The 56,687-nt window shown below is 69.5% G+C and carries 50 protein-coding genes, 1 tRNA gene and 1 other annotated feature (2 of these 52 running past the window's edge); of the genes, 33 read left to right on the plus strand and 18 right to left on the minus strand.

Annotated elements, in window-relative coordinates; all coding sequences use genetic code 11:
* From MKL01_RS16795 to MKL01_RS16805, 3 genes are all read left to right on the plus strand, one after another.
* On the plus strand, window positions 1–290 hold the 3' portion of the coding sequence (locus tag MKL01_RS16795; RefSeq protein ID WP_243906574.1) for a c-type cytochrome. Its footprint begins 25 nt before the window's first position; the window shows 290 of its 315 coding nt (coding positions 26–315); the start codon falls outside the window, past its left edge; the stop codon is at window positions 288–290.
* Between the two features lie 264 nt (window positions 291–554).
* Window positions 555–1,118, plus strand: coding sequence for a hypothetical protein (locus MKL01_RS16800; protein ID WP_243906342.1), 564 nt, complete (start codon window positions 555–557; stop codon window positions 1,116–1,118).
* Entirely contained in the window at window positions 1,115–1,897 is a 783-nt protein-coding gene (locus MKL01_RS16805; protein ID WP_243906343.1) for a hypothetical protein, read from the plus strand. The genes MKL01_RS16800 and MKL01_RS16805 overlap by 4 nt, the downstream gene beginning before the upstream one ends.
* Before the next feature lie 53 nt (window positions 1,898–1,950).
* On the opposite strand, the gene lepA is transcribed toward MKL01_RS16805, so the two are convergent.
* The 3 genes from lepA to MKL01_RS16815 all read right to left on the minus strand — a co-directional run bounded on the left by lepA (window position 1,951) and on the right by MKL01_RS16815 (window position 5,024).
* Complete coding sequence (gene lepA, locus MKL01_RS16810) at window positions 1,951–3,753, minus strand: translation elongation factor 4 (protein ID WP_243906344.1); 1,803 nt, start codon at window positions 3,751–3,753, stop codon at window positions 1,951–1,953.
* 223 nt (window positions 3,754–3,976) lie between these two features.
* Window positions 3,977–4,108, minus strand: a complete 132-nt coding sequence (locus MKL01_RS35755; protein WP_279604666.1) for a hypothetical protein — start codon at window positions 4,106–4,108, stop codon at window positions 3,977–3,979.
* Window positions 4,109–4,238: 130 nt separating this feature from the next.
* Window positions 4,239–5,024: a HugZ family protein gene (locus tag MKL01_RS16815; protein ID WP_243906345.1), complete on the minus strand. Its 786-nt coding sequence runs from the start codon at window positions 5,022–5,024 to the stop codon at window positions 4,239–4,241.
* Window positions 5,025–5,316: 292 nt separating this feature from the next.
* Here MKL01_RS16815 and MKL01_RS16820 point away from each other — a divergent pair, with 292 nt between their 5' ends.
* The 4 genes from MKL01_RS16820 to MKL01_RS16835 all read left to right on the plus strand — a co-directional run bounded on the left by MKL01_RS16820 (window position 5,317) and on the right by MKL01_RS16835 (window position 8,865).
* The gene (locus MKL01_RS16820) at window positions 5,317–6,027 is read left to right on the plus strand and encodes a response regulator transcription factor (protein ID WP_243906346.1); all 711 of its coding nucleotides are present in this window, start codon (window positions 5,317–5,319) and stop codon (window positions 6,025–6,027) included.
* A 16-nt stretch (window positions 6,028–6,043) separates the two neighbouring features.
* Window positions 6,044–7,849 carry a sensor histidine kinase gene (locus tag MKL01_RS16825; protein WP_243906347.1) on the plus strand — a complete coding sequence of 602 codons (1,806 nt, stop codon included), beginning with the start codon at window positions 6,044–6,046 and terminating at the stop codon, window positions 7,847–7,849.
* Window positions 7,849–8,289 (plus strand): HPr kinase/phosphorylase, encoded by a 441-nt coding sequence (locus MKL01_RS16830; protein WP_243906348.1) that lies wholly within the window; start codon window positions 7,849–7,851, stop codon window positions 8,287–8,289. Before MKL01_RS16825 ends, MKL01_RS16830 begins: the two co-directional genes overlap by 1 nt.
* Window positions 8,290–8,463: 174 nt before the next feature.
* Complete coding sequence (locus tag MKL01_RS16835; RefSeq protein WP_043351658.1) at window positions 8,464–8,865, plus strand: PTS sugar transporter subunit IIA; 402 nt, start codon at window positions 8,464–8,466, stop codon at window positions 8,863–8,865.
* Between the two features lie 6 nt (window positions 8,866–8,871).
* Here MKL01_RS16835 and MKL01_RS16840 read toward each other — a convergent pair whose 3' ends face one another.
* The 7 genes from MKL01_RS16840 to MKL01_RS16870 all read right to left on the minus strand — a co-directional run bounded on the left by MKL01_RS16840 (window position 8,872) and on the right by MKL01_RS16870 (window position 18,576).
* Window positions 8,872–9,759 (minus strand): EamA family transporter, encoded by an 888-nt coding sequence (locus MKL01_RS16840; protein WP_243906349.1) that lies wholly within the window; start codon window positions 9,757–9,759, stop codon window positions 8,872–8,874.
* Between the two features lie 263 nt (window positions 9,760–10,022).
* On the minus strand, window positions 10,023–11,336 hold the full coding sequence (gene hslU / locus MKL01_RS16845; protein WP_243906350.1) for an ATP-dependent protease ATPase subunit HslU: 1,314 nt from the start codon (window positions 11,334–11,336) through the stop codon (window positions 10,023–10,025).
* 100 nt (window positions 11,337–11,436) lie between these two features.
* A complete protein-coding gene (locus tag MKL01_RS16850; protein ID WP_243906351.1) occupies window positions 11,437–12,930 on the minus strand; it encodes a SulP family inorganic anion transporter in 1,494 nt (497 codons plus the stop codon).
* A 60-nt stretch (window positions 12,931–12,990) separates the two neighbouring features.
* Window positions 12,991–13,046 (minus strand) — a sequence feature (sul1 is cis-regulatory element that is thought to sense ions involved in sulfur or methionine metabolism; They are found in Alphaproteobacteria).
* A 157-nt stretch (window positions 13,047–13,203) separates the two neighbouring features.
* The gene (locus MKL01_RS16855) at window positions 13,204–14,874 is read right to left on the minus strand and encodes a methyl-accepting chemotaxis protein (RefSeq protein WP_243906352.1); all 1,671 of its coding nucleotides are present in this window, start codon (window positions 14,872–14,874) and stop codon (window positions 13,204–13,206) included.
* A gap of 162 nt (window positions 14,875–15,036) precedes the next feature.
* Complete coding sequence (locus MKL01_RS16860) at window positions 15,037–16,725, minus strand: CHASE3 domain-containing protein (protein ID WP_243906353.1); 1,689 nt, start codon at window positions 16,723–16,725, stop codon at window positions 15,037–15,039.
* A 417-nt stretch (window positions 16,726–17,142) separates the two neighbouring features.
* Window positions 17,143–17,673 (minus strand): ATP-dependent protease subunit HslV, encoded by a 531-nt coding sequence (gene hslV / locus MKL01_RS16865; RefSeq protein WP_243906575.1) that lies wholly within the window; start codon window positions 17,671–17,673, stop codon window positions 17,143–17,145.
* A 132-nt stretch (window positions 17,674–17,805) separates the two neighbouring features.
* Entirely contained in the window at window positions 17,806–18,576 is a 771-nt protein-coding gene (locus tag MKL01_RS16870; RefSeq protein ID WP_243906576.1) for an SGNH/GDSL hydrolase family protein, read from the minus strand.
* Between the two features lie 421 nt (window positions 18,577–18,997).
* On the opposite strand from MKL01_RS16870, the gene MKL01_RS16875 reads away from it, so the two are divergent.
* Both MKL01_RS16875 and MKL01_RS16880 read left to right on the plus strand, forming a co-directional pair.
* Window positions 18,998–20,212, plus strand: coding sequence for an MSMEG_0565 family glycosyltransferase (locus MKL01_RS16875; protein WP_243906354.1), 1,215 nt, complete (start codon window positions 18,998–19,000; stop codon window positions 20,210–20,212).
* Window positions 20,205–20,483 (plus strand): MSMEG_0570 family nitrogen starvation response protein, encoded by a 279-nt coding sequence (locus MKL01_RS16880; RefSeq protein ID WP_243906355.1) that lies wholly within the window; start codon window positions 20,205–20,207, stop codon window positions 20,481–20,483. Before MKL01_RS16875 ends, MKL01_RS16880 begins: the two co-directional genes overlap by 8 nt.
* 100 nt (window positions 20,484–20,583) lie before the next feature.
* Here the strand turns inward: MKL01_RS16880 and selB are convergent, their stop codons facing one another.
* Window positions 20,584–22,566 carry a selenocysteine-specific translation elongation factor gene (selB, locus tag MKL01_RS16885; RefSeq protein WP_243906356.1) on the minus strand — a complete coding sequence of 661 codons (1,983 nt, stop codon included), beginning with the start codon at window positions 22,564–22,566 and terminating at the stop codon, window positions 20,584–20,586.
* 362 nt (window positions 22,567–22,928) lie between these two features.
* On the opposite strand from selB, the gene MKL01_RS16890 reads away from it, so the two are divergent.
* From MKL01_RS16890 to MKL01_RS16960, 15 genes are all read left to right on the plus strand, one after another.
* Complete coding sequence (locus tag MKL01_RS16890; RefSeq protein ID WP_243906357.1) at window positions 22,929–24,446, plus strand: CYTH and CHAD domain-containing protein; 1,518 nt, start codon at window positions 22,929–22,931, stop codon at window positions 24,444–24,446.
* Between the two features lie 90 nt (window positions 24,447–24,536).
* Window positions 24,537–25,703 (plus strand): carboxylate-amine ligase, encoded by a 1,167-nt coding sequence (locus MKL01_RS16895; RefSeq protein WP_243906358.1) that lies wholly within the window; start codon window positions 24,537–24,539, stop codon window positions 25,701–25,703.
* Between the two features lie 253 nt (window positions 25,704–25,956).
* On the plus strand, window positions 25,957–26,418 hold the full coding sequence (locus tag MKL01_RS16900) for a tellurite resistance TerB family protein (RefSeq protein ID WP_243906359.1): 462 nt from the start codon (window positions 25,957–25,959) through the stop codon (window positions 26,416–26,418).
* Between the two features lie 106 nt (window positions 26,419–26,524).
* On the plus strand, window positions 26,525–27,814 hold the full coding sequence (locus MKL01_RS16905; protein ID WP_243906360.1) for a Zn-dependent hydrolase: 1,290 nt from the start codon (window positions 26,525–26,527) through the stop codon (window positions 27,812–27,814).
* Between the two features lie 86 nt (window positions 27,815–27,900).
* Window positions 27,901–29,184 (plus strand): beta-ketoacyl-ACP synthase, encoded by a 1,284-nt coding sequence (locus MKL01_RS16910; RefSeq protein ID WP_243906361.1) that lies wholly within the window; start codon window positions 27,901–27,903, stop codon window positions 29,182–29,184.
* The gene (locus MKL01_RS16915) at window positions 29,181–29,948 is read left to right on the plus strand and encodes an SDR family NAD(P)-dependent oxidoreductase (RefSeq protein WP_243906362.1); all 768 of its coding nucleotides are present in this window, start codon (window positions 29,181–29,183) and stop codon (window positions 29,946–29,948) included. The genes MKL01_RS16910 and MKL01_RS16915 overlap by 4 nt, the downstream gene beginning before the upstream one ends.
* A gap of 33 nt (window positions 29,949–29,981) precedes the next feature.
* The gene (locus tag MKL01_RS16920; RefSeq protein ID WP_243906363.1) at window positions 29,982–30,266 is read left to right on the plus strand and encodes an SH3 domain-containing protein; all 285 of its coding nucleotides are present in this window, start codon (window positions 29,982–29,984) and stop codon (window positions 30,264–30,266) included.
* Window positions 30,267–30,276: 10 nt separating this feature from the next.
* Window positions 30,277–31,299: a zinc-binding dehydrogenase gene (locus tag MKL01_RS16925; RefSeq protein ID WP_243906364.1), complete on the plus strand. Its 1,023-nt coding sequence runs from the start codon at window positions 30,277–30,279 to the stop codon at window positions 31,297–31,299.
* Between the two features lie 122 nt (window positions 31,300–31,421).
* Window positions 31,422–32,438 carry a lipid A biosynthesis lauroyl acyltransferase gene (locus MKL01_RS16930; protein WP_243906365.1) on the plus strand — a complete coding sequence of 339 codons (1,017 nt, stop codon included), beginning with the start codon at window positions 31,422–31,424 and terminating at the stop codon, window positions 32,436–32,438.
* A 7-nt stretch (window positions 32,439–32,445) separates the two neighbouring features.
* On the plus strand, window positions 32,446–33,213 hold the full coding sequence (locus tag MKL01_RS16935) for a DUF1223 domain-containing protein (RefSeq protein WP_243906366.1): 768 nt from the start codon (window positions 32,446–32,448) through the stop codon (window positions 33,211–33,213).
* 167 nt (window positions 33,214–33,380) lie between these two features.
* Window positions 33,381–34,097: a DUF1194 domain-containing protein gene (locus MKL01_RS16940; RefSeq protein ID WP_243906367.1), complete on the plus strand. Its 717-nt coding sequence runs from the start codon at window positions 33,381–33,383 to the stop codon at window positions 34,095–34,097.
* 34 nt (window positions 34,098–34,131) lie between these two features.
* Entirely contained in the window at window positions 34,132–35,646 is a 1,515-nt protein-coding gene (locus MKL01_RS16945) for a M81 family metallopeptidase (protein WP_243906368.1), read from the plus strand.
* A gap of 123 nt (window positions 35,647–35,769) precedes the next feature.
* Window positions 35,770–36,840 carry a malate/lactate/ureidoglycolate dehydrogenase gene (locus MKL01_RS16950; RefSeq protein WP_243906369.1) on the plus strand — a complete coding sequence of 357 codons (1,071 nt, stop codon included), beginning with the start codon at window positions 35,770–35,772 and terminating at the stop codon, window positions 36,838–36,840.
* A gap of 148 nt (window positions 36,841–36,988) precedes the next feature.
* Window positions 36,989–37,210: a hypothetical protein gene (locus MKL01_RS16955; RefSeq protein WP_243906370.1), complete on the plus strand. Its 222-nt coding sequence runs from the start codon at window positions 36,989–36,991 to the stop codon at window positions 37,208–37,210.
* Window positions 37,211–37,324: 114 nt separating this feature from the next.
* A complete protein-coding gene (locus MKL01_RS16960; protein ID WP_243906371.1) occupies window positions 37,325–37,498 on the plus strand; it encodes a hypothetical protein in 174 nt (57 codons plus the stop codon).
* A 193-nt stretch (window positions 37,499–37,691) separates the two neighbouring features.
* On the opposite strand, the gene MKL01_RS16965 is transcribed toward MKL01_RS16960, so the two are convergent.
* Together MKL01_RS16965 and MKL01_RS16970 are read right to left on the minus strand one after the other, a co-directional pair.
* Window positions 37,692–38,903, minus strand: a complete 1,212-nt coding sequence (locus MKL01_RS16965) for a class I SAM-dependent methyltransferase (RefSeq protein WP_243906372.1) — start codon at window positions 38,901–38,903, stop codon at window positions 37,692–37,694.
* Window positions 38,904–38,912: 9 nt separating this feature from the next.
* Complete coding sequence (locus MKL01_RS16970) at window positions 38,913–39,770, minus strand: NAD-dependent epimerase/dehydratase family protein (protein WP_243906373.1); 858 nt, start codon at window positions 39,768–39,770, stop codon at window positions 38,913–38,915.
* A gap of 642 nt (window positions 39,771–40,412) precedes the next feature.
* On the opposite strand from MKL01_RS16970, the gene MKL01_RS16975 reads away from it, so the two are divergent.
* Window positions 40,413–41,936, plus strand: a complete 1,524-nt coding sequence (locus MKL01_RS16975; RefSeq protein WP_243906374.1) for a UxaA family hydrolase — start codon at window positions 40,413–40,415, stop codon at window positions 41,934–41,936.
* A gap of 25 nt (window positions 41,937–41,961) precedes the next feature.
* Here the strand turns inward: MKL01_RS16975 and MKL01_RS16980 are convergent, their stop codons facing one another.
* Window positions 41,962–43,008, minus strand: coding sequence for a saccharopine dehydrogenase family protein (locus MKL01_RS16980; RefSeq protein WP_243906375.1), 1,047 nt, complete (start codon window positions 43,006–43,008; stop codon window positions 41,962–41,964).
* 303 nt (window positions 43,009–43,311) lie between these two features.
* On the opposite strand from MKL01_RS16980, the gene putA reads away from it, so the two are divergent.
* Window positions 43,312–46,998, plus strand: coding sequence for a trifunctional transcriptional regulator/proline dehydrogenase/L-glutamate gamma-semialdehyde dehydrogenase (gene putA / locus MKL01_RS16985; RefSeq protein WP_243906376.1), 3,687 nt, complete (start codon window positions 43,312–43,314; stop codon window positions 46,996–46,998).
* A gap of 14 nt (window positions 46,999–47,012) precedes the next feature.
* Here putA and MKL01_RS16990 read toward each other — a convergent pair whose 3' ends face one another.
* From MKL01_RS16990 to MKL01_RS17000, 3 genes are all read right to left on the minus strand, one after another.
* Complete coding sequence (locus MKL01_RS16990) at window positions 47,013–48,605, minus strand: ABC transporter substrate-binding protein (RefSeq protein ID WP_243906377.1); 1,593 nt, start codon at window positions 48,603–48,605, stop codon at window positions 47,013–47,015.
* Window positions 48,606–48,736: 131 nt separating this feature from the next.
* Window positions 48,737–49,030, minus strand: a complete 294-nt coding sequence (locus MKL01_RS16995) for a DUF2218 domain-containing protein (protein WP_243906378.1) — start codon at window positions 49,028–49,030, stop codon at window positions 48,737–48,739.
* Between the two features lie 256 nt (window positions 49,031–49,286).
* Window positions 49,287–50,738, minus strand: a complete 1,452-nt coding sequence (locus tag MKL01_RS17000; protein ID WP_243906379.1) for an FAD-binding oxidoreductase — start codon at window positions 50,736–50,738, stop codon at window positions 49,287–49,289.
* 137 nt (window positions 50,739–50,875) lie between these two features.
* On the opposite strand from MKL01_RS17000, the gene MKL01_RS17005 reads away from it, so the two are divergent.
* From MKL01_RS17005 to MKL01_RS17015, 3 genes are all read left to right on the plus strand, one after another.
* A complete protein-coding gene (locus MKL01_RS17005) occupies window positions 50,876–51,571 on the plus strand; it encodes a fumarylacetoacetate hydrolase family protein (RefSeq protein WP_243906380.1) in 696 nt (231 codons plus the stop codon).
* Window positions 51,572–51,589: 18 nt separating this feature from the next.
* A complete protein-coding gene (locus MKL01_RS17010; RefSeq protein ID WP_243906381.1) occupies window positions 51,590–52,051 on the plus strand; it encodes an NUDIX domain-containing protein in 462 nt (153 codons plus the stop codon).
* Between the two features lie 108 nt (window positions 52,052–52,159).
* Window positions 52,160–52,234: transfer RNA gene (locus MKL01_RS17015), tRNA-Gly, on the plus strand.
* Window positions 52,235–52,397: 163 nt separating this feature from the next.
* On the opposite strand, the gene MKL01_RS17020 is transcribed toward MKL01_RS17015, so the two are convergent.
* Window positions 52,398–53,009, minus strand: coding sequence for an XRE family transcriptional regulator (locus tag MKL01_RS17020; protein WP_243906577.1), 612 nt, complete (start codon window positions 53,007–53,009; stop codon window positions 52,398–52,400).
* A 151-nt stretch (window positions 53,010–53,160) separates the two neighbouring features.
* Between MKL01_RS17020 and MKL01_RS17025 the strand changes: the two genes are divergently transcribed.
* The 4 genes from MKL01_RS17025 to MKL01_RS17040 form a co-directional block, all read left to right on the plus strand.
* Window positions 53,161–53,934: an ABC transporter substrate-binding protein gene (locus MKL01_RS17025; RefSeq protein WP_243906382.1), complete on the plus strand. Its 774-nt coding sequence runs from the start codon at window positions 53,161–53,163 to the stop codon at window positions 53,932–53,934.
* A 5-nt stretch (window positions 53,935–53,939) separates the two neighbouring features.
* The gene (locus MKL01_RS17030) at window positions 53,940–54,593 is read left to right on the plus strand and encodes an amino acid ABC transporter permease (RefSeq protein WP_243906383.1); all 654 of its coding nucleotides are present in this window, start codon (window positions 53,940–53,942) and stop codon (window positions 54,591–54,593) included.
* Complete coding sequence (locus MKL01_RS17035) at window positions 54,590–55,321, plus strand: amino acid ABC transporter ATP-binding protein (RefSeq protein ID WP_243906384.1); 732 nt, start codon at window positions 54,590–54,592, stop codon at window positions 55,319–55,321. The genes MKL01_RS17030 and MKL01_RS17035 overlap by 4 nt, the downstream gene beginning before the upstream one ends.
* A gap of 110 nt (window positions 55,322–55,431) precedes the next feature.
* On the plus strand, window positions 55,432–56,687 hold the 5' portion of the coding sequence (locus MKL01_RS17040) for an NAD(P)/FAD-dependent oxidoreductase (RefSeq protein ID WP_243906385.1). It continues 34 nt past the right edge of the window; 1,256 of the gene's 1,290 nt are visible here — the first part of the coding sequence; the start codon lies at window positions 55,432–55,434; its stop codon lies beyond the right edge, outside the window.

Genomic DNA, 56,687 nt, shown 5'->3' on the forward strand with positions numbered 1-56,687 from the left:
CCGCCAGTCTCGTCCCGCTCTCGGCCCAGGCCGGCGATGCGGCGCTTGGCAAGAAGCGCGCGACGGCCTGCCAGACCTGCCACGGCATGGACGGCCTCTCGAAGCTGCCGGAGGCGCCGAACCTCGCCGGGCAGGTCGAGCCCTATCTGGTGAAGCAGCTCACCGACTACCGCGACGGCAAGCGGCAGAACGAGATCATGAACGTGGTCGCGAAGGAGCTGTCGGATTCCGATATTGCGAACCTGGCGGCTTTTTATAGTAGAATTCAGATCGAAATCTTGCCTCCATAGGTGTTAATTGCCATTAAATGTTCCAGACGCGCGCAAATAATCATGGAATATTTAAAATTACTTAAATTGCTGAAAAAGTAATTCATAGACCTAATTGACGTAACTTATCCACATAAAAATCCCATTAAGATGGCTGAGTGCTCAGCGCCAAGCTAGTTACATAAAGAGCATTGTGCGAATATTTGTTTTGCGGGCCTAACGCTCTTGGCCCCGTGTGTATATGCCAAATAAATTCCGCCTTGCAATCTTGTTTATGGTCCCAAAATGGCTGATGAAATTGATGTCACAGAAGTCACGAAGCAGCTTTATGGCATACTTAAGCCTCTTGTGGCCGGGGACAGAAAGAGAGTTATCAATGCGGTATTGACACTGCTGGGCGAGGATATTGAGCCTTCCGTTTCTAAACCGTCCAGTCAGAATGCCGAAGGCCAGGTCGATGAGATTTCTGGATTGTCGAGCAAAGCTAAATTATGGATGCGACAGAATGGAATTACACAAGACTCGATTGGCGGTATTTTCCATTCGAACGGGGATTCGTTTGATTTGATTATCGGCGCGTCGCCAGGCAAAAATTTAAAAGAAAAGACATTAAATGCTTATGTTTTAAAAGGGCTTACGCAATATCTGCAGACTGGAGAGGCGAAATTCGACGACGAGTCCGCTCGTGATGTTTGCAAATCGCTAGGCTGCTTGAATGAAGGAAATCACGCAAAATATCTCAAAGAGAAGGGTAATCTTTATACAGGCTCGAAATCATCCGGCTGGACCCTAACAGGCCCCGGCCTTAAAGCTGGTGCCGAAATTGTAAAAGGAATTGTAAACAAGTGAGATTGGATACAGATAAGATATTAAAATCAATTCCTGACGGATTGCGAGTGCCGCTATTCGATACATATCGAGAAATTGCGTCTAATTACGCAGAGCATCGATGGGAACCTTCGGAACTAAACGGAGGAAAATTTTGTGAAGTTGTTTACACTATTTTGGACGGAGCTATATCGGGTACGTTTGCAACTGAGCCATCAAAGCCGCCGAACATGAAGGCTTCGTGTTTGAGTCTTGAAGCTCGGCCCGCGACGGGCCGTCCAGGGGACCGCAGTCTACGTATACTCCTGCCGCGAAGCATTCTACCACTTTACGAAATTCGGAATAATCGCGGTGTCGGCCATGTCGGCGGTGACGTGGACCCCAACTTTATGGACGCAACTGCGGTCTATGCCACAGCCAGCTGGATCATCAGTGAACTGATTCGAGTGTTCCACGAGGTTAGCACTTCCGAAGCGCAAGAGGCTGTCGATGCCTTATCAGAACGTAAGCTTCCATTGATCTGGAGCCCCGGCAGTGGCTTGAGGAGAGTTTTGGATACAGACCTAAGCATTTCCGATCAAGCACTCATTCTGCTTCATCAAAGTGTTGCTTGGGTGAGTGATGACGAGCTTTGTTCGTCGGTGGAATACAGCAATCCGAGTGCGTTTCGCAATAAAATACTAGGAAAACTTCACGTAGATCGAATGATTGAATACGACAAGCCCCACCGCCGAGCACGCATTTCCCCTCGAGGAAGCAGGCATGTCGAACAGGTGATTATAGCACCCCGTGTCAATTAGATTGACAGCAGCTGCGCGCGAATTTGACCTGTAATAAGGATATATACCACTCATCAATCGTCCATCTTCAGCGCGGCGATGAACGCCTCCTGCGGGATCTCCACGCGCCCGAACTGGCGCATCTTCTTCTTGCCTTCCTTCTGCTTGTCCAGCAGCTTGCGCTTGCGCGAGATGTCGCCGCCGTAGCACTTGGCGGTGACGTCCTTGGACAGGGCCTTGATCGTCTCGCGGGCAATAATCTTGCCGCCGATCGCCGCCTGGACCGGGATCTGGAACAGGTGACGGGGGATCAGGTCCTTCAGCTTCTCGCACATGGCCCGGCCGCGCGACTCGGCGCGGGTGCGGTGGACCAGCATCGACAGGGCGTCCACCGGCTCGGCGTTGACCAGGAGCGACATCTTCACGAGGTCGCCCTCGCGGTAGTCGGAGACGTGGTAGTCGAACGAGGCGTAGCCCTTCGAGATCGATTTAAGCCGGTCGTAGAAATCGAACACGACCTCGTTCAGCGGCAGATCGTAGACCACCATGGCGCGCTTGCCGACGTAGTTGAGGTCGATCTGCACGCCCCGACGGTTCTGGCAAAGCTTGAGCACGCCGCCGAGATACTCGTCCGGGGTCAGGATCGTGGCGCGGATCCAGGGCTCCTCGATCGTCTCGATCTTCATCACGTCCGGCATGTCGGCCGGGTTGTGCAGCTCCTTGACGCTGCCGTCGCGCATCTGCAGCCGGTAGACCACCGAGGGCGCGGTCGAGATCAGGTCTAGATTGAACTCGCGCTCCAGCCGTTCCTGGATGATCTCCAGGTGGAGCAGCCCGAGGAAGCCGCAGCGGAAGCCGAAGCCCAGGGCCGCCGAGCTCTCCATCTCGTAGGAGAACGAGGCGTCGTTGAGCCGGAGCCGGCCCATGGCCGAGCGCAGGTTCTCGAACTCGGCGGCGTCCACCGGGAACAGGCCGCAGAACACCACCGCCTGGACCTCCTTGAAGCCCGGCAGCATCGTGGTGGTCTGGCGCTTGTCCTCGGTGATCGTGTCGCCGACCCGCGTGTCGGCGACCTCCTTGATCGAGCCGGTGAAGAAGCCGACCTCGCCGGGGCCGAGGGCGTCGATCTCGGCCATCTTCGGGCGGAACACGCCGATCCGGTCGACGCCGTGGACCGCGTCGGCCCCCATCATGCGGATGGTCATGCCCTTCTTGAGCACGCCATCGACGACCCGCACCAGCACGACGACGCCGAGATAGGCGTCGTACCAGCTGTCCACGAGGAGCGCCTTGAGCGGCGCGTCGCGCTCGCCCTTCGGCGCCGGCAGGCGGGTGACGATCGCCTCCAGCACCGCCTCGATGTTGAGGCCGGTCTTGGCCGAGATCGGCACCGCGTTCGACGCATCGAGGCCGATCACCTCCTCGATCTGCTCCTTGACCCGCTCGGGCTCGGCGGCGGGCAGATCGACCTTGTTGAGGACCGGGACGATCTCGTGGTTGGCGTCGAGCGCCTGATAGACGTTGGCCAGGGTCTGCGCCTCGACGCCCTGGGAGGCGTCGACCACCAGCAGCGAGCCCTCGCAGGCCGCGAGCGAGCGGGAGACCTCGTAGGCGAAGTCCACGTGGCCGGGCGTGTCCATCAGGTTGAGGATGTAGTCCTTGCCATCCTCGGCCCGGTATTCGAGGCGCACGGTCTGCGCCTTGATGGTGATGCCGCGCTCCTTCTCGATGTCCATGGAGTCGAGCATCTGCTCGCTCATGTCCCGGAGCGCGACGGTGCCGGTGGCCTGGATCAGCCGGTCCGCCAGAGTCGATTTGCCGTGGTCGATATGCGCGACGATCGAGAAGTTGCGGATGGATTCGATCGGGGCTGTCATCGGCATTCCGTTCGGGCGCGCGCCGGCGCGCCCCGTCTGACGTCTGGACGTGTTCGGTTGGATCGGCTCCCGCGCGAGATAGCAGCGCGGCGGGGAGGCGCCAAGCGCGGTCGCGGCCCGCGCGCCATCCTGTCGCCGGGTGCCGGAGCCAGACGACGGGGGCCGGAGCGATCCGGCCCCCGTGTGGGGATGCGGAGCGGGTGCCGGAGACCGGCCGGTGGGCTCAGCGGCCGCGGTCGCGGATCAGGCGCTCGATCTCGGCCTCGCCGTGCGTGCGCGCCTTGGCCTCGGTGGGGTGCTTCCGGTCGGAACGCTGGTGCAGCTTTCCGTGCTTGCGGATGCTCCACTGGAACATTGAGCCGCTCTCGCCGACCGGCTCCACATCGAGACTGAAGGGGTATGTGTCTGTCTGGGTTTCGCTCATAGCGCGGATATGGGGCATCCGGCGCCTTTTCGCCATGCCCTCGCGCGAAGTCCTTGCGGCGTCAAGCCTCCGTGCCAGTCGCGCGCGCCCGCGCCGCCATGGCAACGAGGCTTTTGCGCAGCGCTCCCATGTCGGTCACGCGGTCGGGATAGCTGACCCGGGCCGTGCGCTCGCCCGCCATCAGGTCCATGCCCTCGGGGTCGAGGCCGGTGAGCCGCCAGGACAGACCGGCCTCCGCGCCGGAGCCGGCGGCGTAGAGCGCCAGGGCGTCGGCGTGGTCGGCGTTCATGTGCTCGACCGCGCCCCGCTCGCCGGCCACGATGGCGTCGGCGCCGGCGAGGTCGATGAGCAGTTGCTCGCGGGTCAGGGTCGCGGCCTTGGCGAAGCCGCCGTTGAGGTGGCCCTCCCGCGGATCGAGGGCGAAGAAGCCGAAATCCGGGAAATCGGCGTACAGCTTGGCCTTGGGATGCCGGGCGAGGAACCGCTCCCGCGCCCGCGGCTCGGCGGTCTGGACCGCGCGGCCGACCACCGTGAGCCTTGGATGGGCGAGGGGATCGCCCTTGCCGCCCTGCGAGAACAGCAGCGAGCAGCGCGGGTCGGCCAGCAGGTTCCGGGTGTGGGCCGAGAGCCGCGACAGCAGCATCAGCGGCGTGCCGTCCACGTCGGTGGCGATCGTCACGAGCGACGCGAAGGGGGTGCCGTCCGAATCGAGCGTGGCGAGCGCCCCGGAGCGGATGCTGCGCAGGAGGGTTCGTGCCAAACCGATGGCATCGAACGGCGCCGCCTCCGCGGGCAGCGGCCGGGCCGGGCCGCGCGGTCCGGGATCGGTCTCGCTCGTCTCGCCCATGCCCGTCCGCCCCCGTCCCGAATGGCCGCCGCAAACCCGCGCAACGTTAGCGCTGCTGCGGGCCGTGCGCGAGGCGTCCGGCCCGCGTCAGATCGGCCGTTACGGCCAAGCTATGACCGCCGCTCGCTTTTTCCGATCGGCCGTACTAAAGCACCTGTCCCTTTGCACGCGCCGGGCTGCGCCGAAACCGCCCGGCTCGCGCTCTTGTCTGCCCCTCGGGGGCCGGGGGACGTGGCGTGGCCTGCGCGTAGAGCCGGGACCGCGCCAGAACCCGTTCAGTCAGGGACCGCGCATGCCGACCATCGCCCTCGTCGACGACGACCGGAACATCCTCACCTCTGTGTCGATCGCGCTTGAGACCGAAGGCTACCGCATCCAGACTTACACGGACGGCGCCTCCGCTCTCGACGGTCTGCGGCATTCGCCGCCCGACCTCGCGATCTTCGACATCAAGATGCCGCGCATGGACGGGATGGAGCTTCTCCGACGCCTGCGGCAGAAATCCGACCTTCCTGTGATCTTCCTCACCTCGAAGGACGAGGAGATCGACGAACTGTTCGGCCTCAAGATGGGGGCGGACGATTTCATCCATAAGCCGTTCTCGCAGCGCCTGCTGGTGGAACGGGTGAAGGCGGTGCTCCGCCGCTTCGCCAAGGAGGCGCCCGGGGCGACCCCGCGCGGGGCCGAGGAGGTCGCGGCGCGCTCGCTGGAGCGCGGCGCGCTGATGATGGATCCCGAGCGCCACACCTGCACGTGGAAGGGCGAGGCGGTGACCCTGACGGTCACGGAATTCCTGATCCTCCAGGCGCTCGCCCACCGCCCCGGCGTGGTGAAGAGCCGGAACGCGCTGATGGACGCGGCCTACGACGATCAGGTCTACGTCGACGACCGGACCATCGACAGCCACATCAAGCGCCTGCGCAAGAAGTTCAAGGTGACCGACCAGAGCTTCGACATGATCGAGACGCTCTACGGGGTCGGATACCGGTTCAAGGAGGCGTGATCCCGAGTTCCGCCGCGTGACCGTCCGAACACCCGCCGAGGCCGACGATGCGCCGCCCCGCTCCTCCCTGGCCCAGGCGCTCGCCCGGCCGCTCGCCTGGCCCCGCGCCCTCTGGGACGCGGTCGGCCAGCGCGCGTCCTCGAGCCTGACGCGCCGCATCGTCGTCCTCAACCTCGTCGGGCTGATCGCGCTCCTCGTCGGGTTCCTGTACCTCAACCAGTTCCGGCAGGGCCTGATCCAGGCCCGGATCCAGAGCCTCGCCATCCAGGGCGAGATCATCGCGGGCGCCATCGCGGCCTCCGCGTCGGTGGACACCGATACGATCCGGATCGACCCCGACAAGCTGCTCCAGCAGCAGGCCGGCGAGGCCGCCGAAGAGGAATCGCAGCCGCTCGCCTTCTCGCTGAATCCCGAGAAGGTGGCGCCGCTCCTCTCGCGCCTCGTCACGCCCACCGGCAACCGCGCCCGGGTCTACGATCAGGAAGGCGGCCTCCTGTTCGACACGCGCACCCTGTTCAAGCGCGGCGACGCGGGCCGGCCCGACCCGCTCGCGCCCCGGCTGCACAAGCCCGGGATGCTCGAATCCGCCTTCGAGACGGTCCAGACGAAGCTCGGCGGACTGTTCCGCACCCGGACCGAGCAGGCGGAGGAGACCGGACCGGTGAACGGCCACTCCCTGCGCGAAGTCCAGGCGGCACTGGGCGGCAACCGGGGCAGCCTCGTACGGCGGAACAAGCTCGGCGAGACCACGGTGTCGGTGGCGGTGCCGATCCACCGCGCCGGCTCCGTCCGCGGCGCCCTGCTGATCTCGACCCAGGGCGACGCCATCGACCGGGTGATCGCCTCGGAGCGATTCGGCCTGCTCCAAGTGTTCCTGGTGGCGTCGGCCGTGATGGTGGTGCTGTCGTTCCTGCTGGCCGGGGCGATCGCCGGCCCGGTGCGCCGCCTCGCGGAGGCCGCCGAGAAGGTCCGTATGGGCATCAAGACCCGCGAGGAAATCCCGGACTTCACCGAGCGCACCGACGAGATCGGCCACCTGTCGGGGGCGCTGCGCGACATGACGCAGGCGCTCTACCGGCGCATCGACGCGATCGAGAGCTTCGCGGCCGATGTCAGCCACGAGTTGAAGAACCCGCTCACCTCCCTGCGCAGCGCCGTAGAGACGCTGCCCCTGGCCAGGAGCGACGATTCGCGCGGCCGGCTGATGGCGATCATCCAGCACGACGTGAAACGCCTCGACCGGCTGATCAGCGACATCGCCGACGCCTCGCGCCTCGATGCCGAGCTGGCGCGCGCCGAGGCGCGGCGGGTCGATCTGCGCCGTCTGCTCTCCACGGTGGTGTCGGTGGCCAACGAGCGGCGCCGTCCGAAGGACTGCCTGATCCACCTCGATATCGAGTCCCTGGCGCCGGAGTCCGACGCGCCGTTCACGATCATCGGCCACGACAGCCGCCTCGGTCAGGTGGTCAACAATCTCCTCGACAACGCACGCTCGTTCTCGCCCTCCGACGCGAAGGTCCGGGTGGTGCTGCGCCGGGTCCGCGGCGAGGTCGAGCTCGTCTGCGAGGACGAGGGGCCGGGCATCCCCGAGCACGCCCTGGAGCGGATCTTCGAGCGTTTCTACACGGACCGGCCCGAACAGGGCTTCGGCCAGAATTCGGGCCTCGGCCTGTCGATCTCCCGCCAGATTGTCCAGGCCCACCGCGGGACGATCCGCGCCGAGAATCGCCCCGGCGCCCCGGACGAGGATGGCGAACCCACCGTGCGCGGTGCGCGCTTCATCGTGCGGTTGCCGGCCGCCCCGCGCCAGCTCCACGCCTGATGATCACCGTCCACGCCTCCTGCTGTGCGCTCGCCGGCGCCGGGGTGCTGATTCGCGGGCCGTCCGGGTCGGGGAAGTCCAGCCTGGCGCTGCTGCTCGCGGCTTCGGAGGATGGTGCCTTTGTGGCCGACGACCGCGTCGTCTGCACGGAAGACGCCGGCCGTCTGCTGGCACGGCCGCACGCGGCGCTCGCGGGCCGCGTCGAGGTCCGGGGACAGGGCATCCTGACGGTCGCGGACCTCGGCCTCGCCGCGCTCGCGGACGTGGCTCTGCGCCTCGCGGTCGATCTCGTGGACGCCGTGCCGCGCCTGCCGGAGCCGGCGGGCGAGACCGAATTGCTCGGGCTCGCTCTGCCGCGCGTGGTGCTGGATGCGGGCGTGCGCGCGTCGGGGCTGGCGCCCCTGGTGATCCGTGCGGCGTTGCGGAAGCATTCGACGTGACTTCGCAGCCGCACACGTCGCCGGAGTCGCGCAGCGGTGGTAACCCCCATGGCGCGCAGGAGGCAGCCGTGGCATGATCAGAGCAATGTCCGGGCTAAAAAGTCGCGTTCGCCTTGTGGGGGTCTGTGCGATGCACAACATGGCGGCATACACAGGACGTTGGAACACGTGTCGATGATTGGCATGGTGCTCGTCACCCACGGGCTACTGGCGACCGAGTTCAAGGCCGCTCTGGAGCACGTGGTCGGCCCGCAGGATCAGATCGAGACGATCACGATCGGGCCGGAGGACGATATGGAGCTGCGACGCCGCGACATCATGTCGGCGGTCTGTCGCGTGAACACCGGAGAAGGCGTGGTGGTGCTGACCGACATGTTCGGCGGCACGCCCTCCAACCTCGCGCTGTCCTGCATGAATGGCGGGTCGGTGGAGGTCGTGGCGGGCATCAACCTGCCGATGCTGATCAAGCTGGCAAGCGTCCGCGACGAGGAGAAGCTGGGCGACGCCGTGCTGCACGCTCAGGAAGCGGGGCGCAAATACATCAACGTCGCCTCGCGGGTCCTCGCCGGCAAGTAGTGCACGTCACGCCTCCAGGACCGCGACCGCCGGCACCGCCCGCCGCGAGCCGACGGTGATTCCCACGGAGGCCGCGATCACCAGGGCGATCGCGAGCCACTGCACGAGGCTGATTCGCTCCCCCAACAGCACGAGCCCCGCGCAGGCCGCCACCGCCGGCTCCAGGCTCATCAGGACGCCGAAACGCTTCTGGTCCAGGCGCCGGAGGGCGACCATCTCCAGCGAATAGGGCAGGGCGCTCGTCATCAGCGCCACGGCGAGCCCGGCGATCAGGAGTCCCGGGGCGAGCAGGCCCGATCCCGCCTCCGCCACGCCGAAGGGCGCCACGATGAGCGCGGCAGCGAGCATCCCGAGCGACACCGCTTGGCCCCCGTCCAGCCGGCCCGCGCGCTGCCCGAACAGGATGTAGAGCGCCCAGGCCGTGGCCGCGCCGAGATCGAGCAGGATCCCGACCGGGTCCAGCCCGTCCGCGGTGGTGAGCGGCAGGAGCAGCGTCAGACCCGCCACCGCCACACCGATCCACAGGAAATCCGACCGGCGGCGCGACGCCATCAGCGCCACCGCGAGGGGCCCGACGAACTCGATCGCCACTGCGGGTCCCAGGGGCAGCCGCGCCAGCGCCAGGTAGAACAGGAGGTTCATCACGCCGAGGGACGCGCCGTAGAGCGCGATCCAGCCGGCCTGCCGCGCCGGGAGGCTGCGCCGCCAGGGCCGCCAGACGACGACGAGGATCAGCGCCGAGAAACCAACCCGCAGGGCGGACGTCCCGGCCGCACCCACCACCGGGAACAGGCTCTTGGCGAAGGTCGCGCCGCACTGGAGCGAGACCATGCCGGCGACGAGGGCGGCCACGGAAAGGACCGTTTCGCCACGGCCGACTCTGTTGCGTGACACGCGCCGACGTTCCTCAAGCCCAAGGTTGGCCGTCGCCATAGCAGATGCCGCCGCGACCGGACCGGCTTGCGCGTCACGCCCCCATTCCAGGGATGCACGGGAGTGCCCGGGATCCGGCGGCCGACGGGTGTCGGTTCTGCGGAGACGGGATCTAGATCGCCCGTCCCGGATGAGATCCTCCGGAGGCTCGGCGCACCGCGACCCCCGCGACAGCGTGCGTCAGCGGGGGCGCGCGCCGCGCAAGCCTGCGCGGGCCCGTGCCCTCACAGGATGAACCGGCTCAGGTCGGCGTTCGCCGCCAGATCCTGGACCCGGTCGCGCACATAGGCGGCATCGATCGGCACGGTCTCTCCGGACCGGTCGGTGGCGGTGAAGGAGATCTCGTCGATCACCCGCTCCAGAACGGTCTGGAGCCGGCGGGCCCCGATGTTCTCGACGCTGCCGTTCACCTCGACCGCCACCCGGGCGAGCGCGTCCACGGCGTCGTCGGTGAAGGCCAAGGTCACGCCCTCGGTCTGCATCAGAGCGACGGTCTGCTTGAGCAGGCTCGCCTCCGTGGCGGTGAGGATCTGCTTGAAGTCCTCCACCGTCAGAGGCTGCAGCTCGACGCGGATCGGGAGCCGGCCCTGCAGCTCGGGCAGGAGGTCGGCCGGCTTCGAGACGTGGAAGGCGCCCGAGGCGATGAACAGGATGTGGTCGGTCTTCACCGGGCCGTGCTTGGTGGCGACCGTGGTCCCCTCGATCAGCGGCAGCAGGTCGCGCTGGACTCCCTCCCGGGAGACGTCGCCGGAGGAGCGGCCTTCGCGGGCGCAGATCTTGTCGATCTCGTCGAGAAAGACGATCCCGTTGTTCTCGACCTCGCGGACCGCCTCGCGCACGAGCGCTTCGTCGTCGACGAGCTTGTCGGATTCCTCGGCCAGAAGCGGCGCGTAGGCATCCCGCACCAGGATCCGCCGCGGCTTGCCGCGCTGGCCGCCGAGCGCCTTGCCGAGCATGTCGCCGATGTTGATCGCGCCCATGGACGCGCCGGGGACGCCCGGGATCTCGAACATCGGAAGGCCGGCGGGCGCGCCGGAGATCAGTTCCAGCTCGACTTCCTTGTCGTCGAGCTCGCTGTTCCGGAGCTTGCGCCGGAAGCTGTCCCGGGTGGCGGCGCTGGCGGTCGGTCCCACGAGGGCGTCGAGGATCCGGTTCTCCGCTGCCGCCTCGGCCTTCGCCTTCACGCCGTCGCGCTTCTGCTGCCGGGTCAGGCCGATCGCCACCTCGACGAGGTCGCGGACGATCTGCTCGACGTCGCGGCCGACATAGCCGACCTCGGTGAACTTGGTGGCCTCGATCTTCAGGAACGGCGCGTTGGCGAGCCGGGCAAGGCGCCGGGCTATCTCGGTCTTGCCGCAGCCGGTGGGCCCGATCATCAGGATGTTCTTGGGCGCCACCTCCTCGCGCAGCGGCCCGGTGAGCTGCTGACGGCGCCAGCGGTTGCGGAGCGCGATGGCGACGGCGCGCTTGGCGTCGTGCTGCCCCACGATGAAGCGATCGAGTTCGGACACGATCTCGCGCGGAGAGAACGTCGTCACCGCTGGGTCATCCCTGTTCCGGGGCAGAAAGCGGCCCCGCGCCGGGAATGGGGTCGCGCGAGGCCCCGCGCAAGGGGCGCCACCCGGGCGGATCGCCGCCTCAGCGCGCCGCCGGAGCGGCGGCGCCGGTCTTGTCGTGCCGGCCGAACCGCCCGACCAGGGTCGTGCTGGCCGCGTTCAAGCCCACGACCTCGACGCTGCGCCCGCGGGCCCGCGCCTTCAGGACCACGCGGTCGAGGGCGGCGACCGCCGAGATGTCCCAGAAATGCGCCCCGTGGACGTCGATCACGAGGCGCTCGACCGGCTCCAGCACGTCGATCGCCTCGGAGACGAGGCCGGCGGAGGCGAAGAACACCTGTCCGCTGACCCGGTACGTCCGCGTGCGCCCGTCGGCGGAGAGGTCGGACGTCACGTGGCTCAGCCGCGCCACCTTCCCGGCGAAGAACACGCCGGACAGCAGCACGCCGACCAGCACGCCGATGGCGAGATCCTTGGTGGCGACCACAACCAGGACGGTCGCCAGCATCACCGCGGAGGAGGGCAGGGGGTTGGTCCGCAGGCGGACCAGCGAGCGCCACGAGAACGTGTTGACCGACACCATGATCATCACGGCCGTCAGCGCCGCCACCGGCACCACCGCGAGCAGGTCCTGGAGCGCCACGAGGAGCAGGAGCAGGAAGGCTCCGGCCACCAGCGTGGAGAGCCGCCCGCGGGCCCCGGAGGAGACGTTGATCACCGACTGGCCGATCATCGCGCAGCCGCCCATGCCGCCGAACACCGCCGACGCCATGTTGGCGACGCCCTGGCCCATGCACTCGCGGTTCTTGTCGCTGCCGGTATCGGTCATGTCGTCGACGATCTGCGCGGTGAGCAGGCTCTCGAGCAGGCCGACCGCCGCGAGGGTCGCCGCATAGGGCAGCAGGATCCGCAGGGTCTCCCATGTCGGCGGCACGTCCGGCAGGGCGAAGTGCGGCAGCGCCGAGGGCAGGGCGCCCAGATCCGCGACCGTGCGCACGTCGAGGTGGGCGAGGGCCGTGATCGCGGTGAGCACGGCGATCGCCACCAGGGGCGACGGGACCGCGCGCGTGATCCGAGGGAATCCGTAGATGATCGCCAGCCCCAGGGCGATCAGGCCGTAGGTCGCGGGGGTCACGCCGCTGAGTTCCGGCCACTGCGCCAGGAAGATCAGGATCGCCAGCGCGTTGACGAAGCCGGTCATCACCGATTGCGAGACGAACCGCATCAGCCGCCCGAGCCGGAGCAAGCCGGCCAGGATCTGGATGAGCCCCATCAGGATCGTGGCGGCGAAGAGGTACTGGACACCGTGGTCGCGCACGAGATCAACCATCACCACGGCGGTCGCGGCGGTCGCGGCGGAGATCATCGCCGGACGGCCGCCCGCGAACGCGATGGTGCAGGCGATGACCACGGAGGCGTAGAGGCCGACCTTCGGGTCGACCCCGGCGATCACCGAGAACCCGATGGCCTCGGGGATCAGCGCGAGCGCGACGACGACCCCCGACAGGGTGTCGCCGCGGATGTTGGCGGTCCACGACCGGAGGCGGCCGGGACGACCGGGGATGCTGCGTGACATGGGATGATCCGCACGAGAGGCGTGCCCGCATGAGCGGCGGACAGGAGGGCGTCTCGAATGCGTGGTCCGGCGGATCGGCGGCCGGAAGAGCCACCCGGGCTTTCACCGGGTCCTTGCGAATGCCCGGACCCTACGGGCCCCCGCGCTGCAATGCAACATCGCCGCGGGACTTCGAAGGGCGGGCCCGACCAGGCTCGCGCGTCGGATCAAACCCCTCAATCCGGGAGCCTTGCGTACCGCGGAGACCGCCTGCGAGGCCGCCGCCGCCTCGCCTCAGGCCGCCCGCACCTGGGCGACGAAGCCCGCGACCTCACCGCCCAGCCCGTTGGAGCGGCGGGCGATGTCGGCGGCCGCGTCGAGCACCTGCGCGGCGCTGGTGCCGGTCTCGCGGGCGGCTCCGAGGACCGCCGCCATCGTCTCGGTGACGGCCCGGGTGCCGCTCGCCGCCTCGGAGACGCTGCGGGCGATCTCCTGCGTGGCGAGCTGCTGCTCCTCGACGGCCGCAGCCACGCCGAGGGCGATGCCGTGGACCTGCTCGATCGTGCCGCCGATCTCCTCGATGGCGGCCACCGCCTCGTGCGTCGCGGCGCGCATGGCGGCGATCTGGCCGGCGATCTCCTCGGTGGCCTTGGCGGTCTGCGTGGCGAGGTCCTTCACCTCGGTGGCCACGACCGCGAACCCCCGTCCGGCGTCGCCCGCGCGGGCGGCCTCGATGGTGGCGTTCAGCGCCAGGAGGTTGGTCTGCCCGGCGATGGTCGAGATTAGCGAAACCACCTGCCCGATCCCGTCCGCGCTGCGCGCCAGGACCTGCACGCTCGACCGGGTGCGGCGGGCCGCCTCGACGGCGCTCTGGGCCGCGGTGGAGGTCTGGGTGACCTGGACGCCGATCTCGCTGGCGGTGGCGGCGAGTTCCTCGGTGGCGGCCGCGACGGCCTCGACGTTGTGCGCGGTCGTCTCGGCGGCGCGGGTGACGGCCTGCGACTGGGAACCGGTGCGCTCGGCGTTGCCCGCCATGGCGGCGGCGGCGCGCTCCAGCCCCCCGGCAGCGCCCGCGAGATGATCGACGAGGCTGCCGATGCTGCCCTGGAACTGGTCGGCGAGGCCGCTCATCTCGGCCCGCTTCAGGGCCGCGGCCTCGGATCCGGTGCGCTGATGCTCCTGGCGCAGGGCTTCGGCGCTCCGCATGGTCTCGCCGAGAACCTGCATGCTCGCCCAGATCGCCCCGATCTCGTCGCGACCCGGCTTGATCGTGGGGACCGTATGCTCGCCCCGTGCGAGCCGCTGGATCGCCTCGGCGACCGAGCGCAGCGGCCGAGCGATCTGGCGCTGCCCCACGAAGACGCCCAGGGCGCCGCAGATCAGCGTCCCGGCCAGGGCGAGGCCGAGGAGCAGCAGCGAGCGGGATTCGAACAGCGCCTGCGACTCCGCCTGGATCGCGCTCATCTCGGCGCGCCCCTGGTTCACCAGCGCGTCGATGCTCGCCTGGAAGGCTTTGCGGTTGGTCCGGTTGGCGTCGTTGAAGCCGAGATCCGCGGCGGCGCGGGGGCTGATCGTCTCACCGGCGTCGGCCAGCGCGCTGCGCAGGGTCCGGAAGGCGTCTGCATTGCGCGCCATCGCGTCGAAGAGCGGGCGCTCGGCCCCGGTCACGGTCGGCGCCCAGACGGTACGCAGCGCGTCCATCTCGGCCAGGCCCTTCCGGACGCCCGCCGCGTACTTCGCCGCCTCCGCCCGGTCGGCCGAGGCGTAGACGCCCCGGGAATCCATCGTCACCTCGGCGGCGAGCCGATTGAAGTTCGCCGCATTCAGTGCCCGGCTCGAAGCGCTCTCGACGGTCGCGAGGGAGCGATCGAAGCTATGAAGGGTCACCACGCTGACGCCGGCGACGATCAGCGTCGTCAGGCTGCACGCAGTGACGAAGCCCAGGACTTTTCCGCCGATCTTCATATTGGTCCAACCTTCGAGGCTTGGCTGGATTCAAAATGCCGTCAAATATTCAATAGGGCGTTAACCGAAGAATCCGGTATGTATTCGGAGACAGCCGATCTCGGCCCGATAGCCTTCGCGGAGCCTGGACGCCCCCGCGAAGGCCTGCCGCGGGCCCGTCGATCACGCCGCCCGGACGGTCTCCAGGAAGCGGGCGACCTCGGCCCTCAGGCTCTCCGATTGCTGGGACAGACCCGATGCCGCATTCAGGACCTGGCCGGCCGCGGCGCCGGTCTGCTCCGCGGCGTCGGCGACCCCGGTGATGTTGCTCGTGACTTCGCCGGCACCGATCGCCGCCTGGGCGACGTTGCGCACGATCTCCTGCGTGGCCGCCCCCTGCTCCTCGACGGCCGCGGCGATCGACGTGGCGACGCCGCTGATCTCCCGGATCCGGTCGGTGATGCCGTCGATCGCCGTCACCGCCTGCCCGGTCGATGACTGGACCTGCGCGATATGCGCGGAGATCTCGTGGGTCGCCTTGGCGGTCTGCTCGGCCAGGGCCTTCACCTCGGCGGCGACGACCGCGAAGCCCTTGCCGGCCGCGCCGGCCCGGGCCGCCTCGATGGTCGCGTTGAGGGCCAGCAGGTTGGTCTGGCCGGCGATGGTCGAGATCAGCCCGACGACATCGCCGATCTTCGACACGGACTGGTTCAACGCCTGGACCAGCGCGCCGGTCCGGTCGGCTTCGCTCACGGCGCCCAGGGCCAGCTTGGCCGAACCGTCCACCTGCCGGCCGATCTCCTGGACGGACGAGCCCAGCTCCTCGGCGGCCGCCGCGACGGTGTTGACGTTGGAGGCGGCCTCCTCGGCGGCAGCCGCCACCGTGGCGGACTGGCTCGACGTCTCGGACGCGGTCGCCGACATGGCCCTGGCGGTAGCCTGCAACTGGGTGGCCGACGCGGAAACCGTCCCGACGATCCCGCCGACCGCCCGGTCGAAATTATCGGCCAGCTCGATCATCGTCCGGTGCCGCTCGGCGGTCGCGGCAACTTCGGCAACGCGCTTCAGCTCCGCGTCCTCGACGGCCTTCCTGGCGACAAGGGCCTTGATGCCCTCCACGGCCCGGCCGACGGCCCCGATCTCATCGCCGCGGCGTGCCTCCGCGATCTCGGCGTCGATCTCGCCCTGCGCCATACGCTGGAGGACGGAGACCAAGCGGGTCATCGGCCGCGTGAGCAACGCGAAGACCAGGAACGCCAGGATCGCCGCGATGGCGATGCTGACCACGCTTCCGACGACGCTGGTCATGTAGGCGGTGGCGAAGGACCGCGCCTGATCGGCGCTGCGGCCGGCATAGAGGCCACGCTCGGCCTTGTCGGCCTCGGCAATCGCCGTTCGCAACGCGTCCATCGCCGCCTTGCCGGCTCCGCTCGCCTCGATCCGCCGGGCCGTCTCGAGATCGCCCGCCTGCACGAGGGCGATCTCCTTCGCGGCGACGTCGCTCTCCCAGCGCGCCGCGGCCCGGTCCGCGTCGGCCAAGCGCGCCTGTTGCGCGCCGTTATCGGCCGTGAGCGACCGCACCCGTTCCATGGCGACCGCGTAGGACGCCTTCCCGTCCTTGTACGGGCTGAGGAACCCGGGCTCCCCGGACAGCAGGTAGCCGCGCAGACCGGTCTCCTGGTTCACCATCGACAGCATCACGGCGTCGAGCGACTCGACCACCTCGTTCGAGTGAGCCGTCAGGCCGATCGTGTGATCGATGGCGGACAGGCGGCCGTACCCGACGGCGCTGATGCCGACCGTCACCGCAGCGAGGCAGCCGAACGCGAGCGAGAGCTTCGTGGCGATACGGACATCATTGATCGATCGCATTCGTCCCACTCTCGGTTGTCAGTTCACGCCGGTGACGGCCCGTGTTCGGAGCGAGTCAACACTACACAGTGTTAATTTTGTTTGACTTTATCCCGACGGTCAAGGATGACCGCAATCGATTGCGGAACGCTATCGCAATTTTGACCGTATGCCATGAATACTAGCAGATTTATAACTACATCGATCCTACAAAACCGACGCATATTACTTAAAATTCAAGATCAATACTGCGAATACAAATTGAAAAGGGTTTGCGCTCGGGGTCGAAGAATGCTCGCTCCCTCGGGGCGTCCGGCCGCTTGAAGAATCGTCTTCGCGCGCAAAGTCGGCGGCGCCGCTCCGGCGGCGACGCAGCCGCCGTTTCCATTCGTGGCCGGGCCCGGCGCGGTTCGACGGCAGCGCCTGCTGAATCCGGGTTCAGCCGGCGTCGAGGGCCTCGATCACCAGATTGCCGTTCGTGTAGACACAGATCTCGGCGGCGATCGCCATGGCGCGGCGGACGATGGCCTCCGCGTCGAGATCGCCGTCCTCCAGGGCGCGGGCGGCCGCGAGCGCGTAGTTGCCGCCGGAGCCGATCGCCATGACGCCGCTCTCGGGTTCCAGCACGTCGCCGGACCCCGACAGCAGGAGGCTGACCTCGCGGTCGGCAACCAGCATCATGGCTTCGAGGCGTCGGAGGTAGCGGTCGGTCCGCCAATCCTTGGTGAGTTCGACGCAGGCCCGGGTCAGCTGGCCGGGATACTGCTCCAACTTGGCTTCCAGGCGCTCGAACAGCGTGAAGGCGTCGGCGGTGGCGCCGGCGAAGCCGCCGATCACCGCGCCCTTGGCGAGGCGGCGGACCTTGCGGGCATTGCCCTTCACGATCGTCTGGCCGAGGCTGACCTGGCCGTCGCCACCCAGGACGACCCGTCCGCCCTTCCGGACCATCAGGATCGTGGTCGCGTGCATCTGGGGCACGCCGCCCCGGTCGTCGTGCCTGAATACGTCCTGGCTCAAGGTTCGGCTCCGCTCTCGATGGCGTCGAGATGGGGAGCTTGCCGGGCGGCGTCCACCCGGTCCGACACGGGCCGCGCGACGGCGTTACTCGGCGACGGCCTCGGCAGTCTGCACCGGGCCGGCATCCTGCAGGATCGACTGGGCCGCTGCCTCGGCCAGGAGCGCGTAGCCGCTGTCGGCCATGTGCAGGCCGTCGGAGGCGAAGAGCTGCTTCGTCGTCACCTTCCCCTCGCGCACCCAGCCGTGCATCAGGTCGGCGCGCCGGATCACCGGCACATCGAGGGCGTCACCGATGCTGCGCACCGCTTCGAGGAAGCGCGAGGCACCCGGGGTGGCTTCGAGCTTCGGGCACCATTGCGGCTCCATGAGCACGACGTCGATGCCGGCCTCGCGGATGCGCCGGATCGCCGCCGCGGTGGCCTCGCGGAAGTGATCGATCGAGACGCCGCGCAAGGGATCGTTGCTGCCGGTCTGCCAGATGACGAGCTGGGGCTCGGCCGCGATCACGTCGCGATCGAGACGGGCCAGCATGTCGTCCACGTGCTCGCCGCCGATGCCGCGGTTGATGACCGCCACGTCGACTCCCCGCAGCCGCTTGCGCAGGTCACTCTGGAGGCGGGCCGGATAGGCGTTGGCGGGGCTGGAGGCTCCGACGCCCTGCGTGGAGGACGAGCCGAAGGCGACGATCTTGAGCGGCGCGCCGATGGCGATCTGGCGCGCCACGTGCGGCAGATCCGGACTCTCGCGCAGGTCGATCCCGACGAGATCCAGCGAATCGGGCAGGAGATCCGCGTAGGCGAGGACCGCCGTGGGCAGCACGAGCAGACCGCAGAGCACGCCGAGACGACGCAGCATCCGGTGCAGGGGCCGGGCGGGGTTCACGATATCGGCTGGCTGGGACAAGGAACGTCTGCTCCGGCTCTCGCGGATCACGGATACAATCTGACACACGGCCTGAGAATGGGCGGTTCCGCCGCACGAATGAAAGCCGAATGAATTCGTAACACAAAATTAAACGATAGGCTGGGCCGGGCCCGGAACGGCGGCGCGGTCGCGGGACTTGGACGTGGACCTGGACGCGCACGGGAACGGATATGGCGGGCGGGACCGGCTTTCGCCGCCATCGCAGGCCGCATCTTTGAACCCGATGCGGCACGATCGATGCTTCCGGGACGGTGCGGATCTCCGAGAGGGTGGCGGAGACCGTGGTCCGGGCTCGCGCGGGTGAAACCTGGACCGGCTGCGGGCCTCGTCGGGACGACCCTGGGTCGACAGCTTGCGCATCGCGATCCTCACGCACGCGACCGATCCGAGTGGCGGCGTGGTGCACGCCCTGGCCCTCGGGGAAGCGCTCTGCGCGCTCGGGCACGAGGCCGTCGTCCACGCCCCCGATCCGACCGGGCGCGGGTTCTTCCGGGATGCGGCCTGTCCCGTCACGTCGGTGACGGCGAAGCCGGTCACCGGATCGGCCGCCGCGCTGGTCGGCGCCCGGATCGCCGACTACCTCGCCCATTTCTCGACGCCGGCGGCCTGCGATTTCGACGTCTTCCACGCCCAGTGCAGCATCAGCGGCAACGCCCTGGCGACCCTGAGCCGGCGCCGGCTCATCCACGGTTTCGTGCGCACCGTCCACGCCGTCGAGCCGGTCACGGACCCGCTGCTCGCCCAGTGGCAGGAGCGGGCGATCGTCCATGCCGAGCGGCTACTCTGCGTCAGCGGTGTCCTGGCCGCAGCCCTCGCCCGCGACTACGGCGCACAGGCGGAGGTGGTCGGCAACGGCGTCGACGGGACGGTGTACGGGCCTGAGCCGGGGCCCGGCGATGCCGGGCTGCGCCGACGTCTGGGCCTCGGCGCCGGGCCGGTCTTCCTCAGCATCGGCGGGTTCGCGCCGCGCAAGAGCACGCTCGCGACCCTCGAGGCCTTCGCGCAGCTCCGGCGGGACGTGCCGGCCGCCCAGCTTGTCGTGGCCGGGGGCGCCGCGCAGGACGACCATGCGGGCTACGAGGCACGCTGCTGCGCCGCGCTGGAGCGCGAGGGGCTGGATGTCGGCCCGGGCCGGCCTGTGGTCCGCACCGGACCCGTCGCTCAGACGGACATGCCCGGCCTCTACCGGCTGGCCGACACGCTGGTCTTCCCCTCCGGAGCGGCGGGCTACGGGCTCTGCGTCCTGGAAGCCATCGCGTGCGGGACCCCGGCGATCGTCCCGGCGCGGCCGCCGTTCAGCGAGTACCTCGCCCCGAGCCAAGCCCTCTGGGTCGAGCCCCACGACACCGGTGCGCTCGCGCTGGCGATGCGGGCGAGCCTCGAGCCCGCGCGGCGGGCGCGGCTGCGCAACGTCGGGTGCGACCTCGTGCGGACCCACGCCTGGGAAGCCTGCGCGGCGCGCCATCTGCCGATCTACGCCGCCCTCGTCCCGGGCCCGGCGGCCGCGGGGCCGTTCGCCACGGGTTCGGCGGCATGGAACATCACCCGGATGCCGCCCGATGCCTGAGATGCGGTTTCACATCCGCTGGCCCGACGGGACGCGGGACGCCTGCTACTCGCCGTCCCTGATCATCAAGGACCACCTTGCGGTCGGGCAGGACTACCCCGTCGCGGACTTCGTCGCCCTGAGCCGATTGGCCCTCGGCATCGCCAGCGAGCGCGTGCGATCCCAGTACGGCTTCCCCTGCGGCCGGGCGCAGGCGCAGATCGACCGCATCGAGGAGACCGCACGCCGCCAAGGTGCCGGCACGGTCTACGTCGAGTCCTTCGAGGAATGACCGGCGAACGGTCCGCGCGCGACCGTTCGTTCCGCGAATCCACCGTGATCGCCCGGGGCGCCGTCCGGCCGACCCGCGGAACGCCCGGCCGACCGGTCGGCTACACCTGCTGCGGGCCCGGTCCCGGCGACGGCGCGGGTTCCTGACCTTCATTCCCGCCGGCGCCGTCCGGGTCCAGGCCGACGATGACCCGCCGATCCCCCGCCCGCCGGGTGAAGCCCGTGGCGTCGAGGTGCTCCAGGAGCGGAATGGAGAACTTGCGGGAGATCCCCAGCGTCGCCCCCGCCTCCCGGGCAAGGAACCCGGTCTCCGCCGTGGCGGCATTGGGAAAGGCCGCGGCCAGTCGGGATCGGGCGCTCTCCACCGCCTCCCGATGGAACAGCACGGCGCGGCGCTGCACCCGGTCGATGGCGCGGATCACCGTGCCGGCGCCCACCAGGTAAGTCAGCGCCTCCCGCCGGCGCACGTCCCGGCCCACGGCCTCGGATTCGTCAGGCGGGTTCAGCCCGGCCCGCCGGAAGATCAGCTCCAGCCTGCGGGCGGCCTCGCTCTCGTTGCGGGCCGGATCGAAGTCGGCGCGGCGCCAGAGGCTGCCGGCCTGCGCCACCGTGCCGGACGCGGCCAGCGCGCGCAGGACCGTGCCGATGAGCAGTTCCGGGAGGGCCAGCATGCGGGACAGGCGCTCCAGCGCGACCCCGTGCTCCATCGGGTTGTTGCGGTGGTGCTCCGCCAGCGCCGCCAGGACGCCGGTGCGCAGCGCATCGAAGGCCGGCGCCCCGATGAACCGGTCGCCGATCTCGCGCGCGCCGGACTCGGCCAGCAGCCGCCTGACCCGGTCCGGCGCCGCACCGGCGAGGCGCGCGAGGTCCGCGAGCGGCGCACCGGCCGCCCCGACCTGCCCGAGGCGCAGGGACACCGTTTCGGCCGGCCCGCCCGCCGCCAGAGCCGCGAGATCGGCCATGCCGCGGGGGTCCCGGCGCCGGCGCCGCCAGCTCGACGGATCGAGCACGCGGCCGCCCGCCACGGTGGCGGCGGGGGAGTCGAGCCGCAGGACGAAGGGCTCCCGCGCGGGCACCGCCACCGCTTCGGCAAGATGCAGCTGCGCCTGCGTGCTGCCGCCGGGCTCCAGCGCGTCGCGGTCGAGCAGGCGCAGGCGGGCCTCGACCTCGGTGGTGCCGAACAGCAGGCGGCAGGCGGTGCCGCTCGCCAGGGGCGCCTCCGCGCCTGTCGCCGCCGTGATGGCGACGTCGAGCCACGAACTCGGCGCGAAGTGGCCCGGCATCGACAGCGCCTGCCCGCGCCGGATCTCGTCGTGACCGATGCCGCGCAGGGCGACGGCGGTGCGCCGCCCGGGCTCGGCGCGCTCCACCGGGCGCCCATGGATCTGGAGGCCGCGGACGACGGCGGTCCGGCCACCGGGAACGATCTCGATGGTGTCGCCCAGAGCCAGCGGCCCGCGCCGCAGGGTGCCGGTCACCACGGTGCCGAAACCCGCTCGGGAGAAGACCCGGTCGACCGGCAGGTAGGGAAACCCGTCGTCGGTCCCGGCTTCGCCCTCGGCGAGCAAGGCGCCGAGCGCCGCGGTCAGGTCGGGAAGGCCGGCGCCCGTGACCGCCGAGGTCGCGATCACCGGGCCGGCCTCGATCCCGGCGCGGGCTGCGGCGGCGGCGATCTCGGCCGAGCGCGCCGCGACGGTCTCAGGGGTGGCGAGGTCCGCCTTGGTCAGGGCCAGGACGCCCCGGCGCACGCCGATCAGCCGCGCGATCTCCAGGTGCTCGACGGTCTGAGGCTTGATGCCCTCGCGGGCGTCGACCGCCAGCAGCACCGCCCGCATGCCGGTCGCACCCGACACCATGGCGCGCACGAACCGCTCGTGACCGGGCAGATCCACGAGGTCGATCTCGCCCGATCCGGCGGCCAGCAGCGCGAAGCCCGGGACGATGGACACGCCGCGGGCGCGCTCCTCCTTCAGCCTGTCCGTCTCGACACCGGTGAGTGCGCGCACCAGCGCCGTCTTGCCGTGATCGACATGCCCGATCACGCCGACGAGAAGTGTCTTCACCGCAGTCACCGACCGGACCATCTCTGCGGCGCCGCCATCCACACCGGCGCACCATTCACGATAACGGGGAATCCGCCTCGCGGGCTCAGCGTCGAGCCTTGGGCCGCCGATCGGTCGGGACCGGGGCGCGCGGGGCAGTTGAATTGTGGACAATTTATCCTGCCACGTCCCATCGATTTGGGAAAGCGTGATTTTCGTGCAGCGCAACATACGCAGGAGGCGGAGACTGATTCCCGGGCCGCGCGCTTGACGCAGCGGCGGCGAGGGACCTTCCTTCCCGGGTCACGCCGAGGGCCCGGGGCGGGGCATGGCAGTGCGACGGTTCGTTGCAACCGAAGCGCCCTCCCGCGTCGTTGGGAGAGTCGGTTCACCGAGAGGAGAGCATGAGCGAGATCGAGAGCCACGCCGCCGAGGAGCCACGCGAGGTCGAGCTGAAGCTCGACTGCGCCGGTCCGGACCTGACGGCGCTCGCAGCCCATCCGCGCCTGCAGGGTGCCGCAGCATCCGAGCCCGAACTCCTGACCACGACCTACTACGATACGCCGGGCCGCGAGCTTCGGGCTGCCGGGTTGACCCTGCGTGTCCGCGCCCAGGGCGGGCGCCACATCCAGACCGTGAAGGCCGGCAGCGGCGACGTGGGTCTGTTCGACCGGGCCGAATGGGAGAGCGAGATCGCCGGCGAGACGCCGGAGTCCGATGCCTGGGCCGGCACGGCGGCGGAGGCCGTCCTCCGGGAATCTGGGGCGCCTCCGGAGCGCCTGTTCTCCACGATCGTGATGCGTCGGGAAATCCCCGTGACGCAGGGCGCCTCGCGCATCCTGGTCACGTTGGACGAGGGCCGCGTCGAGAGCCCGGCGGGCGACGCTCCGCTCTGCGGCCTCGAGCTGGAGCTTCAGGAGGGCGACCCCGCCGACCTGTTCGCGGTCGCGCAGTCGCTCGCCGAAACCGTCCCGCTGCGCCTCAGCGTCAACGCCAAGAGCGCCGTCGGCTTCGCGCTGATCGACGGGCACGGCCCAACGGTCGTCAAGGCCGAGACCATCCAACTCCCGGACGGCGCGAGCGCCGGGGAGGTCTTCCGCCAAGTCGCGCGGGCCTGCCTGCGTCACCTGCGGCTGAACGAGACGGCGTTTCTCGAGGGCGGGCGGCCGCTCGAGGCCCTGCATCAGATCCGCGTGTCCCTGCGCCGGCTGCGCTCGGCCCTGTCGCTGTTCGCGCCGATGCTGGCGGAGGACCCGCGGGCGGCGGGTTTCGGGGACGAGATCAAGCGCGTCACGGAGCCCTTCGGGCACGCGCGCAACCTGGACGTGTTCCTGCAACAGACGTTGCCGCGCCTCGCCGAGGAGCGGCCCGACGCGCCCGGGCTCGACGGCCTTCGGGAGCGCGCGGAAGCCGAGCGGGAGCGCGCCTACGATTCGGTCCTGGCGATCCTGGAGAGCCCGCAATGGCGCGGCCTCATCATCGACTTCGCGGGCTGGATCGAGACCGGGTCCTGGGCCGCGCAGCCCGGCGCCGCGCAGGACGGGCGCCACTTCGCCGCCCAGGTGCTTGACCAAGCGCGCCTTCGGCTGAAGAAGCGCGGCCGGGGCCTCAAGCGCCTCGATCCGCACACCCGCCATCGCGCCCGGATCGCCGCCAAGAAGTTGCGTTACGGCGCGGAGTTCTTCGCAGGCCTCTACACTAAGAAGAAGGCGCGGCGCCGGCAGGACAAGTTCGGCGCCGCCCTGTCGGACCTGCAGGACCATCTCGGCACGCTCAACGACCTCGAGACGGCCCGGGCGATGACCGAGAGTCTTTCGGGTCCACCGATGCCGGAGGGCGACGATCCGGGGACGCAGGACCTGCTCGAGGCGGCCGCCGACGCCAGATCCGAGCTTCTCGACATCAAGCCCTTCTGGCGCTGACGCTTTTCGCGCCACCCCGGGTCCGGAACTCCGCCGGTGCAGGGACGTTCGCCGGAAGGTCCGCGCGGTCGAGCGGGCTAGGGAGCGCGGATGGCCCACGCGTACAGGTTCGGAATCGAGGAGGAGTTCTTCCTCGCCGATTCCCGCTCCCGGGGAACGCCGCGCGCCCGCCTGCGTGCCTTCCACGCCGCCGTGAGGGCTCGCGTCTGCGACGCCGAGCGCGAGCAGCTCCAGTGTCAGGTCGAGATCGCGTCCCCGCCGACCGACGATCCGGCGGAGGCGCAGGCCCACTTGGGAGACCTGCGCCGCCGGCTGGCCGGGATCGGCGACGAACGCGGGATCCTGACCTTTGCCGCGGGCACGCACCCGACCGCGCGCTGGCGAGACCAGCGGCCCACCGACAAGGCCCGCTACCACGGCCTCATGGCCGACCTCCGGATGCTCGGCCGGCGCAACCTGGTCTGCGGGCTCCACGTGCACGTCGAGGTGCCGGATCCGGAGGAACGGATCGGCCTGATGAGCCCGCTGCTGCCCTTCCTCCCGGTTCTCCTCGCCCTCTCCACCTCTTCGCCCTTCTGGCAGGGGCAGGCGACGGGCATGGCCGGCTACCGGATGCGCGCCTATGCGGAATTGCCCCGCACCGGCGTCCCGGAGCTGTTCTCCGACGAGGCCGACTACGCCCACTACGTCGACGTGATGACCAGGGCCGGCGCCATCGCGGATGCCAGCTACCTCTGGTGGCACCTGCGCGCCTCGGTGAAATACCCGACCCTCGAATTAAGGGTCGCCGACAGCTGCACGCGCCTCGACGACGCGGTCTGCATCGCCTCGCTGTTCCGGTGCCTCGTGCGCCGGGTCGTCCGGGACCGGACGCTCAACGCCGGCATGACCGCAGCGTCCCGGGGCTTCGTGATGGAGAATCTGTGGCGCGCCGAGTGCGACGGCCTCCGGGCGACGCTCATCGATGAGGCCCGTGGCTGCGGGGTGCCGATGGCGGCCTGCGTGGAGGATCTGCTCGCGGCGACGGCCGAAGATGCCGAGGCCCTCGGCTGCGCGGCGGCCTGCGCCCGGGCTCGGCGTATCGTCGCGGAGGGTACGAGCGCCGACCGTCAGATCGCGGTCTTCGCCGCGTCCCGCAAATCCGGCGCCGGAGAGCGGGCCGCGCTCTCGGCCGTGGTGGACCATCTCGCCGCGGAAACCGCCGCCGGATCGACCGACGGGCCTGGGGGGCGCCCGCATGTCGGTCCGGCGGCGTAACGACGGACACGGATCCGGCTGAGGGGGGGTCGCCGAGCCCGAAATCCGTCGGCCATGCTGGAATGCATGGTCGTCACGAACATACGCACGCCCACGTTTCCGAAGGATGTCTGACCGGGCGAACGCTGCGGGCCGCGGCGCCCCGTCGGCGAAAAACCCGCGTCGCATCGACACCGGGTACCGCGGCGGCTTCCTTCGCCGCCGAGGTCTGCTATCGCTCACGCCTTCCCGCGGCCGCCCTCGACCGATCGATATGAGCCTCCTGCGCGATCTCTTCGGCCATGTCGGCCGTACCGTGACGGCCTACGCGGGTGACCGGGCGCTGATGCTCGCCGCCGTCTCCGCCGCAGCCAACGTCATCGTGGCCGACGGGGAGGTCGCCAGCCTGGAATTCGACGCGGCGCTGAACGGGCTGCGCGCCGATCCGGTCCTGATGAAGGGCTACGACACGCTGATGCTGGAGACCGAACTCTACGACGGGATCGCCCGGGCGCGAACCCGGCTGGGCCGGGCCGAGAACCTGCGCCACGTCGCGGCGGTGGCCGGGCGGCCCGCCGATCAGCGGGAGAACGTCTTCCTGATCGCCGCGGATGTCGCCGACCAGGACGGGATCAGCAACATCGAGGCCGGTGCGCTCGGCACGATCGCCGCGGCCCTCCGGCTCGACGCCGTCGCGCTGCTGCGCGCCAATCCCGTGCGCCGCCCGCTGGCGTGACCGATCGGCTGGCATCGGCGTTGCTGATGCGGGGCGCGCCGTCGGGATCGCGGCGTTCCCTGACAATGGACTTGTCGCGCGGCGTCCCGCCGTGGAAGGAACCCGCATGGACGATGTGAACCTGAACCGGACCCATAATCTGCGCGCCGACGGTGCCCGGCTGTGGTCCACGATCCTGGAGACCGCCGCGTTCGGCGGCACCCCCGCCGGGGGCATCAACCGGCTGACGCTCTCGCCCGAGGACGGCCGCGTGCGCGACTGGTTCCGGGACGCCTGCGAGGGCGCCGGGCTGACGGTCTCGGTCGACGCCCTCGGCACCCAGTACGCCCTGCGGCCCGGACGCGACATGAGCCGGAAGCCGATCGCCTTCGGATCCCACCTCGACACCCAGCCCACGGGGGGCAAGTTCGATGGTGTGCTGGGCGTGCTCGCCGGGCTCGAAGTGATGCGCAGCCTCAACGACGCCGGCATCGAGACCGAGGCGCCCCTCATGGTGGTCAACTGGACCAACGAAGAGGGCTCGCGCTTCGCCCCCGCGATGATGGCGTCGGCCGCCTATGCCGGGGATTTCACCACGGACGAGATCCTGGCCAAGCGCGACGCCGCCGGCACCACCGTGGCCGAGGCCCTCGACGCGATCGGCTACCGCGGTGTCGAGGCCGTCGGCACGCGGGAGATCGGCGCGTTCGTGGAGCTGCACATCGAGCAGGGGCCGATCCTGGAGGCCGAGGGCAAGACCATCGGGGTCGTCGAGGGCGGCCAGGGCATCATGTGGTTCGACGGCATCATCACGGGCTTCGAGAGCCATGCCGGCACCACGCCCATGCCGCGCCGCCGCGACGCCCTGCTGGCGCTCTCGGAATTCGCGCTGGCCGCCGAGCGGATCGCCCTGGCGCAGGCGCCGACCGCGGTGGCGACGATCGGCGAGGCCGCGATCCTGGCCCCGTCGCGCAACGTCGTTCCGGGCCGGGTGGCTTTCACCCTGGACGTGCGCGACCCGCGCTCCGCGACCCTCGACTTCCTGGAGGCGCGCCTTCAGGAGGCCGCCTCGGAGATCGCCGGCCGCCGGAAGCTCGATATCACGCTCAACCGGATCTGGCGGAAGGAGCCGGTGCCGTTCGACCCCGCCATCGTGGCGGCGGTCGATGCGGCGGCGGAGAGCCTCGGCCACGCAAGCCGCCGAATCATCTCGGGGGCCGGCCATGATGCCTGCAACATCGCCGCGAAAGTGCCCGCCGCGATGATCTTCGTGCCCTGCAAGGACGGGATCAGCCACAACGAGGCGGAATCCGCGACCCAGGGCGACTGCGCGGCGGGCGCCGACGTCCTGCTTCAGACGGTGCTGCGCCTGGCCAACGCGCCGCGGGCGGACGGCCCGCGACCGACCGCTCCGTAGCGCGCGGTCCGGGCTCGCGCCGGGTGCGCGGCCCGGACGCGGGCCCGGAGGTGTACGGCGCCCCAAAATCCCGTAAGGACCGCTCCATGAGCGCGCGATCCCATCGCGACGCCAGGGGCCGGCCGCGCGTGGCGGTGACCGGCATCGGCGTCGTCTCCTCCCTCGGGCAAGGCCAGGCCGAGACCTGGGCGGCCATGATCGCGGGCCGATCCGGCATCCATGCCATCGACCGGTTCTCGACCGAGGGCCTGCGCACCCGCATCGCCGGGACGGTGGATTTCCTCGACACGGAGCCGCTGGTCGCCCCGCTTCTGTCCGAGCGCTTCGCCGCGGTGGCCGGCGAGGAGGCCGTCGCGCAGGCAGGGCTCGGCGCGAAGGGGGACTTTCCGGGGGCGCTGTTCATCGCGGTCCCGCCCGTCGAGATGGAATGGCCGCAGCGGCAGGCCCTGGCCGAGGCCGCGGGGGGCGACGGACCGGTCGATTACGCCGGGCTGCTCCGGGCCGCTGCCACGCGGCGGTTCGATCCGTGGCACGACCTCTTCATCTTCGGCACCGTGGCGGACCGCATCGCCGACCGGTTCGGGACGAGGGGCTCGCCCATCTCGCTCTCCACCGCCTGCTCGTCGGGCGCCACCGCGATCCAGCTCGGCGTCGAGGCGATCCGGCGCGGCGAGACCGCGGCGGCGCTCTGCATCGGCACGGACGGCTCGGTGAACCCGGAATCCCTGATCCGCTTCTCGCTGCTCTCGGCACTCTCCACCCGCAACGACGAGCCGGGCGCGGCCTCCAAGCCGTTCTCGAAGGATCGGGACGGCTTCGTGATGGGCGAGGGCGCCGCCGCGCTGGTCCTGGAGGATTCCGCGGCCGCCGCCGCCCGGGGCGCGACGATCCTCGGCTACGTCCTCGGCTGCGGCGAGAAGGGCGACGGCTTCCATCGGACCCGCTCCAGCCCCGACGGGGCGCCGATCATCGCGGCGATCCGGGCGAGCCTCGACGATGCCGGGCTCGACGCCGACGCCATCGATACGGTCAACGCCCACGGCACGTCGACTCCGGAGAACGACAAGATGGAGGCGCTGGGGCTCGGGGCGGTGTTCGGCGCCCGCACGGGCGCCGTGCCGGTGACCTCCAACAAGTCGATGATCGGCCACACCCTGACGGCCGCGGGCGCCATCGAGGCGGCGGTGTCGCTGCTCACCATCCGGCACGGCCGGGTCCCGCCGACCATCAACCACCGGGTGCCAGATCCCACGATCGCCCTCGACGTGGTCGAGACCGCCCGCGACCTGCCGGTGCGGACGGTGCTGTCGAACTCGTTCGGCTTCGGCGGCCAGAACACCTGCCTGGTCTTCGGCGCGGAGCCCGCGTGAGCGCCGCGGCGGCAGGCCGGCGCGTCCTGGTCACGGGCGGCGCGACCGGGATCGGAGCAGCGATCGTCCGCACGCTGGCCGGCGCCGGTTACGAGGTCGACTTCACCTTCCGCGCCTCGGCCGAGGCCGCGCAGGCGCTGCTTGAGGAGATGCGCGCCGCGCATCCCGGCCGCGCCGTGGCGGCCCATGCCCTTGACCTCGCCGACAAGGGCGCGCTCGACGGCTTCTGCGAGACCGCGGAGGCGGCCGGCTATTACGGCCTTGTCCACAACGCCGGCCAGCCCTGCGACGCCCTGGCGGCCATGCTCGACCAGGAGCGGGCCGAGGCGGCGATGCAGGTCAACTTCTTCTCCCTGACCCGCGTCGCCAAGGCGCTGGTCCGCGAGATGACCCGCGCCCGCGCCGGCCGGATCGTGGCGATCGGATCCGTTGCGGCCCTCCGGGGGAACGCCGGCAACGCCGCCTATGCGGCGACCAAGGGCGCGCTGATCGCTTATTGCCGCACCCTGGCGGTGGAGACGGCCAAGCGGGGGGTCACCGTCAACGTGATCGCGCCGGGCTTCGTCGACACGGCCATGATGACGCGCTACGCCGCTCATCGGGACGGTATGGAGCGTCAGATCCCCGCGGGGCGGTTCGGCCGTCCGGAGGATGTCGCCGCGCTCGCGGCCTTCCTGATGGGTGAGGGCGCCTCCTACATGACGGGCACCGTCCTGCCCGTCGACGGCGGCCTGACCGCGATGATGGGCGTCCACCGGGCCTGATCGATGACGCCGCGGAGCACGACGATCCTGCCGATGCGCGCCATTCCCGCTTTCTCCGCCCTGTGCATCGCGGCGGTCTTTGTCCCGGGGTCGGGATGGGCCGAGCCCGAGACCTACCGGCTCTCGGGCCTGCCGCCCGGCGAGCCCCTCAGCATCCGCGCGGAGCCGGACCCGTCCGCCGAACAGATCGGCGAGATCCGCGGCCGGGCCCTGGTCTTCGGCTGCACCAACGACACGCCGAGCCGCACCACCTGGTGCCGGGTCAGGGCCGGCCGGGTCCTGGGCTGGGCGCGGCGGCGATACCTGGCGCCGGATTGACGAGAGACAGATGCAAGCCCTCCAGCTGTTCGGCGACCGCGACCTGCGCCTGACGGACGTCGAGCCTCCGGCGGCCCCGGGCCCGGGCGAGGTCCGGATCCGCATTCGCGCCGTCGGCCTCAACTTCATCGATGTCTGGGGCTTCCGCGGGATGGCCTTCGCCAAGCGGAAGATGCCGCTCATCGTCGGGGCGGAAGCCGCCGGCGTCGTGGAGTCGGCCGGGCCGGACGTCACCGACCTCGCCGCCGGCGACCGGGTCGTCCCCTACGGCGCGATGACCTGCGGCCGGTGCCGGGCCTGCCGCGAGGGCCGCGACAACCTCTGCGAGGACGTGTCCGGCGTGATGGGCTTCCACCTCGACGGCTTCGCCCGGGAGCTGGTGACGCTGCCCGCCCGGCTGGCGGTGAAGGTGCCCGACGGCGTCAGCGACACCGACGCCGCCTGCGCGGGTATCGCCTTCGGCACCGTGCAGCACATGCTGTTCGACAACGCCCGGCTGGAGCCCGGCGAGAGCGTGCTGGTCCATGCCGGCGGCTCGGGGATCGGCACCGCGGCGATCCGCATGGCCAAGGCGATCGGCTGCACGGTCTACACGACGGTGGGCGACGACGAGAAGGGCCGCAGGGCGGCGGACCTCGGCGCCGATCACGTCATCAACTACCGGACCGAGCGGTTCGAGGGCGAGGTCCGGCGGCTGACCAAGCGCAAGGGCGTCGACGTGGTGTTCGAGCATGTCGGCGCGGATACCTGGAACGGGTCCCTGCTCTGCCTCAAGCGCGGCGGGCGTCTCGTGACCTGCGGGTCGACCTCCGGTGTGTCGGCGACGATCAATCTGATGCAGCTGTTCCAACAGCAATACCGGATAACGGGCTCGTTCGGCTGCTCGCTCGCCAATATCGGCCAATCCCTCGACAAGATGGGCGCAGGCATCCGGCCGGTCGTCGACACCGTCTACCCGCTGTCCGACTTCGCGCAGGGGCTCGAGCGGCTCGAGTCGCGCCGCGTCTTCGGCAAGATCCTGGTCGGTCTGTAGGCGCGCCGCGGAGCAGAAGGCGCCCTCCGCGCGGCGCCTCTTTCGCGCTGCGGCAGACATGGCTTAAGCTTCGCTTTACGGGTGCGTCGGGGGGCCGCTCGTGCCACGCCCTGGAATCGAACGTGCTGCGTCTCGCCCTCCTCCTGAAACGGTCGTATCCGCGCCTGGCCGGTTACGCGATGATCCCGCTGATTCGCGCCCTGGTGTGGATCGCGCGCGCGCTGGGGCCGGCGCGGTCGACGGCCTTCGGCGCCGCCGTGCTGCGCACGCTCGGGCCTCTCCTGCCGGCGCACCGCACCGCCCTGGCGAACCTGCGGGCGGCCTACCCGGAGATGCCGGAGGCGCAGCGGAGGCGGATCGCCCTGGAGGCATGGGACAATCTCGGGCGGACGGGCGCGGAGTACGCCCATCTGGATACCCTGTTCGACTACGATCCCGCGGCCCCCGGCCCGTTGCGGACCGAGGTCTCGGGCATCGAGCATTTCTTCGCCCTGCGCGACGACGGCCGGCCGGGGCTGATCTTCTCGGCTCACCTGGCCAACTGGGAGCTGCCGGCGATCTGCGCGGCCAGGTTCGGGCTGGACGCCACCGCGGTGTTCCGGCCGCCGAACAACCCGGCGGCCGCGCGCCTCGTGCAGGAGGTTCGGAGGCGCTCCATGGGCGGCCTCGCGGCGTCGAAGCCGGGCGCCGTCTTCGCCCTGCGCGACGTGGTGGAGAACGGCGGCCATCTCGGGCAGCTGATCGACCAGCACTTCACCCGCGGCGTGGTGGTGACCTTCCTCGGACGGCCCTGCCTCGCCAATCCGCTCCTCGCCAAGCTCGCCCGGCACTACGACTGCCCGGTCCACGGCGTCCGGGTCGTGCGCCTGCCGGAGGGCCGCTTCCGGCTGGAGCTGACGCCGCCGCTGGATCTGCCCCGCGCCGCCGACGGGACCATCGACGTGGCCGGCGCCATGCAGGCGATGACCGCGGTGGTGGAGGGGTGGGTGCGCGAGACTCCGGGCCAGTGGCTCTGGATGCATCGCCGCTGGCGCCCGGACATGTTGCCGAGGGCCCGGGCGTCGCAGGTGGTCTCTCAACCCATGGTGGAAGCCTCTCAAGCCAACGTGATTTCACAGACGGCATCGCAACCGCTCTGATGACGCGATGACGCCCCGGCCCCGCGCCAGACTCCGCGACCGCCGCACGCTCGGCGCTACGGTGCTGCTCTGGAGTTCCCTGGCCGCCCCGTCGGTGCGCGCCGAGCCGGTCCAGACCGTCGTCGAGCTGTTCACCAGTCAGGGCTGCGGCGCCTGCCGGGCGGCCGATCCGGTGATGCGCGACCTGTCCCGGCAGCCCGGGGTGATCGCCCTGACGCTGCCGGTGACCTACTGGGACTATCTCGGCTGGAAGGACACCCTGGGCCTGCGGCCGCTCAACGAGCGCCAGCGCGCCTACGCGCGGGGCCGCGGAGCCCGCCAGGTCTTCACTCCCCAGGTGGTGGTCGACGGGACCGGCTTCGCGGTCGGCTCGGACAGAGCCGCCCTGGAGCGGCTCCTGCGCGATGCCGGCCAGCGCGGCGGATTGCCGGTCCCGGTGCGCAGCGAGATGCGGGGCGACCGGATCCAGGTGGAGGTCGGGGCGGCGGCGGAGGCCAGGACGGACCTGCGCGGCGATGTCTGGCTCGTCCCGGTCCTGCGCAGCCGGGCGATCCCGATCCAGGGCGGCGAGAACGGCGGCCGGATCGCGACCTACATCAACGTGGTGCGCGGTCTGCTGCGCCTCGGGTCCTGGACCGGGCAGCCGGCGCGCTTCGACGTGCCCAACATCCAGGCCGAGATCGGCGACGCGGACAGCTGGGTCGTGCTGCTCCAGGCCGCCGCCGACGGCCGGCCCGGGCGCATCATCGGCGCCGCGAAGGGCCCGGGGCTGTAGGCGTGCCGGGCCGCTGCGCGGCCCGGGGATCCGGACGGGCGAGAGCGCATCCCTGCGTCCGCGCGTCTCCCCCATCCGGCGCGCGCCGAACCATGTCGGCGGCAGGGTCGTTGCATACGGGTGGCGGTCCGCCGTTCCCTGTGGGCGCTTTTCAGCGAGTGTCGGCCATGCGGCGACGCCATCTGCTGTCCGGATTGTTCGCCGCCCTGTCCCTCTGGGGGCGCCGCACCGATGCCGCAGATCACACCGTGGACGTCCTCCTGGTCCTCGCGGTCGACGTGTCCCTGAGCATCAGCGAGGCGCGTTTCGACCTTGAGCGGCGCGGCTACGCCGAAGCCTTCAGCGACCCGCGCGTCCTGCGCGCGATCGGCGAGGGCCCGACCGGGCGCATCGGCGTGGCGCTGTTCGACTGGGCCGGACCCGGCGAGCAGCAGATCGCGGTCGACTGGATGATCATCGCCTCCGCCCGGGACGCGGACGCGTTCGCGGCCAAGCTCGCCGCGGTGCCGCGGCCGTTCTACGGCCGCACGGCCATCGGCTCCGCCATCGCCTTCGGCACGGAGTTGCTGGAGCGCGCGCCGTTCGGGGCCGACCGCCGGATCATCGACATCTCTGGGGACGGCACCAGCAACGCCGGCCGTCCCATCGCGGAGATGCGCGACGCCGCCGCGGCGGCCGGCATCACGGTCAACGGCATCGTCATCCTCACCGATCCGGAGGGCATGCCGGGATTCCTGAAGGAGCACACCAATCCGGCGGGCGGCCTCGCGGCCTATTACCGCAACGTCGTGATCGCCGGGGAGGGCGCCTTCGTGATGAGCGCGGAGAGCTTCGAGGCCTTCGGACGCGCCCTCATCGCCAAGCTGGTCCGCGAGATCTCGTGACCCCTCCGTTGCAGCCCCGGGGAGGGGGCCGCCGATGCGCCTTGCCGTGCTTCAGTTCACCCACGAGACCGTCACGTTCCTGCCGAACGACACGACCCGGGACGACTTCATCTATCCCGGCTCGCCGGCCGGCGGACCGGATCTCCTGGCCACCGACCCGAAGGGCTACATGGGCGGCTTCGTGCAGGTGGCGCGCGAGCACCCGGGCGTCGCGCTGACCGGCATCACCTCGCCCCTCTGGCCGCGCACCGGGACCGCCTCGGGCTGGATCACCCAGGACGCCTACGCACACTTCCTCGGCCTCATGGTGTCGGAACTGCGGGCTCTGGGACCGTTCGACGGCGTCTACATGGCGCTGCACGGTGCGATGGCGGTCCGCGGCGTCCCCCGCCCGGAGGCCGACATCGCCCGGCAGGTGCGCGCCGCCGTGGGCAGGCATGCCGTCATCGCGGCGACCTTCGACCTCCACGGCAACGAGGATGGCGCGTTCCTCGAGCACGCCGACATGGCGTTCGCCGTCAAGTATTTCCCCCACTACGACGGCCACCTCCAGGGGCAACGGGCCGCCCGCATGCTGATCCGGGCCGCCCGCGGCGATTATCGGCCGGTGCACCGGACCCTGAAGGTCCCGATCCTCTCGCCCACCGTGGTGCAATGGACCGGCGCCTCGCCCTGGTCCGATCTCGTCCAGCGGGCGCTGGTCTGGGAGGCCCGCGAGCCGGACGTGTTCGTCAACGTGTTCTTCGGCTTCCCGTGGGGCGACGCGCCGGACGGCGGCATGACCGTGCAGGCGATGACCGACGCCGATCCGGACCTCGCCGCGCGGGTCGCCGAGGATGTCGCCGCCTTCGCGTGGCGGAACCGGAGCGCGCTGCTCGCGGCGGCCGAGATCCATTCCATCGCGGACGGGGTGCGGCTCGCCCGCGGGGCCGTCGCGCGCGGCGCGGCTCCGGTGGTCCTGGCCGATCACAGCGATCGCTCCGGACGCGCCACGTGGCTGTTGCGCCAGATCCTGGCGCAGGGGCTCGCCCGCTGCCTCGTGGCCACGGTCGCGTCGCCGGAGGCGATCGCCGCCGTGATCGCCAGTGGGGCCGGGCCGGGCGACGTGTTCGATGCGCCGGTCGGAGGCGGCGCGGACCCCTCGGCGGGAGAGCCCGTGCGGGTCATCGGGACCATACTGCACGTCGCCGCCGCGCCGGCCCCCGGGGTTGCCGGGAGCGGCGGCGGAGGCGGCCATTGGATCTGCGTCGGGCTCGGGGCCGGCAACGTCTTGGTGCTCAGCCCGCAGCTCGCGCAGATCGTTGAGCCCGATGCGCTGTGGGACCTCGGCCTCGACGCGGCCGATTTCGACGTGGTGGCGATCAAGTCGCGGGTTCATTTCCGCCGCGGCTTCGACGACAGCGGCTATGCCCGCACGATCCTGCTGGTGGAGCCGCCCGAGCCGTTCCTCGGCACGGTCCGGCTCGATCGCCTGCCCTACGCGCACATGCGGGCCTCCGATTTCTTCCCCTACAGCCTGCCGCCCGGTCCGGGGAAACCGGAGGGGTGACCGGCGCGACGTCCGGGACGACAGCGGCCGCCAGGCGTCACCCGCGGCGCTCGCGCCGTGCGGCCGGGGGCGCTAGGTTCGTCCCGCACGCGCCCGGCGAGGCGCGGCCAGGGAGGAAACGGAATGCGGATCTCGGCCGATCGGCTGTCCGCCTATGTGCGGGATATCTTCATTCGGGAGGGATGTGCCGACGACGAGGCCGAGCGGATCGGCCGCTTCCTGGTCGCCGCCAACCTCACCGGCCACGACAGTCACGGGGTCGTCCGGGTCACGCGCTACGTGGAATGGCTGCGCGCGGGCGAGGTCGAGGCGGGCCGCACGCCCGAGATCGTCAGCGACGCGCCGGCCTTCGCGCTGATCGATGCCGGCTACGGCTTCGGGCAGACCGCCGGACCCTTCGCCACCGACCTGGGCATCGCCAAGGCCCGGGAGAGCGGCGTCGCCGTCGTGGCGCTCCGCCACGCCGGACATCTCGGGCGGATCGGCGAGTGGGCCGAGCGGGCGGCGGCGGCCGGGCTCGTCTCGGTCCATTTCGTCAACGTGGCGGGCAGCCTGCTGGTGGCGCCCTTCGGCTCGGTGGAGCGGCGCTTCTCCACGGCGCCGTTCGCGGCCGGTTTCCCGGTGCCGGGCGCGGAGCCGATCATCCTCGACTTCGCCACCTCGGCCGTCGCCGAGGGCAAGGTGCTGGTGGCCTCCCGGGGCGGCAAGCCGCTGCCGGAGGGCGCCCTGATCGAGCCGGACGGCCGGCTGAGTTCCGACCCGGCGACCCTGTTCGGACCCCTCGACGGCGTGGAGCGCGACAATCAGCGCGGCGCGGGCGCGATCCGGGCCTTCGGCGAGCACAAGGGCTCGGGTCTCGCGCTGATGTGCGAACTCCTCGCCGGCGCGCTGACCGGCTCGGGAACCGCAGGGCCGGGCCGGCGGCGCATCTGCAACGGCATGCTGTCGATCTACGTGACCCCGCGGGCCCTCGGCACCGAGGAGATCCTGGCGACCGAGGCGCGGACCTATCTCGACTTCTTCAAGAGCGCCCGGCCGATGCCCGGCGCCGAGGTCCTGCTGCCGGGCGAGCCGGAGCGGCGCACGCGGGCGGAGCGCCTCGCCGAGGGGGTGCCGCTGCCCGAACCGGTCTGGGCGACGCTGCTCGCAGCCGGCCGGCCGCACGGACTGGACGGCGATGCCTATCGCGGGTGAGACGCCTGCTCGGCGTCGAACTTCGGTCTCGAAGGCAGCGGCTCAGAACAGGCTTGGGTGGCACGCTGGTACGTTGACGACGTCCGCAGATCTCGCGATTTGATCGCTTCTGCGCGCCGCATGGACTCGAGTTGCTGGAATCCACCAGATGATGGTAGCCGAGGCCCATTCTGCGATCCAGCTCGGGGATCCGTGTCTTGATCCCGAGCTTGCGCGAAATAGTCTGCTCGTTCCATGGGCTGAACCCGAACCAGAGGACGAGAAGTTCGTCTTCGACAACAACATCGACCTGATCGGTCTGATGTCGCCCAGGTCGGTAGGCTCCGTGGTGCCGGCGATGAAGCAATCGGCATCGGGAGGGAAACCCTAGAAAATTCAGCACGGAGTCTCGCTCGAAAAAGCCGAAGTGACGCTGAGCGACGAGGCTGATTGATCTCACCGGGTCCGGAAGAACCTGATCCAGCGGATCTGCCATGATGACGCCTTGGCTCTGGAAGCTGGTCTGTCCGCGCTGCTCGGCTCGCTGAAGAAAGGCATCCAAATCCGCGCAGCAGAGAAATTCCGTCGTATTGAGTGCGATTTTCCAGCCTATAAGCGATTGCTCAATAATCATTACTTCCTTATCACACTCGACCGCGCTGAACTCGTCGTTGCGTGAGTCCAGGATTTGCCAATCCGGAACGTAAGTCTCGATGATGCGGCGGCTTTCATCGGTCGATCTATAGTTGATCATGATGCCATGATCGAACATTCTGCGATGATGTTCGAGCCACCATGGCAAAAGATATTCTTCATTGTAAAAATGCGAGATAACGGTTTTCTTGAGCACCATGAGCCAGCCTCGATCTTTACTAGCTGTCCATACGGATCGACGGAAAGTACGTGAGAAAACGATCCGATTTTCCCCGCCGCGCGTCGCGAATACGCTTGACGATCTCTGGATAAAAATTCCAGGCCAAAATTACGATCAATAGCCGATCGCGGTCATGTTCCAGCGTATCTTTGCCGACAATCTCCGTATTGGTGCCCGGCGTGAACAAACCAACTTTGAGTGGATTATCATCGACAATATATTCGAGCTCAATCCCAGAGAAGTTTAAAAACGTCATTCCTTTAGCCGCGACACCATAACCGACAATTTTGTAGCCATCTGCCCGATGCCAACGGACAAGATCTCCGACGTGATCGCTGATCGCGTGCGACCGTTCCGCAAAACGGCTATAAGTTGCGATTTCGCGATAACCGAGCTGTAATTCCTGATGATTGATTTCGAAATACTGCTCACATTTATCGTTCGCCCCTTGCGGCGCCAACTCGAACAGATAGGAAGTCCCATGAATCGGGACATGTTCGACGTTCACAAGCTTAAGACCAGAGCGATTCGCCAGTTTTTGGAAAGAATTACAACAAAAGAACGAATGATGTTCGTGATATATGGTGTCAAATTCACCATTTTTGATCATCAACGCTTGAGAAGTCTGTATGAACACCCGACCTTCTGAGCTCACCGCATGTGCGCAAGCTTTTAAAAACGACAAAGGGTCTGCGACGTGGCCCAGAACATTCATGGCGACAACGACGTCGAATTTCACGTCGAACGATTGCGCGACTTCTTCACTCCAATATGCGACCTTCGTCGGTACCCCGTTGGAGATCGAAAGGCACTCAAGATTTTTTGCTGGATCGACACCCTGTACAATATGGTTTTTATTTCGAAATAATTTTAGAAGACTTCCATCGTTACTTGCAATATCGAGGACCCTGAGTGGACGATTGCCGACACGGCCTTCTACCTTTGTGACAAAATCCGCAAAGTAATTCCTCAGCGTTTCGGTCGTGCCGCTGACGTAAAGATAGTGCTCGAACAGCTTTGACGGGTCGACCGCCCCCGACAATTGGCAATGCCAGCAAGTCTTGCAAACCCGTACCGCGAGAGGATAGGCCTGAAGTACTTCGTCAAACCGGTGGCAAGAATTTGCCAGTGGTTGGTCGCCGAGATCGAGAAAAGTGTGCAGATCTTCGCTGCCGCAGGCGAGGCATTGTCGAATTTCCGTGAAGCTCATGATCAGCCCTTAGTTCGTTGAGGCAGCGACAAGCTCGTCGACCAGCGATTCGACAGTAGCTTTGGGCGAGAACCCAAACGCCGATATGGCTTTTCCGTTCTCCATGCTGAAGTCATAAGTCTCTGTTGGCGGGAGTTCCACAGTATCGCAACCGACTCGGGAGGCAACGCGGGTAGCGATCTCCTTCACCGTTGCATTGAAACTACATAAATTGTAGACTCCTGGATCGGTATCGGTTTGCAGGATCAGATCAACAGCATTGCAAAGATCTGATATCCCTAGAATTGGCCTACGGACATGGCCGTTGAAGATTTTTACCGTCCCTGTCTCGAGGCCGCTCTTCACCATTGCGTTGATCATAAGGTCGACGCGCAGATTCGGCGACGCACCGCATACTGTTCCGAATCTCAAAGCGTAGGCATTCTTGTAAAGCAGCGACGAGATACCGTCACAGGCGTATTTTGTGAAGTCATACATGTTGCTGAAATTGAACGTCTTCCAACTTTCGTCGACGGCTTTTCCTCCGACTCCTGTATAAATACTGGACGAACTTGCATAGAGAAGCTTTTGCTGATCGAGCTTGGCGATCAAGTTGACAAATTTGCAGAGGTTGTTGTCGATGGCCCCGAAGGGGTCAGCCACGGACTGCTTCACATTTGAATGACCAGCGAGCAGAATGATTACGTCGTAATCGCGGAGTTTATTCGCTGTAATGTGATTATAATCCGTCCTTAAATTGCTATTATTTACAAAATTTCCTCGATACTCCATGTCGATGGTATCAATTTTCTCATATCTATCGACCACGTGACTGTAAATTGCGCTACCGATATATCCAGTGCCCCCAATTATCAGTATCGATGTCATTACCGTGATTCCGCGATTACTATAAAGATCACAAATAGACGCTCGACTCATTCTGGTCTGGCATCAATCTTCTCGGCCATATCTTTGCAACATTTCAGCCAACTTGCAAGACACCCATGAAGCAAGTCGGCTAGCGTTTGCTTACTGCGACAGGTTTTGTTTTAATTGGACGGATCGATATCAGCCACGGAACTGTTGGTTTATAGTAGAAATACGAGTTTTTACGGCAGAAGCATTGCGCTTTATGCGAGGCAAAACTTTTATTAAGCGCGTCTTTTGTGGGAAATATTCTTTATCTTGAAAAGTTGATGTGTGCCAAGGGTGTTTCTTGAGCTACGGATTCGACGCTGGCCTCCTTGCCGGTTCCCGTTTTACAACCGCTCACCGGCTCAAGTGGCTCGGTCGCCAGCAACCCAGACAACAGGGCGGTGGCTCAATCCGTGCTGTGTCCGCCGGCGAACGGAGCATCCTTGGGAGACCTCGGCGGAGTTGAAGGCGGCGGCTCGGGGGCCCTGCTTGTTCCAGGGCCTTCACTTAATTCCTCGACGTCCGCAAAATTGCGCAACTACCGGTCCGGTAGAGATCCGAGCAGGTGCCGCGGACACAGAGCACCCTGCGTGTTCGGATCGTCAGGAGAAACCGATGTCCAGCTATCCCGTCATCACCCTGCGTCCCGACGACAGCGTCGTGGTGGCACGCGGCGCCATCGAGCCCGGCACCCCGGTCGCCCCCGGGGTGGCGGCGGCGGAGCGGATCCCCGCCGGCCACAAGCTCGCGGTCCGGCCCCATCGCGGCGGCGAACCGGTGACCAAGTACGGTCAGATCATCGGCTTCGCGAAGGCCGAGATCGCCGTCGGCCAGCACGTCCACGTCCACAATCTCGGGATGGGCGAGTTCGCGCGGGACTACGCGTTCGGGCGCGATGCCCGGCCGACCCGGCTGGTCGCGCCTCCGGCGACCTTCCAGGGCATCCGCCGGAGCGACGGCCGGGTGGCGACCCGGAACTACGTCGGCATCCTGACCTCGGTGAATTGCAGCGCGCACGTCGCGGATCTCATCGCCGACGCGTTCCGGCGGCACCCGATCCTCGGGCTCGATCCCCTGGCCGCCTACCCGAACGTCGACGGCGTGGTCGCGCTCACCCACAAGACCGGCTGCGGCATGGCGATGGGCGAGCCGCTGCGGCTGCTGCGCCGGACGCTCGCCGGCTATGCGCGCCACGTCAACTTCTCGCACATCGTGATGATCGGGCTCGGCTGTGAGGTGAACCAGATCGGCGCCTTCCTGGAGGAGCAGGGCTTGGGCGACCGGATCCGCAGCATGAACATCCAGACCCTCGGCGGCACCCGGAAGACCGTGGAGGCCGGGATCGAATTCGTGACCGGCATCCTGGCCGAGGCCAACGTCGTGCGGCGGGAGACCGTGCCGGCGAGCGAGCTGATCGTCGCCCTGCAATGCGGCGGCTCGGACGGTTACTCGGGTGTCTCGGCCAACCCGGCGCTCGGGATCGCCAGCGACCGAGTCGTGGAGAACGGCGGCACCGTGATCCTCTCGGAGACCACCGAGACCTACGGGGCGGAGCACCTGTTCACCCGGCGCGCCGTGAGCCCGGAGGTGGGTCAGAAGCTGGTCGACCTGATGCGCTGGTGGGAAGACTACACGCGCCGGGAGGGATCGGAGATCGACGCCAACCCGTCACCGGGCAACAAGGCCGGCGGCCTGACCACGATCCTGGAAAAATCCCTCGGCGCCATGGCCAAGGCCGGCAGCACCAACCTGGTCGACGTGCTGCGCTACGCCGACCCGGTCACCGCCAAGGGCTTCGTGTTCATGGACACCCCCGGCTACGACCCGGTCTCGGCGACCGGGCAGGTGGCGGGCGGGGCGAACCTCGTGTGCTTCACCACCGGGCGCGGCAGCGTGTTCGGCTGCAAGCCGTCGCCGTCGATCAAGATCGCCACCAACTCGGCGATGTACCGGCGCCTCGAAGACGACATGGACGTCAATTGCGGCACGATCCTCGACGGCGAGGAGAGCGTCGAGCAGGCGGGCCAGAGGATCTTCGAGATGATCCTGCGGGTCGCCAGCGGCGCACGGACGAAGAGCGAGCAGTTCGACTTCGGATCGTCGGAATTCGCGCCCTGGCAGCTCGGCGCTACCGTGTGAGCCCGCCCGAGGGTCGGACGGGCCGTCAGAGGTCCGTCCGCGTCACGTCGGGAAAACCCAGGATGAAATCCGGCCCGAAGGCGGTGACCGGAGTGTGGAACCCGGCGGGGACCGTGCCGGCCGCCACGCGGCGGGCGGTCTCCAGGGCGGTCAGAGCGGTCAGGGTGTAGCCCTCGGGGGTCTCCATGCGGCTCGCCGCGCCGCGGCCCTGCGCGTCCCAGGCCTCGGCCAGGAAGGTGCTGCGCGCCCGCGCCCGTGCCGCCGCCGTGGGACCCGGCGGCAGCCGGTCGATCCCGCGATTGATCAGACGCTGCGCGGCGCCCCCCGCAATGAGCCGGCGCAGGCCCGCCGGCAGCCCCGCGGCCGCCGCCATGGCGGGAAACGCCTCAAAATACACCGCGATGTTGGGGACGCGCGTGGAGTACCACGCGCTCGACACGTCGCCCCAGCCGAGCCCGACGGTGCGGCGCGGACCGCGGCCGAAATCGGCGCTGCCGCGGGGCGGACTCGGCAGCTCGACGATCCGGCCGTCCCGGCGCACGCGGGTGCCCCAGGCGATGCCCTCGACCATGGTGCGGGCGGTCCCGCGGCTGAAGCCGCCGAAGCCCCCGATCGAGATGCGCAGGTGCGTGGCGCTAGGCAGCCGGGCCGCCACATGGGCGGCGAGGCAATCGCTCGGCACCACGTCGAAGCCGGCCGCCGGAAGCAGCACGATGCCGGCCGCCTTCGCCTGGGCATCCCGGGCCGCGAGCGATTCCAGCACGTCGATCTCGCCGGTGATGTCGACGTAATGCGTCCCCGCCGCCAGGCACGCCTCCGCCATCGGCAGGGCCGTCCTGGAGAAGGGTCCGGCGGCGTGGATCACCGCGGCGGTGCCGGCGAGCGCCTCGCGCAGGCGCCCCGGGGCGTCGAGCGGGACGGCCCGCCAATCGAGCCCGAGCCGCGAGGCGAGGGCCCGCAGCTTCTCGGGGTCACGGCCGGCCAGGATCGGGCGCAGGCCGAGCGTGCAAGCGTGTTCGGCCAGGAGCGTCCCGGTATAGCCCGTGGCGCCGTAGATCAGGATCGCGGTCATGGCCGCCCATGTAGCACGGCGCGCAGGCGCTCGGACCCAGGCCGCGGCGCCGGGACCGGACATCCCCGCGGTCGGCTGTGGCGGCGGCGCCGGTCCGGGAAGAGCGATCGGCCTCGAAGCGGGCGGACCGTTCGCCGGGTGAGGGAGCCACAGCGCACGGCAATCCAGCCTGCGGCCGCCGCGGGACTTCGCCTGTCCGCCGGTGCGCGACACCCGTGCGCGGGAAGGCCCTTAAACGGCGGCGGCAAGGGGCGTAGCCTGACGCGCGAAGGCACCGAACCCGTACGGCCCGAGGGAGCCATCATGTTCCGATCAGGCGTTGCGCACCCTCCCGCCGTCCCGGAGAGCGACCCGTTCGCGGCCTTCGCGGACGAGTTGGTCGCCCTGCCGCCCCTGCGCGCCGCCATGGCGGCGGCGTGCCGCCGGCCCGAGCGGGAATGCGTCCCGCCCCTGCTCGATGGCGCCCGCCTGCCGCCCGAGGCCGCCGGGCGCGTGGCCGCCACAGCCCGCCATCTGGTCGAGACCCTGCGCCGCCAGACCCGGCGCGGCGGCGTGGAAGGGCTGATCCAGGAATACGCCCTGTCGAGCCAGGAGGGCGTGGCGCTGATGTGCCTCGCCGAGGCGCTGCTGCGCATCCCCGATGCGGCGACCCGCGACGCGCTGATTCGCGACAAGATCGCCGGCGGGGACTGGGCCGCGCATCTCGGCCACAGCCCGTCGCCGTTCGTCAACGCGGCGACCTGGGGGCTCTTGGTCACCGGCAGGCTCGCGGCGACGCGCAGCGAGACCGGCCTGTCCGCCGCCCTGACCCGGCTGATCGGACGCGGCGGCGAGCCGTTGATCCGCAGGGCCGTCGATCTCGCCATGCGGTTGATGGGCGAGCAGTTCGTCACCGGGCGCACGATCGCCGAGGCCCTCCGCAACGCGACGCCCATGGAGGCGAAGGGCTTCACCTACTCGTACGACATGCTCGGCGAGGCGGCGCTCACCGCCGAGGACGCCGAGAGCTACCGTCGCGCCTATGCGGACGCGATCCGGGCGATCGGCGAGGCCTCCGCCGGACGCGGCGTCCTCCTGGGCCCCGGTATCTCGATCAAGCTGTCGGCGCTCCATCCCCGCTATGTCCGGGCGCAGCGCGGCCGAATCCTGGCGGAGCTGGCGCCGCGCGTGCTCGAGCTCGCCCGCCAGGCCAAGGGGTACGGCATCGGCCTCAACATCGACGCCGAGGAGGCCGACCGCCTCGACCTGTCGCTCGACATCCTGGACATCCTCGCGGCGGATCCGACCCTCGCCGGCTGGGACGGCCTCGGCTTCGTCGTCCAGGCCTACGGCAAGCGCTGCCCCTTCGTCGTCGACGTGCTGATCGACCTCGCCCGGCGGACCCGGCGCCGGCTGATGGTGCGCCTCGTGAAGGGCGCCTACTGGGACAGCGAGATCAAGCGCGCGCAGACGGACGGGCTCGCGGATTTCCCGGTCTTCACCCGCAAGGTCCACACCGACGTGTCGTACCTCGCCTGCGCCCGCCGGCTCCTCGCCGCGCCCGACGCGGTGTTCCCGCAATTCGCCACCCATAACGCGCAGACGCTCGCCAGCATCGTGGAGATGGCAGGCCCGGATTTCCGGCCCGGCCAGTACGAGTTCCAGTGCCTCCACGGGATGGGCGAGCCGCTCTACGAGGCGGTGGTCTCCGCGGAACGGCTGCGGCGGCCGTGCCGCATCTACGCGCCGGTGGGCACGCACGAGACCCTGCTCGCCTACCTGGTCCGACGCCTCCTGGAGAACGGCGCCAACACCTCCTTCGTCAACCGGGTCGCCGACGCGGCCGTGCCGGTCGAGGCGCTGATCGCCGATCCGGTGGCGTCGGTCGAGACGGCGCAGGACCCGGGCGCGCCGCACGAGCGGATCGCGCTGCCGCGGGATCTCTACGGACCCGCCCGCACCAACGCGGCCGGGCTCGATCTCGCCGACGAGGCCGCGCTCGCCGGCCTCCTGGACGGCCTGCGCGCGAGCGGGCAGGCGGTCTGGCGGGCCGTGCCCACAGGAGCCGATGCGGATTCGGCCGACACCGCCGTGCGCAACCCGGCCGATCGCCGGGACCGCGTGGGCCTCTGGAGAGCGGCCACGGAAGCCGAGATTGCCCAGGCCGTCGCGCGCGCTTCGGGGGCCGCCTCCGCCTGGGCGTCGACCCCACCGGCCGAACGGGCCGGAGGCCTGCGCCGGGCCGCCGACGCCTTCGAGGCCCGGATGCCGGTGCTGATCGGACTGATCGTCCGCGAGGCCGGAAAGTCCTACGCCAACGCGGTCGCGGAGATCCGCGAGGCCGTCGACTTCCTGCGCTACTACGCGGCCGAGGCCGAGCGGACGCTCGACGCGCCGCACGCGCCGCTCGGGCCGACCGTCTGCATCGCACCGTGGAACTTCCCCTGCGCGATCTTCGTCGGGCAGGTCGCCGCCGCCCTGGCGGCCGGCAACCCGGTGCTGGCCAAGCCCGCCGCCGAGACGCCGCTCATCGCGGCCGAGGCGATCCGGATCCTGCACGCGGCCGGCGTCCCGGAGGACGCGCTCCAGATCGTGCCCGGCGGCGGCGCGGTCGGGGCTGCCCTGGTCGGCGACGCGCGGGTCCAGGCCGTGCTGTTCACGGGCTCGACCGCCGTCGCCAAGGACATCCAGCGCATCCTCGCCGGGCGGCTGACCCGCGACGGCGAGCCCGTCCCGCTCATCGCCGAGACCGGCGGCCAGAACGCCATGGTGGTCGATTCCTCGGCGCTCGCCGAGCAGGTGGTGGGAGACGTGGTCGCCTCGGCGTTCGATTCCGCCGGCCAGCGCTGCTCGGCCCTGCGGATCCTGTGCCTGCAGGACGAGATCGCCGACCGGACGCTCGCGATGCTGAAGGGCGCCCTGCGCGAATTGCGGGTCGGGGATCCGCGCCGGCTCTCCGTCGATATAGGGCCGGTGATCACCACCGAAGCCGCCTCCCGCATCGCCGGCCACGTCGCGGCGATGCGCGGGCGCGGCTTTCCCGTGCATCAGCTGCCCCTTCCGGCGGACACGGAGGCGGGGACCTTCGTGCCGCCGACGTTGATCGAGATCGGTCGGGTCGCCGACGTCGAGCGGGAGGTGTTCGGCCCGGTGCTGCACGTCCTGCGCTACGCCCGCGCCGATCTCGACCGGATCCTCGCGGAGATCCACGCCACCGGCTTCGGCCTGACCTTCGGGCTGCACAGCCGCATCGACGGGACGATCGACCACGTCCTCGCGCGGGTCCGCGCCGGCAACCGCTACGTGAACCGCAACGTGATCGGCGCGGTGGTGGGGGTGCAGCCCTTCGGCGGATCCGGCTTGTCGGGCACGGGGCCGAAGGCCGGCGGCCCCCTGTATCTGGGTCGCCTGGTCCGGCGACCGCCGGCGGCCGCGCTCGACGGGCTGTCGGCCGACGCCGCGCCGATCCGCGCGTACCTCGATTGGCTGCGGTCGACGGGGCGCGGCGCCCTCGCGGAATGGCTCGCAGAGGCCGGGTTTCCCGCCTGCGCCGAGACCGCTCTCGCCGGCCCTGTCGGGGAGCGCAACCTGTACGCGCTCCGGCCCCGCGGCCGCGTCGCCGCCATCGCGCGGACGGAAGCCGGGCTCCTGCTCCAGCTCGGGGCGATCCTGGCCGGTGGCAATCGCGCCGTGATCATCGCGTCGGCGCCGATCCGGACGATCCTCGCCGGCATCCCGCCCGACTGTGCAGCGCGCATCGAGGGGGCCGACAGCCTCGACGGCGCGCCGGATCTGGACGCGGTCCTGTTCGAGGGCGACGCGGACGGATTGCGGGCGCTGAACAAGGCGGTCGCGGCGCGTCCCGGGGCGATCCTGCCCGTCCAGGCGCGCACCCCGGAGGCGTTCGCCGCGGGGGATCTCTATGGGGCGGCCGGTCTCGTCGAGGAAGTCTCGACCGCGATCAACACCGCGGCCGCCGGCGGCAATGCCAGCCTCATGAGCGTCGGCTGAGGGGCGCCCGCCGATCAGGCGGCCCGGCGCAGGTTCCAGAACAGCGGCAGGCCGGTGAGCATGCCGTCGAGGTCGCTGCGGTACGCCGTCGGCTGGAAATACTGGCCGCACGGGATGTAGGCGCCGACCTGAAGGGCGCGCGCCTGAATCTCCGCCGCCACCGCCTTCTGGCCCGCGAGGTCGGGCGCCGCGAACCAGGCCGTGCGCAGGTCTTCGAGCGGCGCGTCGGTCAGCCAGCTCGGGACCCCGGCGCGGCCGTTCCCGCGGATGACCAGGTGGTAGGCCGGCGAGAGGTGGTCGAGGCCGCCGGAGAAGATCCCGAACATCGACCAGCCGCCCTGGTCGAGCGGCTTCGGGCTCAGGATCCGCTGGTTCACCGTCCCCCAGTCGGTCGCCACGACATCGACGTTCATCCCGAGCTTGCGGCAGAGATCGGCCATGACCTCGCAGATCGCGTTGATCCGCGGCACGTCGGTGCCCGAGAGCAGCACCACCCGCTCGCCCTTATAGCCCGCCTCCGCCAGGGCGCGCTTGGCCGCCGCGAGATCGCGCGGGCCGGTCAGAAGCTCCAGGCCGGCCTGTGACGCCATGGGTCCGCCGGGCGTGAACACGCCCGCCGGACCGCGCCGGATCGCGGGATCGCTGCCGGCGACCGCATCCATCATCTCGCCCTGATCGACGGCCGACAGGAGGGCCCGGCTGATCGCCGGGTTGTCGAAGGGTGGCAGCGTGTGGTTGAGACGGATCTGCCCGATCAACCCGGCGGACTCGACCAGCTCGACGCGCACCGCGCGCTGCGCCATCAGGTCGGGCACGAGGTCGACGAGCGGCTGCTCCCACCAGTCGATCTCGCCCGAACGCAGCGCCCCGGCCGCGGTGGCGCCGTCGGGGATCGTGCGCCACTCCACGCGGTCGAAATGCGCGATGCGCGGCCCGGCGGTGAAGCTCGGGCTGCCGTCCTGGCGGGGTCGGTAGCCCTCGAAGCGGCGGTAGACGTTGAGCGAGCCCGGCACCCGCTCGGCGGCGACGTAGCGGTAGGGACCGCTCCCGACGATCTCGGCAACCGCCTGGGTGGCCGGCGTGGTGCTCAGCCGCTCCGGCATGATCACCGGGATGTAGGAGGTCGGCTTGGCAAGCGCGTCGGGCAGGAGCGGGAAGGGCCGCCTGAGGCGGAACTGCACCACCGTGTCCGAGGGCGCCGACAGCTCGTCGACGGTCGAGAACAGCGCCCCCCCGTAGGCGTCGCGCTGGGACCAGCGCCTGAGGCTCGCCACCACGTCGCGGGCGAGCACCGGCGTGCCGTCGTGGAAAAGCAGGCCGTCGCGCAGCGTCAGGCGCCACGTGAGCCCGTCCGGGGCGACCGCGTGGCCGGCGACCATCTGGGGCTGGGCCCGGTACGCGGCATCGAGGCTGTAGAGCGTGTCGAACACCATCAGCGCATGGGTGCGCGTGACGTAATTCGTCGTGATGATCGGATCGAGCAGGGCCAGATCGGCGTAGGGCACGAAGCGCAGCGTCGTCGCGGAGGCCGCCCGGACCAGCGCGGGCCGCGCGAGGGCGCCGGCCATCAGGGCTCCGGCGCCTCCCAGAAGGGTGCGTCGCTTCATCGATCCATCCCGGTCGCGTCATCCGATCGCCACGCCCGGCGGGCGCGGCCGCCCCGGCTCGCAAACGGTACGCCAGCGCGGTGCGGCGACGCGCAGGGGGCGCCCGTCGGGGCGCCGAGGGCGCGGGCCGCTTACGCGGCGCGGGACCAGCGGATGTCGCCGAGGCTCTCGCGGAAGGCGAAACGGGCCAGGTGGTCGGCGACCACGTTCTCCAGCCGGGTGAGGTTCACCGGGTCGGCGCTGTCGATGCGCATGACAAGGGCGTCCGGCTCCGCATCGAAGGTGCAGACCCGGTCCTCGCCGAACGGCACGGTGCCGTGAACCGGGGTCGCCTCGACCTGGAACTTGTGGCTCCAATGCCGGCAGAGCTGCTGCAGGTAGCGGCTCGCTTCCGTGGTCTGCACGCGGGCCTGGGAGGTAGGCATTCCTTGGGTCTCCAGAAGGATCAGAAACAGTCTCTCGCTGACGGGCCGTGAGTCGATCTCGCAGATGCGAGATAAGAATGCCTCAGAGCAAATGCCATGCCTGGCGATGACGGACCCGTGGCGTTCGTCTCACGTGAAGGTCGACCCGAAGCGTTAGCAGATGCTTAACACGCCGGGCGGCCGCGGCGGATCGCGGCGGCGCGTGGCTGTCCTGCACCCGCCGGCGCGCCGAATTATGGCGCGCTGCACAAAATCGTCAGCGCGGCCGGGCGTGCTCGACCGTCCCGACGGCGATGACCTTCCCGGGATTGAGCAGGTTGTCCGGGTCGAGGGCGCCCTTGAGCCGTCGCATCAGGTCGAGCCCCACCGGATCGCCGTAACGCTCGAGCTCCTCGCGCTTGATCAGCCCGACGCCGTGCTCGGCCGCGATCGAGCCGCCGAGGGCGTGAACGATATCGTGGACGATCCGGTTGAACCGCCCCCACTGCGCGAGGAAGTCCGCGGCCGGCATGTCGGCGGGCTGCGTCAGGTTGAAGTGGATGTTGCCGTCGCCGAAATGCCCGAAGCCGCAGGGCCTCAGGCCCGGCATCGCGGCCCGGCAGGCGGCGCCGGCCTGCTCCAGGAAGTCCGGCAGGCGTGACAGGGGCACCGACACGTCGTGCTTGATCGAGGCGCCCTCGCGGGTCTGCGCCTCGGGCACGCCCTCGCGCAGGCGCCAGAGCGCGTCGTCCTGGGCGCCGCTCGCGCCGATCACCGCATCGGCGATCAGTCCGTCCTCGATCGCCCGCCCCAGGGCGGCCTCCAGTTGGGCGCGGGCGTCCGCGTCCGGCCGCGCCGAGGCGACCTCGATCAGCGCGTAGGCCCCGTGCGCGTCGGCCAGGGGGCGGACGGTGCCCGGGACGTGGCGCAGCACGAGGTCGAGGGCGAAGGGCGGCAGGTACTCGAACGCCGTGAGATCCCGGTCCATCCGGGTCCGGAGGGCCACGAACAGGTCCAGGGCGGCCCGGGCCGAACTCAGCCCGACAAAGGCGACGCCGGTGGAGCGGGGTTTCGGGAACAGCCTGAGCACCGCCGCCGTCACGATGCCCAGCGTCCCCTCGGACCCGATGAACAGCTGCTTCAGGTCGTAGCCGGCATTGTCCTTGCGCAGGGCCTTCAGCCCGTTCCAGACCCGGCCGTCCGCCAGCACCACCTCCAGACCGAGGACGAGGTCCCGGGCGTTTCCGTAGGCCAGGACGGCGATGCCGCCGGCATTCGTGCTGATGCCGCCGCCGATCCGGGCCGAGCCGCGGGAGGCGTAGGAGAGCGGGAACAGCATCCCGGCGGCGTCGGCCGCCGCCTGCACCTCCTGCAGGATCATCCCGGCCTCCACCGTGATGGTGGCGTCCACCGGATCGACGGCGCGCAGCCGCGTCATCCGCTCCAGGGAGAGGACCATGCCGCCCTGCGGCACGCCGGCGCCGGTGAGCCCGGTATTGCCGCCGAGCGGGACGACCGCGATCCCGGCCTGGGTGCAGGCGCGGACCGCGAAGGCGACCTCCTCGGTGCTGCCGGGCCGCAGCACCGCGCGCGCGGACCCGGTGAAGAGCTTGCGGCTCTCCACGAGGTAGGGCGCCATGTCGCCCGGATCGGTCACCACGTGTCGGGCGCCGAGGCCGTCCCGGAGCGCGTCGAGCAGGGTATCCTGGGAGGCGGCGATCGGAGTCATCGGTAAAATTTTGTAGGCCACAGCGCGCGGGAGGCAAGCGCCGGGATGGCGCAGGCCGGCGCGGGGCTTACAACGGTGTCGCAGATGCCGGGCGGCGCTCAACCCGGCCGGTCGCCCGCCCCACCGCAGAGGCAGTGATGCTCTCCGTCATTCAGAACCCGCCCCGCACCGCCCTCCCGATCGTCGGCAGCAGCGACCTCTTCCCCGTCCGCCGCGTCTACTGCGTCGGCCGGAACTACGCCGCCCATGCCCGCGAGATGGGGGCCGATCCCGATCGCGAGCCGCCCTTCTTCTTCATGAAGCCCGCCGACGCGCTGCAGATCGTCGGTTCCGAGCCGACGCCCCACGCCTACCCGTCGAAGACCCGGAACTACCATTTCGAAGTCGAGATGGTGGCGGCCATCGCCGGCGGCGGCAGCGATATCCCGGTGGCGAGCGCCCTCGACCACGTCTACGGCTACGCGGTCGGCCTCGATATGACCCGACGCGACGTCCAGGACGAGGCGAAGAAGATGTCGCGGCCCTGGGACACCGCCAAGGCCGCCGACGGGTCGGGGCCGATCGGCGCCCTGCACCCGGTCTCCCTGGTCGGCCACCCGACGCGCGGGTCGATCACCCTGTCGGTGGACGGCGAGACGCGCCAGAAGGGCGACCTCGCCGACCTGATCTGGTCGGTGGCCGAGCAGATCGCCTACCTGTCGGGCTATTTCGCGCTGCATCCGGGCGACCTGATCTTCACCGGCACGCCCTCGGGGGTCGGCCCCGTGGAGCGCGGCCAGCGCATGGTGGCGGCGATCGACGACCTCGGCGCCATCACGCTCGACGTCGTCTGATCCGGCGCGCGCACCGACATGCTGCTCGACCGGCCGCTGTTCCGGCGCCTGTTCCACCTCGGGGCGCTCGCGTCCCGGGGCATGACCCTCGGGGTGCGCGGCATCGCCCTCGATCCTCAGGGGCGCGTGGCGCTGGTGCGGCACACCTACATCAGCGGCTGGCACCTGCCCGGCGGCGGAGTCGAGCGCGGCGAGACCGCGCACGACGCGATGGTCCGCGAGTTCCGCGAGGAGACCGGGATCGTCCCGGAGGCGCGTCTGCGCCTCCACGGCCTCTACCGGAACGTCGCGGCCGCGCCGCGCGACCACGTCGCGCTGTTCGTCGTCTCCGCGTTCACGCAGCACCGAAAGGGCCCGGACCGGGAGATCGCCGATTGCGCCTTCTTCCCGGTCGACGCGCTGCCCGACGGCACCACCCGCGGGACGCGCGCCCGACTCGACGAATTCCGCCTCGGCCTCCCCCCCGACCCGAACTGGTGAATCGTCGCCAGGAGGCAAAAGAGACGCTTGCGCCGCCCGGCGGAATGGTGTTTAGAGAGCGCCGCCGGGGCCGCCGGCACGAAAGTCCGGGCGGCGCGGCACTAGTGAGCGGGTGTAGCTCAGGGGTAGAGCACAACCTTGCCAAGGTTGGGGTCGAGGGTTCGAATCCCTTCGCCCGCTCCAGTTTTCCCAACCATATTCTGATTACTCGCGAAGCCCGATCGCTGCTGCGGCAGCCGGTCGGTCGTTCGCGGTTCGCGCCTGCGGCGGGACCGCTTCGCCCCTGCGCATGAGGCGACGGGGCCGAAGCCGCCGCAGATGGCTTGCTCGGTATCGGTGGTCGCGTCTACGCGCCGGCTGCCTTGGGCGCGCCCAGCACATTCACCCACAGCACCACGGCGCGCTTGCGCGGCATCGGGTTGCCGAACCGGTGCGGCCGGCGGCTCTCGAACCGAAAGCTGTCGCCTTCCGAGAGTTCGAGCGTGCGCGCCTCGACGACGAGGGTCAGCCGGCCTTCGAGAACGAGGCCGGCCTCCTCGCCGTCGTGGCTGAACAACTCGTCGCCGGTGCTGGCGCCGGGTTTGAGGACCATGTGGAACAGGCTCATGCCCTGCGTTCCGCCCGGCGGGGTCAGCAATTGCTTGGTGATGCCCGCGCGCCAGAGTTGAAGCTCCGGCCGCTCCTTGGCGAAGACCACGATCGGGTCCGGGTCCGGGTCGGTCGCGGCGGGCTCGAACAGGCCGCCGATCCCGATCTGCAACGTGTCCGCGAGAAGCGCGAGCACCCGCAGCGACGGCGAGGATAGGCCGCGCTCGACCTGACTGATGAACCCGATCGACAGACCCGTTCTCGACGCGACCGTCTCGAGCGAGAGCGCCCGTGCCCGCCTCAGCAGGCGCAGCCGCTGTCCCACGGCCCGGTCGACCGGGTCGGGATTCACCGCGTCACCCTCGGACATGCTCACAGCCACGCCGTCCTGCTCCTCGCCGGATCTTCATGCACGTGAAATCGCCTTGCGTCGATCGCATAAACGTGCGGTATTCTTCACGATGATGAAATACAAGCGCCGGTCACCGCCGGTGGCTTCGAGCCTGGATGGGAGCGGCATCATGAGAAGACGGTTGGCCAGCCTGTGTCTGTCGTCGGCGCTCCTCCTCGGGCTTCTCCAGAACGCCGGGGGCGCCCAGCCGCTGAAGGTCGGCGCCACCCCGACCGGGCTGCCCTTCACCTTCCTCGACACCAAGACCAACAGCATCCAGGGCGTGATGGTCGACCTCGTCAACGCGGTCGGGAAAGAGGCGGGCTTCACGGTGGCGGTGGAGCCCCTGCAATTCTCCACGCTGATCCCGGCGCTCACCGCCTCGAAGATCGACATCATCTCGGCGGCGATGTTCATCACGCCCCAGCGCAAGGAAGTCGTGGCGTTCTCGGCGCCGGTCTACAGCTACGGCGAAGGGCTGATCGTGCCGAAGACCGACACGAAGGACTACGCGTCCTTCGCCGACCTGAAGGGTGAGACGGTGGGCGCCCAGGTCGGCACCGCCTTCGTCGAGCCGCTGAAGAAATCCGGCCTGTTCGGCGAGGTGAAGATCTACGACACGATCCCCGACATCATCCGCGACGTGAATTCCGGGCGGCTGAAGGCCGGCTTCGCCGACGCGCCGATCCTCGCCTACTACGTCAAGCAGGGCGTATTCCCCGGCGTGCGCCTGGTCGAGACCTTCAAGCCGACCGTCGTCGCCTCGGTGGGTCTCAGCGTGCGCAAGACCGACGCGGAGCTGCTCGCCAAGATCGACGCGGCGCTCGCCAAGCTCAAGGCGGACGGAACGCTGCAGGCGATCCTGACCAAGTGGGGCCTGCCGCCCTCCGCCGACCGGTCCTGAGCTTCATGCGCGAGTTCCTCGCCGACGCCCAGGACTACCTGCCGATCCTGCTCCAGGGCGTCCAGCTCACCGTCCTGATCACCCTGGCGTCCCTGGTGGTCTCGACGGTCCTCGGTCTGGTCTGGGCGATGCTGCGGGTCTCGGGCATCGCCGTGCTGTCCGGGTTCAGCGCGGTGATGATCAACATCCTGCGCGGCATCCCGATCATCGTGCAGCTGTTCTACATCTACTTCGTGCTTCCGGATTTCGGGCTGTCGTTCACGGCCGTCCAGGCGGCGATCATCGGCCTCGGGATCGCCTACTCGGCCTATCAGGCCGAGAACTTCCGGGCCGGCATCGAGGCGGTGGATCGCGGACAGGTGGAGGCCGCCCTGTCGATCGGCATGGGCTGGGGCATGACCATGCGGCGGGTGATCCTCCCGCAGGCGATCCGGATCGCGCTCCCGCCCTACGGCAACATCATGATCATGATGCTCAAGGATTCGTCGCAGGCCTCGACCATCACGGTGGCGGAACTGGCCCTCCAGGGCAAGCTCATCGCCTCCTCGACCTTCAAGAACACCAGCGTCTACACGATGGTGGCGCTGATGTACCTGGCCTTGAGCCTGCCGCTGATCCTGCTGGTCCGCCACCTCGAAGCCAAGGGTCGGCACCGATGATCGTCCTGGAGGATGTCCGGAAGCATTACGGCACCCTGGAGGTGATCAAGGGCGTGTCCGCCGAGGTCGCCAAGGGCGAGGTGGTCTGCATCATCGGGCCGTCGGGCTCCGGCAAGTCGACGCTCCTGCGCTGCATCAACGGGCTCGAAGCCTACGATGGCGGGGCGATCCACGTCGGCGGCCAGAGGGTCGACCGCGACACCCGCAGCATCAAGGCGATCCGCACGCGGGTCTCCATGGTCTTCCAGCGCTTCAACCTCTTCGCCAACCGGTCCGCGCTGGAGAACGTCGTCGAGGGCCCGATCCACGTGAAGGGCGAGCCCCGCAAGGACGCCGAGGAGCGGGGCCGCGCCCTGCTCGCGCGGGTCGGTCTCACCGGCCGGGAGGATGCCCGCCCGAACGAGCTGTCCGGCGGCCAGCAGCAGCGCGTCGCCATCGCCCGGGCCCTGGCCATGCGGCCCGACGCGATCCTGTTCGACGAGCCGACCTCGGCCCTCGATCCCGAACTCGTCGGCGACGTGCTGCGGGTGATGCGCGGGCTGGCCGACGAGGGCATGACGATGCTCGTCGTGACCCACGAGATCGGCTTCGCCCGGGAGGTGGCCGACCGGGTGCTGTTCCTCGACGGCGGACGCCTCGTCGAGCAGGGGCCGGCCGCCGAGATCCTGAACCGCCCGCAGAACCCGCGCACCCAGGACTTCCTGCAGCGCGTCCTGCACCCGCTCTGAGCGGGGTCGCGGCGTCGGACCGACGCTTCGTCCCCCGGACCTCCGACCGGTCGCGCGTCCTGTTCGCCTGACCCGCTCCCGTCTTCGTGAAACCTCGCTTGGGACACGCCGTGGCCGAACCGTTCCCCCTCGCCCCCTCGCTCTGGGCCACCACCGCCGCGCCCGCGCCGGAGACGCCGCCGCTGGCGGAGTCTGGGCGCGCCGACGTGGTGGTGGTCGGCGGCGGCTTCTGCGGCCTCTCCACCGCCCTGCACCTGGCCGAGCGCGGAATCCGGCCCGTCGTGCTGGAGGCCCGCGAGGTCGGCTTCGGCGGCTCCGGGCGCAACGGCGGGCAGGTCATCCCCGGGCTGAAATACGATCCCGCCGACCTCGTCGCCAAGTTCGGACGCGAGCGCGGCGAGAAGCTTGCGCGGTTCGCCGGCGGGACGGCCGACACGGTCTTCGACCTGATCGCCCGGCACCGGATGGATGTGCCGCACCGGCGGGAGGGCTGGATCCAGGGCGCCCACACGGAGGCGGGACTCGCCGACGTGGAGCGGCGGGCGACCCAGTGGGCCGATCTGGGCGCGCCGACCCGCGTCCTCGACAAGGCCGAGACCGACCGGCTGCTCGGTACGGACCGCTACCGCGGCGGCTGGCTCGACGGCCGCGGCGGCGGCATCCAGCCCCTGAGCTACGCCCGCGGCCTCGCGCGCGCCGCCCTGAACGCCGGCGCGGCGATCCACGGCGGATCGCCCGTGACGGCGCTCGACCGGACGGGATCGGGCTGGACCGTCACGACCGCCCAGGGAGCCCGGCTGACGACGGACCGGGTCGTCCTGTGCACCAACGGCTACACCGGCGGCCTCTGGCCGAACCTGGCTCAGACGGTCATCGCCGCGCAGTCCTTCCAGGTCGCCACGGTGCCGCTGTCCGACAACCTGCGGCGCTCGATCCTGCCGGAGGGGCAGGTCTCGTCGGACACCCGCAAGCTGCTCCTGTATTTCCGCCTCGACCATACCGGCCGCCTGCTGATGGGCGGCCGGGGGCCGTTCCGGGAGCCGCGCAGCCCTGCGGACTGGGCGCATCTCGAACGGATCGTCGGCCGGCTGTTCCCGCAGCTCGACGGGGTCGCCTTCGACCACCGCTGGTGCGGCCGCGTGGCGATCACCCGGGACTACCTGCCCCATCTCCACGAGCCGGCGCCCGGGCTCCTCATCGACATCGGCTGCCAGGGCCGCGGCGTCGGCCTCCAGTCGGCGATGGGCCGGGCGATCGCCGGCTACATCGCGACCGGCGATGCCGAGCATCTGCCGCTGCCCCTGACGCCGATCGCACCGCTGCCGCTGCACGCCCTCCATCGGCTGTATGTCTCGGCGATCATCGC

This window comes from Methylobacterium sp. J-070, from assembly GCF_022829385.1.
Lineage (GTDB): Bacteria > Pseudomonadota > Alphaproteobacteria > Rhizobiales > Beijerinckiaceae > Methylobacterium.

Bases quoted from the DNA above. Each gene is read 5' to 3' on its own strand.
- MKL01_RS16870 (WP_243906576.1), bottom strand. From the start codon at position 18,576: ATGCTGCGTCGTCTCGGCGTGCTCTGCGGTCTGCTCGTGCTGCCCACG.
- MKL01_RS16860 (WP_243906353.1), bottom strand. From the start codon at position 16,725: ATGCGATCGATCAATGATGTCCGTATCGCCACGAAGCTCTCGCTCGCG.
- MKL01_RS16850 (WP_243906351.1), bottom strand. From the start codon at position 12,930: ATGTCACGCAGCATCCCCGGTCGTCCCGGCCGCCTCCGGTCGTGGACC.
- MKL01_RS16890 (WP_243906357.1), top strand. From the start codon at position 22,929: ATGAGCGAGATCGAGAGCCACGCCGCCGAGGAGCCACGCGAGGTCGAG.
- MKL01_RS16970 (WP_243906373.1), bottom strand. From the start codon at position 39,770: ATGACATCGATACTGATAATTGGGGGCACTGGATATATCGGTAGCGCA.
- MKL01_RS35755 (WP_279604666.1), bottom strand. From the start codon at position 4,108: ATGTTCCAGTGGAGCATCCGCAAGCACGGAAAGCTGCACCAGCGTTCC.
- MKL01_RS16920 (WP_243906363.1), top strand. From the start codon at position 29,982: ATGCGCGCCATTCCCGCTTTCTCCGCCCTGTGCATCGCGGCGGTCTTT.
- selB (WP_243906356.1), bottom strand. From the start codon at position 22,566: ATGGTCCGGTCGGTGACTGCGGTGAAGACACTTCTCGTCGGCGTGATC.
- MKL01_RS16955 (WP_243906370.1), top strand. From the start codon at position 36,989: ATGATGGTAGCCGAGGCCCATTCTGCGATCCAGCTCGGGGATCCGTGT.
- MKL01_RS16900 (WP_243906359.1), top strand. From the start codon at position 25,957: ATGAGCCTCCTGCGCGATCTCTTCGGCCATGTCGGCCGTACCGTGACG.
- MKL01_RS16995 (WP_243906378.1), bottom strand. From the start codon at position 49,030: ATGCCTACCTCCCAGGCCCGCGTGCAGACCACGGAAGCGAGCCGCTAC.
- lepA (WP_243906344.1), bottom strand. From the start codon at position 3,753: ATGACAGCCCCGATCGAATCCATCCGCAACTTCTCGATCGTCGCGCAT.
- hslV (WP_243906575.1), bottom strand. From the start codon at position 17,673: ATGCACGCGACCACGATCCTGATGGTCCGGAAGGGCGGACGGGTCGTC.
- MKL01_RS16925 (WP_243906364.1), top strand. From the start codon at position 30,277: ATGCAAGCCCTCCAGCTGTTCGGCGACCGCGACCTGCGCCTGACGGAC.
- MKL01_RS16855 (WP_243906352.1), bottom strand. From the start codon at position 14,874: ATGAAGATCGGCGGAAAAGTCCTGGGCTTCGTCACTGCGTGCAGCCTG.
- MKL01_RS16835 (WP_043351658.1), top strand. From the start codon at position 8,464: ATGATTGGCATGGTGCTCGTCACCCACGGGCTACTGGCGACCGAGTTC.
- MKL01_RS16980 (WP_243906375.1), bottom strand. From the start codon at position 43,008: ATGACCGCGATCCTGATCTACGGCGCCACGGGCTATACCGGGACGCTC.
- MKL01_RS16895 (WP_243906358.1), top strand. From the start codon at position 24,537: ATGGCCCACGCGTACAGGTTCGGAATCGAGGAGGAGTTCTTCCTCGCC.
- MKL01_RS17000 (WP_243906379.1), bottom strand. From the start codon at position 50,738: ATGACTCCGATCGCCGCCTCCCAGGATACCCTGCTCGACGCGCTCCGG.
- MKL01_RS16935 (WP_243906366.1), top strand. From the start codon at position 32,446: ATGACGCCCCGGCCCCGCGCCAGACTCCGCGACCGCCGCACGCTCGGC.
- MKL01_RS16965 (WP_243906372.1), bottom strand. From the start codon at position 38,903: ATGAGCTTCACGGAAATTCGACAATGCCTCGCCTGCGGCAGCGAAGAT.
- MKL01_RS17010 (WP_243906381.1), top strand. From the start codon at position 51,590: ATGCTGCTCGACCGGCCGCTGTTCCGGCGCCTGTTCCACCTCGGGGCG.
- MKL01_RS16880 (WP_243906355.1), top strand. From the start codon at position 20,205: ATGCCTGAGATGCGGTTTCACATCCGCTGGCCCGACGGGACGCGGGAC.
- MKL01_RS16905 (WP_243906360.1), top strand. From the start codon at position 26,525: ATGGACGATGTGAACCTGAACCGGACCCATAATCTGCGCGCCGACGGT.
- MKL01_RS16830 (WP_243906348.1), top strand. From the start codon at position 7,849: ATGATCACCGTCCACGCCTCCTGCTGTGCGCTCGCCGGCGCCGGGGTG.
- MKL01_RS16945 (WP_243906368.1), top strand. From the start codon at position 34,132: ATGCGCCTTGCCGTGCTTCAGTTCACCCACGAGACCGTCACGTTCCTG.
- putA (WP_243906376.1), top strand. From the start codon at position 43,312: ATGTTCCGATCAGGCGTTGCGCACCCTCCCGCCGTCCCGGAGAGCGAC.
- MKL01_RS16800 (WP_243906342.1), top strand. From the start codon at position 555: ATGGCTGATGAAATTGATGTCACAGAAGTCACGAAGCAGCTTTATGGC.
- MKL01_RS17035 (WP_243906384.1), top strand. From the start codon at position 54,590: ATGATCGTCCTGGAGGATGTCCGGAAGCATTACGGCACCCTGGAGGTG.
- MKL01_RS16815 (WP_243906345.1), bottom strand. From the start codon at position 5,024: ATGGGCGAGACGAGCGAGACCGATCCCGGACCGCGCGGCCCGGCCCGG.
- MKL01_RS16910 (WP_243906361.1), top strand. From the start codon at position 27,901: ATGAGCGCGCGATCCCATCGCGACGCCAGGGGCCGGCCGCGCGTGGCG.
- MKL01_RS17005 (WP_243906380.1), top strand. From the start codon at position 50,876: ATGCTCTCCGTCATTCAGAACCCGCCCCGCACCGCCCTCCCGATCGTC.
- MKL01_RS16990 (WP_243906377.1), bottom strand. From the start codon at position 48,605: ATGAAGCGACGCACCCTTCTGGGAGGCGCCGGAGCCCTGATGGCCGGC.
- MKL01_RS17020 (WP_243906577.1), bottom strand. From the start codon at position 53,009: ATGTCCGAGGGTGACGCGGTGAATCCCGACCCGGTCGACCGGGCCGTG.
- MKL01_RS16975 (WP_243906374.1), top strand. From the start codon at position 40,413: ATGTCCAGCTATCCCGTCATCACCCTGCGTCCCGACGACAGCGTCGTG.
- MKL01_RS17025 (WP_243906382.1), top strand. From the start codon at position 53,161: ATGAGAAGACGGTTGGCCAGCCTGTGTCTGTCGTCGGCGCTCCTCCTC.
- MKL01_RS16820 (WP_243906346.1), top strand. From the start codon at position 5,317: ATGCCGACCATCGCCCTCGTCGACGACGACCGGAACATCCTCACCTCT.
- MKL01_RS16940 (WP_243906367.1), top strand. From the start codon at position 33,381: ATGCGGCGACGCCATCTGCTGTCCGGATTGTTCGCCGCCCTGTCCCTC.
- MKL01_RS17030 (WP_243906383.1), top strand. From the start codon at position 53,940: ATGCGCGAGTTCCTCGCCGACGCCCAGGACTACCTGCCGATCCTGCTC.
- MKL01_RS16950 (WP_243906369.1), top strand. From the start codon at position 35,770: ATGCGGATCTCGGCCGATCGGCTGTCCGCCTATGTGCGGGATATCTTC.